Here is a 56,850-nt window from a genome sequence, read left to right on the forward strand (position 1 = left end):
CCTCCCCGGACAGCCTCCCCCCCGCCCCCCCCCCCCCCCCCCGCCCCCCCGCCCCCCCCCCCCGCGCCCCCCCCCCCCCCCCCCCCCCCCCCCCCCCCCGGGCCCCTTCGTGCGTCTCAGACCTGCGAGGAGTCCCGGTGCACGGCCGGCCGGCGGCTCGCGATGACCTTGTTCGCCAGGGCTCGCGGACTGGTCAGGAAGCCGAAGCCCCAGCTCAGGTGCATGGTCGCCAGGGCGACGGGGATCTGCGCCCGGGCCTTGATCCCGAGCCCCCGGCCCGCCGGGACGGAGCCCACGGCGATCGCCGCGAGATAGCCGGCCGGGACGGCGAAGCCCAGCGGGGTCACGGCCGCGCCCACGACCACGCCCGCGGCGACCGCGCAGACGAGGGTCGGCGGGGCGAGGTAGCGCAGGTTGATGGAGCCCGAGTGGTAGCGGGCCACCACGTGCCGCCAGCGCCCGTAGTCCTTGTACTGCTTGGCCAGGGCCCGTACGGAGCGGCGCGGACGGTACTGGACCATCAGCTCCGGCGAGAACCAGATCAGGCCGCCGGCCTCGCGGATGCGGAAGTTCAGCTCCCAGTCCTGGGCGCGGATGAACTCCTCGTTGTAGCCGCCCTGCTGTTCCAGGGCCTCGCGGCGGAAGACACCCAGGTAGACGGTCTCGGCCGGGCCGGCCTGGCCCCCGGTGTGGAAGGGCGCGTTGCCGACGCCGATCTTCGAGGTCATCGCCGCGGCGACGGCCTCTTCCCAGGCGTTCTCGCCCTCGGCGTGCATGATGCCGCCGACGTTCTGCGCGCCCGTCTCCTCCAGGAGGCGGACGGCGGTGGCGATGTAGTTCGGCGAAAGCATGCCGTGGCCGTCGACGCGTACCACGATCGGGTGACGCGAGGCCTTGATGGCGGCGTTGAGCGCCGCCGGGGTCCGGCCGGTGGGATTCGGGACGGTGTGGACTCGGGGATCCTCGGCGACGAGTTCGGCGGCGATCTCGTCGGTGCGGTCCGTGGACGGCCCGAGTGCGATCACCACCTCCATCTCGCCCGCGTACTCCTGTTCCAGGATGTGGCGGACGGAATCGCGGAGGTAGTGCTCCTCATCGAGCACCGGCATGATCACCGAGACTGCGGGCTGCTGGGCGGGCATGTGGTCCTTCAAGGTCGGGTATCGGTGTCACGTTACCGCGTACGGGGGAACCGGGTGCGCGCCGAGCGACCGGTACGGACAGCGGCTGATCGTATGGGCCTACTGTTCTGTCGCAATCAGCTGAATCCGGCCAGTGTCCGACTGGTCTTCCTGCTGCCCCCGCGGAGGTGTCCACCGTGCCCCAGCCGCACCGTCCCGCCCGTCCCGCCGGGCCGCCCCAGCCGCAGCGCGCCCGGCGCGGCGGAGGCGGTCCCACGCGGCGCCCGGACGGACGACCTCGGTGGGGAGTCCGGCTCGCGGCCGGGCTGTCGGTGGCGGTGCTCGGCTCCGGGGCCATCGGCCACGCCGTGATGACCGGCCTGGACACCGGGATCGAGCGGGTGGACCCGTTCAAGGACATGAAGAACCGCCCGCAGGCCGGACACGGGCTCAACTTCCTGCTGGTGGGCACCGACGGGCGGGAGAAGATCTCGCCGGAGGAGAAGCGCGAGTACCGCCTGGGCGGCGCGCCCTGCCACTGCACGGACACGATCATGCTCGTGCACCTGTCGGCGGACAAGGAGCGGGCCAGCGTGATCAGCCTGCCCCGCGACAGCTACGCCGAGGTGCCCGCCCACCGGGACCTGGTCTCCGGCAAGGCGCACAAGGCCCACCCGGTACGGCTGAACGCCGCGTACGCGGAGGGCGGCCCCAACCTGACCGTGCGCACCGTGGAGAACATGACCCGAGTGAAGATCGACCACTACCTGGAGGTCGACTTCACCAGCTTCATGAAGACGGTCGACGCGATGGGCGGCGTCGAGATCTGCACGGCCAAGACCATGCGCGACCGCAACACCGGCCTCGACCTGCTGCCCGGAAGCCACCGCCTCAGCGGCGGACAGGCCCTGCAGTACGTGCGCTCGCGCCATGTCGACGGGGCCTCCGACCTCGGCCGGATGCAGCGCCAGCAGCGCTTCATCGCCGCCCTGATCAAGCAGGCGACCGGGGGCGGGGTGCTGCTGAACCCGGTGAAGTTCAAGGAGGTCAGCTCCACCCTCCTCGGCTCGGTCCGGGCCGACAAGGACTTCGGGTCGGAGCAGATGCTGGCTCTCGGACAGGCGATGCGGGACTTCACCCCCTCCTCCTCGGAGTTCGCCTCGGTGCCCATCGGCAGCCCCTCCTTCCGCGTCAAGGGCATCGGGTCCACCGTGAAGTGGGACGAGCCCAAGGCGGCCAAGCTCTTCGAGGCGCTGCGTCAGGACCGGCCGCTGGCCCCGGCCCGGCCGGGGCGGACCGGCGGCGGCCCGCCCGCGGCGGTACCGGTGGACGTGCCCCCGCGCCAGGTCCGGGTCCAGGTGGAGAACGGCACCCGGATCGACGGGCTCGGCGGGCGGGTCGACGCCGCGCTGCGCGCCACCGGCTTCGACACCACCCGGGCCCCGGGCAACGGCGCCAGCCGTGACATCAAGCGCACGGTGATCACGTACGACCCGCGCTGGGACCGCTCCGCCCGGTCGGTGGCGACCGCGCTGCCGGGCAGCGAGCTGCGGGCCGTGGCGGGCCAGGGGCGGACGGTGCAGGTGATCGCGGGCGCGGACTACCGCAAGGTGGTGCCGGTGCGTGCCGAGGACCCGTACCAGGGTGCCTTCGGGGTGGTCACCGGCGACCAGGTGGTCTGCGGGGACTGAGGCCGGCCGGGGCGGAGCCGGCGATCGGCGGAGACGGCGGTCGGCGGAGACGGCGGTCGGCGGAGACGGCGATCGGCGGAGACGGCGGTCGGCGGGGACTCGGATCCGCAGGGGCCGGGCCGGCGGCTTCGGTGCGTCAGTCGTCGAAGCCCTGGGCCGCCCGCTCCTCGCGCAGCGCCATGATCGCCTGGCGGCGGGCCAGCCGGTGGGTGCGGCGGATCTGGGCCTCCTGGTAGCGCCGCTCGTCCTGTTCCGTCTCCGGGAGGACCGGCGGGACCTGGCGGGGCTTGCCCTCGGCGTCCACCGCCGCGAAGACGAGGTAGGCGCTGCCGACCTGAGTGGCGGGGGTGGACTCGTTCCACCGCTCCGCGAGGACGCGTACGCCGATCTCCATGGAGGAGCGGCCGGTCCAGTTGCACTGGGCCTTCACGTGGACGAGGTCGCCCACGCGCACGGGCGCGAGGAAGGCCATCTCGTCCATGGAGGCGGTGACCGCCGGGCCGCCGGAGTGGCGGCCGGCCACGGCGCCCGCCGCGTCGTCCACCAGCTTCATGATCACGCCGCCGTGCACCGTCCCGAGGAGGTTGGTGTCGTTGGCGCTCATGATGTGGCTGAGGGTCGTCCGGGAGGCCGCGGTCGGCTTTCCGGGCAGCTCGCCCGGTATCTGTGTCATACGGACACCTTAGATGGCCCGTGGAGGCATCAGCTCTGCAACAGCGGCGGTACGGAATACGGACCGGGCTGTCGGACCACGCGCCGGGGCAGGCATCCTAGGGCGCATGAATGACTGGCCAGAAGGTCGTGACGACGCGTACGGGCGCGGCAGCGCGCAGCCGCAGCCCGAGGGTGTGCAGCGGATGCGGCACATCCAGCGGCAGCCGCAGCCGCAGCAGCCCCAGCGGCCCCCGCAGCCCCCGCGCCCGCAGCGACCGGCGGGCCCCCCGCCCGCGCACGGCGTGCCCCCGCAGCAGGCGGGCGGCCACGACGCGTACGGCGGTTACGACAGCGGCTACAACACCGGCCAGGTCTACGGGGACCCCGCGGGCGGCGCTCCGGGCGGGCCGGGAGGCCCCGGCGGCCCCGGCGGGCTGTCCGGATCCGGCCGCCCCGGGCGGGCACCCGGCCCGGCCCCGGACTGGCGCAAGCGGATCAAGGTCGGCTCGATCGTGCTGGTCTCCGCGCTGCTGGTGACTTCCGTCTCCACCTACTTCTGGGCCGACTCCAAGGTGCGCCGCGAGGTGGACCTCGGCAAGGTCATCGAGCGCCCGAAGGAGGGCGACTGCACGACGTACCTGATCGTGGGCTCCGACAGCCGCGAAGGCATGTCCGCCGAGGAGAAGAAGAAGCTGCACACCGGCTCGGCCGAGGGCAAGCGGACCGACTCGATGATGATCCTGGCGAAGTGCTCCAGCGGGAACACCATGATCTCGCTGCCCCGCGACTCGGACGTGGAGATTCCCGCCTTCGTCGGCTCGCAGTCCGGCAAGAAGTTCGCCGCCCAGGGGCGCCGGGTCAAGCTCAACGCGGCGTACGCGGAGGACGGCCCCGAGCTGCTGGTGCGGACGGTGGAGCACAACACGGGCCTGCGCATCGACCACTACGCGGAGATCGGCTTCGCCGGCTTCGCGAACATCGTGGACGCGCTGGGCGGTGTGGAGCTCGACATCGAGGAGGGCTTCAAGGACGAGAAGTCGGGCGCCGACTTCAAGGCCGGCAAGCAGACCCTGAACGGCGAGCAGTCGCTGGCCTTCGTACGGACCCGGTACGCCTTCGCCGAGTCGGACCTCCAGCGGACGAAGAACCAGCAGAAGTTCCTGTCGGCGCTGGCCCATCAGGCCGCGACCCCGTCGACGATCCTCAACCCGTTCTCGCTCTACCCGATGCTGGGCGCGGGCCTGGACACCCTCATCGTCGACAAGGACATGGGCCTGTACGACATGGGCCAGATGTTCTTCGCGATGAAGGGCGTCAACGGCGGGGACGGGGTCTCGATGAACATCCCGATCTCCGGCCAGCGCGGCGGCAACCTCGTCTGGGACAAGGCGAAGGTGCAGCAGCTGGTGAAGCAGATCCAGAACGACGAGAAGGTCACCGTCCGCGGCAACTGACGGCGCTGCGCCCTCCCCGGACCGCGGTCACGCGTCCGGGGAGAAGCGGATCGCGGCGGCGGGCAGCCGGGCCTCGCACCACACCCGGGCGCCGCTGCGCAGTTCGTTGTCGGCGCCCACGGCCGCGCCGTCGCCGATGACGGCCCCGTCCAGTACGGTCCGCGCGCCGACCGAGGCGCCGGCGCCGATCAGACTGGCGTTGACCTGGGCGTCCGGGCCGATGACGGCGCCGTCGAGGACGATGCAGCCCTGGACGACCGCGCCCGCCTCGATGCGGGCGCCGGCGCCCACGACGGTGCCCCCGGAGAGCTTGGCCCCGGCCGCCACCTCGGCGCCCGGCAGGACCAGGGACTCGCCGCGGCGTCCGGGGACGGCCGGGGAGGAGACAACGCCGCGTACGAGGTCTGCGGAGGCCTGGATGATCGACTCGGGCTTGCCGAGGTCCATCCAGTAGGTGTTCTCGGTGACGCCGTGCAGCTTGGCCCCGGCGGCCAGCAGACCGGGGAAGGTCTCGCGCTCGACCGAGACCGGGCGGCCCGCCGGGATGGAGTCGATCACGCTGCGGCGGAAGACGTAGCAGCCGGCGTTGATCTGGTCGGTGATGATCTCCTCGGGGGTCTGCGGCTTCTCCGTGAAGGCCAGCACCCGCCCCTGGGAGTCGGTGGGGACCAGGCCGAAGGCGCGCGGGTCCTCGACCCGGACCAGGTGGAGGGAGACGTCGGCGTCGGCCGCCTCGTGGGACTCGACCAGGCCGGCGATGTCCAGGCCGGTGAGGATGTCGCCGTTGAAGACGAGGACGGAGGAGTCCGGGCCGCCGGTCAGGCGCTGCCCGGCGTTGCGGATGGCGCCGCCGGTCCCGAGGGGCTCGTCCTCGACCACGTACTCGAGGCTGAGGCCGAACTCGGATCCGTCGCCGAAGTAGGGCTCGAAGACCTCGGCGAGGTAGCAGGTGGCCATCACGATGTGCGTGACACCGGCGGCGGCGGCCCTGGCTATCTGGTGGGCGAGGAACGGGACACCGGCCGTGGGAACCATCGGCTTGGGCGTGTTCACCGTCACGGGGCGCAGGCGCGTCCCTTGTCCGCCGACCAGCAGGATCGCTTCCGTCATTGCGTTCTCCCCAACCGATTCCGGCGTACGAAGGTCCAAATTTAGCCCATCCGGGGGCGCCCGGAGTCCGGTGCCGGATGTGTCCACCGGTGCGCTCACGCGTGGGTTCGCCGCACTCGATGTGTCATGAAATGACCGGGTTCGGCACCCCGTCAGGAGGCGAACGGACTGGCATGGCCGGGCAGTTGGCGCCCCGGCTGCAGGAAGCGCTGCCTGCCGTGCTCGTCCCGGACCGGGACGAACCCGGCGTCCGTCAGTCGCCGGGCGATCCGCTGCCGGCGGATCGCGCCCAGCTTGAAGGCGCCGCCCAGGAACGCCGCGAGCGCCGCGCCGCCGGCCAGCGCGGCGATCGGCATCCCGAGGACGAGCAGCATGAGGACCACGGCTCCGCAGGACCCCCAGGCGATCGCCTTCTGCCGCTTGTCCGCGGCCTGGGCCATGACGTCGAGCATGATCCTGTCCTTCAGCCGGGCCACGGCCTCCTGCGCTTCGGGGAGCGGCTTGATCGTCCCCGGCCGCAGTCCCGGCACCGTCCCGCCGTTGCCGGCCTGCGGATGGGCGGTGATGGTCGCCGCTTCGCGGGCACGCGCCTCGGGGTGCGGGTCCCGGTACATCCGCACCAGGATCTGCATGTCGTTGTGCCCCGTCCGGTGCGCCCGGTCGTACGCGTAGCCGTACTGCTCCGCGACGTGGGCCAGGACGGCCACCCGGGCGACCGTCTGCTCCGGACCGATCTCGACGAGGTCCTGGCGGGCGATCTGCCCGAGCATCGCCGCCATCCGGCGTTCCGTGAACATGCTTGCTTCCGCCCCACCTGCGCGCCTACGGCTGACAGCCGCACAGCCTAGGGGATGTCCTGCCCGGCGCCGCATGCGCGAACGTCCCCCGGCCGCCTGCCGGGGGAGTTCGCGTCGCTGCAGGTCAGGTGCCCGCTACGGCAGGTTGCGGGCCATGACGATCCGCTGGACCTGGTTGGTGCCCTCGTAGATCTGCGTGATCTTGGCGTCGCGCATCATGCGCTCCACCGGGTAGTCACGGGTGTAGCCGTAGCCGCCGAGCAGCTGGACGGCGTCCGTGGTGACCTCCATGGCCACGTCGGAGGCGAAGCACTTGGCCGCGGCGCCGAAGAAGGTCAGGTCCTCGTGGGCGCCTCCGGCGGAGACGCGCTCCGAGCGGGCGGCGGCCGCGTAGGTCAGCTGGCGGGCGGCCTCGATCTTCATGGCCATGTCCGCGAGCATGAACTGCACGCCCTGGAAGTCGCCGATCGGCTTGCCGAACTGCTTGCGCTCCTGGACGTAGCCCTTGGCGTAGTCCAGGGCGCCCTGGGCGATGCCGAGCGCCTGGGCCGCGATGGTGATGCGGGTGTGGTCCAGGGTCTTCATCGCGGTGGCGAAGCCGGTGCCCTCGGCGCCGATCATGCGGTCGGCCGGGATCCGGACGTTGTCGAGGTAGACCTCGCGCGTCGGGGAGCCCTTGATGCCGAGCTTCTTCTCCGGGGCGCCGAAGGACACGCCCTCGTCGGACTTCTCGACGACGAAGGCGCTGATGCCCTTGGAGCGCTTCTCGGGGTCGGTGACGGCCATCACCGTGTAGTACTCGGAGACGCCCGCGTTGGTGATCCAGCGCTTGACGCCGTTGAGCACCCAGAAGTCCCCGTCGCGCACGGCGCGGGTCTTCATGCCGGCGGCGTCGGAGCCCGCGTCCGGCTCGGAGAGCGCGTACGAGAACATCGCGTCGCCCTTGGCCAGCGGGCCCAGGTACTTGGCCTTGAGCTCCTCGGAACCGGAGAGGATCACCGGGAGCGAGCCGAGCTTGTTCACGGCCGGGATGAGGGAGGAGGAGGCGCAGACGCGGGCCACCTCCTCGATCACGATCACGGTGGCGAGGGCGTCGGCGCCCGCGCCGCCGTAAGTCTCGGGCACGTGGACGGCGTGCAGGTCGCTGGCGACCAGGGCGTCCAGGGCCTCCTGCGGGAAGCGGGATTCCTCGTCGACCGCGGCGGCGAACGGCAGGATCTTCGCCTCGGCGAGCGAGCGGACCGACTCGCGGAGCATGTCGTGCTCCTCGGCCGGGCGGTACAGGTCGAAGTCGGCAGAACCCGCCAAGATCTCTCACTCCCCAGGGTGATGCGTGATGCTAACTACCGTTAAGTAACCCAAGCTTAGTGGGCCCGTCACGGATGGCGATATGGACGGCCCACGTGAGTTGCGTGACAGCGGTGTCGACAGCAGTGGCTCCTGGGGACCGTCCCCGCCGGTGGGCCCGACTATGCTCAGTGGCCGCAAACGGCCCCGCACCTCTGGAGCACCCATGGCCCCCCTCAGGATCACTGTGATCGGCACCGGCTACCTCGGCGCGACCCACGCCGCGGCGATGGCGGAGCTGGGCTTCGAGGTCCTGGGACTGGACGTGGTGCCCGAGAAGATCGAGATGCTGGCGTCCGGCCGGGTGCCGATGTACGAGCCCGGGCTGGAGGAACTGCTGGCCCGGCACGTGGCCGGACTGCCCGGCTCCACGGGACGGCTGCGGTTCACGACCTCCTGGGAGGAGGTCGGTGCGTTCGGCGACGTCCACTTCGTGTGCGTGAACACCCCGCAGAAGCACGGCGAGTACGCCTGCGACATGTCCTACGTCGACTCCGCGATGGCCTCGCTGGCCCCGCACCTGACCCGGCCGGTCCTGGTCGTCGGCAAGTCCACGGTCCCGGTCGGATCGGCGCAGCGGCTGGCGGCGAAGCTCACGGAGCTGGCCCCGGCGGGCGAGGACGTGGAGCTGGCCTGGAACCCGGAGTTCCTGCGGGAGGGCTTCGCCGTGCAGGACACCCTGCACCCCGACCGGATCGTGATCGGCGTCCAGGGCGAGCGCGGCGAGAAGCTGCTGCGGGAGGTCTACGAGACGCCGATGTCCGAGGGGACGCCGCTGGTCGTCACCGACTTCCCGACGGCGGAGCTGGTGAAGACCGCCGCCAACTCCTTCCTCGCCACCAAGATCTCCTTCATCAACGCGATGGCGGAGGTCTGCGAGGCCGCCGGCGGTGACGTCGTCAAGCTGGCCGAGGCCATCGGCTACGACGAGCGGATCGGCGCGAAGTTCCTGCGCGCCGGGATCGGCTTCGGCGGCGGCTGCCTGCCGAAGGACATCCGGGCCTTCATGGCGCGCGCCGGTGAGCTGGGCGCCGACCAGGCGCTGACCTTCCTGCGCGAGGTCGACTCCATCAACATGCGGCGCCGCGGGCACATGGTCGAGCTGGCCCGGGAGGCCGTGGGCGGCTCGTTCCTCGGCAAGCGGGTCGCCGTGCTCGGAGCCACCTTCAAGCCGGACTCGGACGACGTCCGCGACTCCCCCGCGCTGAACGTGGCCGGGCAGATCCACCTCCAGGGCGGCCAGGTCACCGTCTACGACCCCAAGGGCATGGACAACGCCCGGCGCGTCTTCCCGACCCTCGGCTACGCGGACTCCGCGCTGGCGGCGGCCCGGGGCGCCGAGGTCGTCCTCCACCTCACCGAGTGGCGCGAGTTCCGCGACCTCGACCCGGCCGAGCTCGCCGGCGTCGTCACCGACCGCCTCGTCCTCGACGGCCGCAACGCGCTCGACCCGGTGCGGTGGCGCGCCGCGGGCTGGACCTACCGCGCGATGGGCCGCCCGCGGGCCTAGGCCTCTGGCCGGGCCGGGATACGGCTGCGGGCGCGGGTCCGTTGCCGCGGGCTTCGCCTCCGGACCCCCGCGCCTCAAACGCCGGCGGGGCTGAGTTCAGCTCAAACGCCGGCGGGGCCGGAGTTCAGCGGCGGTGCTGGGCGGCGCGGGAGGTGAACTCCGCGTCGCGGACGACGCGCAGGGCGTTGCCCCAGGTCAGCAGGGCCACCTCGGACTCGGGCCAGCCGCGCTCCAGCAGCTCCGCGATCAGCCGCGGGTAGCCCGAGGGGTCGGTCAGGCCCGTCGGGCGGGGGTGGCCCGGCGCGGCGCCGAAGGTGGCGCCGAGTCCGACGCTGTGCGGGCCCGCGATGGCCCGTACGTGGTCGAGGTGGTCGGCCACCGCATGCAGGGAGTCCCCGGTGCGCGCGCCGTCGAAGGTGACCATCGCGAGCCCGTTGGCCTCCCGCAGCGCGGCCAGCACCTCGTCGGTCACGTTCCCCGGATGCGGGTTCAGCGAGGCCGCCGCCGTGTTCGAGATGATCACCGGGGCCTTGGAGGCCCCCGTGATCTGGCAGGCGACCGCCGGCGGGCAGCCCGTGAGGTCCAGCAGGATCGCCAGCCGGTTCGCCTCCCGGACCACCTCGTGGCCGAAGGCCGTCAGCTCCTCCAGCGCCCAGGGCGCCCCGGCGGGCGCGAGGACGCGTACGCCCAGCGCGTGGAACGCGCGCAGCGCGCCCAGGGAATCGGTCAGCGTGCGGCCGGGCACCGGGCCCAGGAACGAGGCGATCCGGCCCCGGTTGCGGGCGTCCGCCATGTCGTCGGCGCTGAGCGCCAGGCACAGGCTGTCCGGGTAACGGCGCATCAGGGTCAGCGCCGTGTCGATCTGGTCCAGCGTGCCCGAGAGCACCTGGTCACCGGCGGCGTCCTCGCGCGCCGGGGCCGACGGCCCGAGCAGGGACCAGAACTGGGCCCCCACTCCCCCGGCGCGCAGCCGCGGGATGTCGGTGTCCACGCCCGTGTCCGAGGTCTCGATGTCGTGGTACGGGCTCTGGTGCAGGGTCCAGACAAGGGTGTTGCACCCGTCGGCCACGGGATGGACGGCCAGCAGCGCGGCGGCCCGGTCGAGGGCGCCCGCCGCAGCCGCCACCGCGGGTACGGGGAGGTCTTCGGCTCCGATGCCCACGGAGTGGGGTTCATCCTGCAGGTCGGCCATGGCATACGCTCCGGTCTCGGCGGCAGCAGGGAGAGATGCTGCCACCGTGACATGTGGGACGGCAGGGACGCCCGGCGGACGCAGCGTTCGAGTGAACCCGCAGGTCACACCCTGTCACCGCACCCGCCGGGCACCGCGTCCGCTACCGGATCACCGCTGGATCAGCCCTGGAGCACCGCGTTCGACGGGCCCCGGGACGCCCCGAGCTCCCGGGCCACCGACTCCGCGTCGCGCAGCACCCGTACCGCGTTCGACCAGGTCAGCTTCGCCAGATCGGCCTTGGACCAGCCGCGCGTGAGCAGCTCGGCGACGAGGTTCGGGTAGCCCGCCACGTCGTCCAGGCCGGACGGGGTGAAGGCCGTGCCGTCGTAGTCCCCGCCGATGCCGATGTGGTCGATGCCGGCCACCTCGCGCATGTGGTCCAGGTGGTCCGCCACCGTGGCGGCCGTGGCCACCGGGCGCGGGCGCTGCGCCTCGAAGGCACGGTGCAGGGCCATCGCCTCGGGGGTGGTGTCCAGGTGGTGGAAGCCGTGCGCGCGCAGGTTCTCGTCCGCGGCCAGGGTCCACTCGACCGCCGCCGGGAGGATGAACTTCGGCACGAAGGTGGCCATCGCCACCCCGCCGTTGCCCGGCAGCGTCGCCAGCACGTCGTCGGGGATGTTGCGCGGGTGGTCGCAGACCGCGCGCGCCGAGGAGTGCGAGAAGACCACCGGCGCGGCCGAGACCGCGATCGCGTCCCGCATCGTCGTCGCGGCGACGTGCGAGAGGTCCACCAGCATGCCGACGCGGTTCATCTCGCGGACGACCTCGCGGCCGAAGTCGGTCAGACCGCCGTGCCGGGGCTCGTCGGTCGCCGAGTCCGCCCAGTCGATCGTGTCGTTGTGCGTGAGCGTCATGTACCGCACGCCCAGCCGGTGCAGGGCGCGCAGGGTGGCGAGCGAGTTGTTGATGGAATGGCCGCCCTCGGCCCCCATCAGCGAGGCGATCCGGCCGTCGGCGCGGGCCGCCTCCATGTCGTCCGCCGTCAGCGCCCGCACGAGGTCGCCGGGGTAACGGTCGATCAGCTGGGCGACCACGTCGATCTGCTCCAGGGTGGCGCTGACCGCCTCGTCGCCGGCGTAGTCGGAGCGCACGTAGACCGACCAGAACTGCGCGCCGACCCCGCCGGCGCGCAGCCGGGGGATGTCGGTGTGCAGGTGGGCGGACTGGTCGCCCGCGATGTCCCGTTGTGCCAGGTCGTAGCGCACCTGCTGACGCAGCGCCCAGGGCAGGTCGTTGTGGCCGTCCACGACGGGGTGCTCGGCCAACAGCTCGCGCGCCTCGTCCAGACGCTGCGCCGCGCTCACTTTCCGAACCCGAAGGACTCCGCGCTCGCGACCTTCGTACGCAGCCGCTTGCCCTTCTCGGTGGCCTGGTCGTTGAGCTCCTGCTGGAAATCGCGCATCCGGGCCAGCAGCTCCTTGTCGTGGGCGGCCAGCATCCGTACGGCCAGCAGCCCCGCGTTGCGCGCCCCGGCGACCGAGACGGTGGCGACGGGAACCCCGGCCGGCATCTGGACGATCGACAGCAGCGAGTCCATGCCGTCGAGGTACTTCAGCGGCACCGGCACGCCGATGACCGGCAGCGGGGTGACCGAGGCGAGCATGCCGGGCAGGTGGGCGGCCCCGCCCGCGCCCGCGATGATCGCCTTCAGCCCTCGGTCGGCGGCCCGCTCCCCGTACTCGATCATCTCGCGCGGCATCCGGTGGGCGGACACGACGTCGACTTCGTAGGGGATCTCGAACTCGTCCAGGGCCTGGGCGGCCGCCTCCATGACGGGCCAGTCCGAGTCGGATCCCATGACGATGCCGATGACGGGGGCCTGGGAACTGGTGCTCATGAATCTCCTCGCATGGAAACCCCGGCCTGCGAGCCGGGGACAGACCTGGTGCCGACCCGGAGTTCCGAAGCGACGTCGTGCCGCTGCGCGACGCCTTGGCGCAGGCTCGCGTCCGGGTCCTGGGGACAACTTCTCACTCGGTGATCGTTCCCCTGAGGTAGCCGGCCGCGTGGCGTGCGCGTTCCAGCACATCGTCCAGGTCGTCGCCGTAGGTGTTGACGTGGCCGACCTTGCGGCCGTGCTTCACGTCCTTGCCGTACATGTGGATCTTCAGTTGGGGGTCGTGGGCCATGCAGTGCAGGTACGCCGCGTACATGTCGGGATACTCCCCGCCCAGCACGTTCGCCATGACCGTCCAGCGGGCGCGGGGGCGCGGGTCGCCGAGGGGAAGGTCCAGGACCGCCCGGACGTGGTTGGCGAACTGTGAGGTCACGGCCCCGTCCTGGGTCCAGTGGCCGCTGTTGTGCGGGCGCATCGCCAGCTCGTTGACCAGGATCCGGCCGTCGGTGGTCTCGAACAGCTCCACGGCCAGGTGGCCGGTCACGCCGAGTTCGTCGGCGATGCGCAGGGCGAGGGTCTGGGCCTCGCCCGCGAGGGCCTCCGAGAGGTTCGGGGCCGGGGCGATCACCGTGTCGCAGACCCCGTCCACCTGGACGGACTCCACGACGGGATAGGCGACCGCCTGTCCGTGCGGGGAGCGGACGATGTTGGCCGCGAGCTCGCGGACGAACTGGACCTTCTCCTCCGCGAGGACCGGGACGCCCGCCTTGAAGGGGGCCTCCGCGTCCTCGGGGGTGCGGACGAACCACACCCCCTTGCCGTCGTACCCGCCCCGCACGGTCTTGAGGATGACGGGGAACCCGCCCACCTCTTCCGCGAAGGCGGCCACGTCGTCCGGATCGCTCACGATCCGGTGGCGGGGGCTGGGCGCGCCGATCTCGTCGAGCTTGGCGCGCATCACCCCCTTGTCCTGGGCGTGTACCAAAGCGTCGGGCCCCGGGCGGACGGGGATGCCGTCCGCTTCCAGGGCCCGCAGGTGCTCCATGGGTACATGCTCGTGGTCGAAGGTGATCACGTCACAACCGCGCGCGAAGGCTCGCAACGTCTCCAGATCGCGATAGTCGCCGATGACGACATCGCTCACGACCTGGGCCGCCGAGTCCTGCGGGGTGTCACTGAGGAGCTTGAATCTGATGCCGAGGGGGATACCCGCCTCGTGGGTCATGCGGGCGAGCTGACCGCCGCCGACCATGCCGACTACCGGGAACGTCACACCTCCAGGGTATCCGCCGGTATTCCGCCATCCGGACGTGCCCCTGGCCCGATCTGTCCGTGTGCCGTGCGTCGCAGGCTGCCGGAAGGCACAGACGGAGCACAGGGGGGAGACTTAGCATGGGTGGGTTGACGGAGAACACCGGACGCCCCGTAAGCGGGCGGTGACCGACAGGACTGACCTACTGATGACCACGCCGGGCGGATCTGTCCTCGAACGCGTACGCGGCCTCGTACGGGAGGTCGCCAAGTTCGGGGCGGTCGGCGGTCTGGGAGTCCTGGTCAACCTGGGTGTCTTCAACCTGATCCGCAACACGACGGACCTTCAGGTCGTGCGCGCGAGCGTGATAGCCACCGTCGTGGCCATCACCACGAACTACCTCGGCTTCCGCTACTTCACCTACCGGGACCGCGCCCAGAGCGGCCGGACCCGCGAGCTGACCCTCTTCGCCGCGTTCAGCGGCATCGGCCTGGTCATCGAGAGCGGCGTGCTCTACGCCGCCACGTACGGCTTCGGCTGGGACGGCCCGGTCGCGAGCAACGTGTTCAAGTTCATCGGCATCGGGACCGCCACCGTGTTCCGCTTCTGGTCGTACCGGACCTGGGTCTTCAAGGCCCTGCCCGCGCCGGCCGAGCCGACGGAGCCCATGCCGGACCCGGCGCCCGTGCCGAAGCCGGAGCGCCGGCCGGAGCCGCTGCCCGAGCCGGAGCCCGCGAACAACTAGGGGGTGTCCGGGCCGCCGCTAGCGCACCGTCGTCGGCGGTTCGGCCGGTTCCGGCGCCGTGCGGCTGAGGAACAGCGCGAACACCGGCGGCTGGGTCTGGAGCAGCTCCAGCCGTCCGCCGTCCGCCTCGGCCAGGTCCCGGGCCACCGCGAGGCCGATCCCGGTGGAGTTGCGGCCGCTGATGGCCCGCTCGAAGATCCGGTTGCCGAGGTCCGGCGGGACCCCCGGCCCCTCGTCCGTGACCTCCAGCACCGCCTGGTTGCCGATCACCCGGGTGCGCAGCGCGACCGTGCCGCCGCCGTGCATCAGGGCGTTCTCGACGAGGGTGGCGAGCACCTGGGAGACCGCGCCCGGGGTGCCGACGGCGCGCACGCCCTGCCGGCCGGAGCGGACGATGGCCCGTCCCGCGCTGCGGTAGGCCGGCCGCCACTCCTCCACCTGCTGCTTGACGACCTCGTCCAGGTCGAAGGGGACCGCCGAGCCCGTCCGCGGGTCCCGCGAGTTCGTGAGCAGCCGCTGTACGACGTCCGTGAGCCGTTCCACCTGGGTCAGGGCGATCGTCGCCTCCTCCCGCACGGTCGCCAGGTCCTCGGTGACCGTGATCTCCTCCAGCCGCATGGAGAGTGCCGTGAGGGGGGTGCGTAGCTGGTGGGAGGCGTCCGCGGCCAGGCGCCGCTCGGCCGTGAGCATGCGCGCGATGCGCTCGGCGCTGGAGTCCAGTACGTCCGCGACGCGGTCCAGCTCGGGGACCCCGTACCGCTTGTGCCGGGGCCGCGGGTCGCCGGATCCGAGCCGCTCCGCCGTCTCGGCCAGGTCGGTGAGCGGGGAGGCCAGCCGGTTGGCCTGCCGTACGGCGAGCAGTACGGCCGCCACGACGGCCAGCAGGGCCACGGCGCCGACCACGGCGAGGGTCCGTCCGACCTCGCGGGTCACGGTGGAGCGGGACTCCTCGACGACCACGACCTCGCCCTGCTCCCCGCGGGCGGTGCCGCGGATGACGCTGTCGGGGATCGGGGCCCCGACGTGCACGGCCGACTGGCCGGGGATGGTGATCCGCGCGTAGTGGCCGGCGTCCAGCTGTTCGCCGAGGGCCACGGGGTCGATCGGTTTCTTCTCCAGGACGTTCGCCTCGACGATGCCCACGAGCCGCAGCGCCTCGGACTCGATGCGGTCCTGGGCGCTGCTGGTGATGGTCCGGGTCTCCACGATGACGAGGGAGACCCCGAAGACGGCGATCACGACGAGCACCACGGCGAGCGTGGAGTTGATGAGGCGGCGGCGCATGCCCTAGAGCATGCCCCAGGTGAGGCCCGGGGAGGCCGTCAGCTCTGCCGTCGCTCTGCGGTCGCCCGGCGGATCGCTCTGGGTCAGCTCTTCTCGAAGCGGAATCCGACGCCGCGCACGGTGGCGATGTAGCGGGGGTTGGCGGCGTCGTCGCCCAGCTTCTTGCGCAGCCAGGAGATGTGCATGTCGAGGGTCTTGGTGGAGGACCACCAGGTGGTGTCCCAGACCTCGCGCATCAGCTGGTCGCGGGTGACGACCCGGCCGGCGTCGCGGACCAGGACCCGCAGCAGGTCGAACTCCTTGGCGGTGAGCTGGAGCTCCTCCTCCCCCATCCAGGCGCGGTGCGACTCGACGTCGATCCGCACGCCGTGGGTGGCGGGGGGCTGGAGGGCCTCGGTGGCGCCGCGCCGGAGCAGGGCCCGGACCCGGGCGAGCAGCTCGGCCAGGCGGAAGGGCTTGGTCACGTAGTCGTCGGCGCCGGCGTCCAGGCCGACGACCGTGTCGACCTCGTCCGCGCGGGCGGTGAGGACCAGGATCGGGAAGCCGTGGCCCTCGGCGCGCAGCCGGCGGGCGACCTCCAGGCCGTCCATGCCCGGCAGGCCCAGGTCGAGGACGACGAGGTCGACGCCGCCCTGCAGTCCCGCGTCCAGGGCGGTGGGGCCGTCCTCCCGGACCTCGACCTCGTACCCCTCCCGGCGCAGGGCGCGGGCCAGGGGCTCCGAGATGGATGCGTCGTCCTCGGCGAGCAGTACACGCGTCATGTGGGTGATGGTAGTGCGCGGCGGCTGAAAGCAGGGGCCCGCCTACAGACCCCTCTCTATCTGGGGTTATGAACTACTAAGCGCCTTCGAATATGGTCGAACGGTTCCCGGCGCGCCTTGTGATCCATCTCTCAAGTCCTTTCAAATGCCACTGTGTCGTGTCGTATGGTGGCGAGACGCCTGATGCACTACCTCAGGGACCTTTGTGCCGAAAAGCGAGCCAAGGGTCTCTCTTCTGTCCTGATCGGACAGGCAGTCTTGTTGGACTCACCTGTCCGGGCTTGATGACAGTGAATGACCTGTGGGCCGGGCCCCTCCGCGCTGTGCGCGGGCGGGCGTGGATCCCGGTTACGGATGTTCCTTCGCCTCCCACCCCATGAGGGGGCGAGACCCCGAGGCGTGGGGTGGGAGATCCGTCGCCGGTGCCGGCCACCCCCCACCGGGCGCGGATGAGCTCACGAAGCCAAGCGTCCCGAGCAAGCAAGGATCGACCATGGCTTCCAGCCTGACGACGGCTTCTCCGAGCCCCGCTCACGAGAAGACCCTCCTCGGCCACCCGATCGGCCTGGCCACGCTGTTCATGACCGAGATGTGGGAGCGCTTCTCCTACTACGGCATGCGTGCGCTTCTCGTCCTGTACCTGGTCTCCGGCGGTGCGGACGCCGCGACCGGGAGCCAGGGCGGTGGCCTGGGCTTCAAGATGGGCGTCGCCACGGCGATCTACTCCGTGTACGTGGCCATGGTCTACCTGATGGCCATGCCCGGTGGCTGGTTCGGCGACCGCGTCTGGGGCGCCCGCAAGACCGTCACCATCGCCAGCTTCGTGATCATGGCCGGTCACGTGGCGCTGGCGCTGCCCGGCCAGATCTCGTTCTTCGCGGGTCTGGTGCTGGTCGCGGTCGGCTCCGGTCTGCTGAAGGCCAACATCTCCACGATGGTCGGCCACCTGTACGCCGGCCCGGACGACCCGCGCCGTGACGGCGGCTTCACGCTGTTCTACATCGGCATCAACCTGGGTGCCTTCGGTGCCCCGTGGGTCATCGGCATCGTCGGTGAGACCGTCAGCTGGCACCTCGGCTTCCTGCTCGCCGCCATCGGCATGGCCCTCGGCCTGGCCATGTTCCTGATCTTCGGCCGCACGCTCAGCCCGACGAGCAGCATCGTCCCGAACCCGCTCTCGGTCACCGAGCGCAACAGCCTCGTCGTCAAGGTCGCCGCGGTCGTCGCGGTCGTCGGCGCCTTCTACGGCACCGTGGTCGCGCTGGGCATGTTCACCATCAACTGGGCGCTGTACCCGATCACCATCGCCGGTCTGGTCATCCCGGTCACCGTGCTGGTGCGCATCAAGCGGGACAAGGGCCTGTCGGGTCCCGAGCAGTCCAAGATGTCGGCGTACATCTGGTTCTTCGTCGCCGCCGCCGCGTTCTGGATGATCTACGACCAGGGTGGCTCGACGCTCTCCCTGTTCGCCGACAACAGCACCGGCTCGATCTTCGGCTGGACCCCGTCCACCGTTCTGTACCAGGCGCTGAACCCGCTGTTCGTCATGGCACTGGCCCCGCTCTTCGCCTGGGCGTGGCTGTGGCTGGCCCGCAAGAACCAGGAGCCGAACACCATCGTGAAGTTCGCGATGGCCCTGGTCCTGGTCGGCGCGTCCTTCTTCATCTTCATCATCCCGATGAGCATGGCGGGCGACGGCACCAAGGTGTCGCCGATGTGGCTCGTCTCGATCTACATGATCCAGACCATCGCCGAGCTGTGCCTCTCCCCGGTCGGCCTCTCGGTCACCACCAAGATGGCGCCGCAGAAGTACGCCTCCCAGATGATGGGCGTCTGGTTCCTCGCGGTCACCGCCGGTGACTGCACCACCGGTCTGCTCGCGCTGGCCGGCGTGGACCTGAACGGCACGATCATCATCGGCCTCCAGGCCGCCGCGGCGGCGCTCGCGGGTGTCGCGGTCTACATGTACCGCAAGAACGTCCAGGCCCTGATGGGCAACGTGCACTGACGCACACCACCGCAGAGCGACGGAACGGCCCGGCACACCGAAAGGCGTGCCGGGCCGTTCCGTCGTACGCCGGCGGGTTACCGCATGCCGCGCAGGCGGCGCCACGGGGTGAAGGTGAACACCGCGCCGCCGAGCAGGATCACGGTGCCGGCGACCAGGGCCAGCGCCTTGATGCCGCCCTCGTCCTCGGCGCCGGTCTCGGCGAGGCCGCCGCCCGAGGTGGTGCTGCCGGAGGCGGAGGAGGAGCCGGATCCGCCCGGCTGGGCGGCGGTGTCCAGTTCCAGCGAGACGCCGCTGCTCGTCGCCTTGCAGGGGACGTTGATCGGGGTGGCTCCGGGGGCCATCGTGACGTCGATCGTCAGCTGGTCCGGGCTCAGCGTCACCTTGCCGCTCTTGCCGGGCTTGAAGGTGCCGGTCATGTCGCTGAGGCTGACCGGGGCCTTGTCCGGGATCGGCTCGGCATTGGCCGGGCCGGAGACCTTGACGGTGCCGCTGTCCGCCCCGCCGAGCTTCACGTCCATCGAGGGCTTGAGGGCTCCTGCGGGCAGGGCCATGGGCGCCGCCATCGCGCCCTTGGCGGTCTTGACCGTCAGGTCGTAGCTGCCGCCGTTCTTCTTGGCGTTGATCGTGACCGGGGTCTTGATGCCGCCGGGGACGACCGGCCCGCAGTCGAAGGCCACCTCGACGGCCTTGCCCGGGAAGTCGGTCTGGCCGCCCCCGCCGCCGGTGGTGGAGCCGCCCGAGGTCGTACCGCCCGTGGTGGTCGTGGAGCCGCCGGTCGTGGAGCCGCCGGTCGTGGTGCCGCCGGTGGTCGTACCGCCCGTGGTGGTGCCGCCCGTGGTCGTACCGCCTGTCGTCGTACCGCCGCTGGAGCCGGCGGACACGTCGATGGTGGCCCCGACGCCCACGGTGCCGGTCGGCGCGCACTTGGTGACGAACGTGCCGAAGGAGAAGGTGACGGCCACGTCGTACTTGCCGGGGGTCAGCGTGATCTTCCCGGCCTTGGTGAGCTTCAGTTTGCCCTTCATCACGGACATCTGCATGGGCGCCTTCTTCGGGATCGGCGGGTTCTTCTTCTCCCCGACGACCTTCAGCTCGCCTCCCCCGCTCACGGTGATCCAGCCGGTGGGCTGGACCGCGTCCTGCGGGATGTCCATCAGGTCCGTGTTGTTCGAGGCCGGCTTCACCGTCTCCCAGGACACGTCGACCTCGTCGCCGACCTTCGCCGAGGCCGGAGCGGTGACCTTGGCGGTGGTCTCCCCCTCCACCGGACTGCCGCCCCCGGCCGGGGGAACGCACTTGACGTTGAACTTGGTCTCCGCGGCCTGGGCGGGAGTAGCCCCCATGGCAATACCGGCGCCGCCGAGCAGCAGCGCGATCACGGCCGCGCTCACCCTCCGTTGGGTTTTCACGAATGTCCCTTCGTCGTCGAACGGTTCTCAGACGGTGCGGACGCCTGTGGTGCTGTGCCCGGCGCGCTGTCCGGGGTGAACCACGGCAGGACCGCCGTGGTGGTCGGGGGGGACGGCTCCGGGCGGTCGGGGCCCGGGGCCGGCGCAGGGGTCCGCAGGGCCGGGATCCTCGGCAGCCGGGCCGTCACGGCCGCGGCCGCGTCGGGGAGCCGGGCGCCCCGGTGGCGGCCGGCGGCGGTCGCGGCGCGCGGCCGGACCCGGTCGACGACGGCCATGCCGACACGGAAGACCGCGGCCGGGATCACCAGCAGGAGCAGGCCCCAGAAGAGCAGCACCCCGTACGGGCGGTCCACGCCCCAGGGCTGGGCGGCCACCACGGTCTCGCCGTACTTGAGGGAGATCGTGTAGTCCCCGTGGGCGCCCGCGGAGAGGGCGACGTCGAGTGCGATCTCCGCCTTGCCGCCGGGCGGGATGGTGCCCTTCCAGCGGGCCTCCTCCCACAGGGGGGCGAACACCCCGTGCGCGGTGCCGAGCTGGAAGACCGGGTCCTTGACCGGGACCGGGCCGAGATTGCCGACGGTGACCTTGAACTTCCGGGTGGGAGGGGCTCCGAACCAGGTCAGCACCCCGTCCTCGCCCTCCAGCCGGACGCCGGTGAGCATCGCGAGGCGGGCCGTGCCGGATGCGGCGGGCAGCTCGGCGACCGGGTGGTCGGTGATCTTCAGGGGGGTCGCGACGGTGGACTGGTCGCCGTTGACGGAGGTGACGTTGACGATGCAGGGGCAGGGCTTGGGCGGTGCCACCACGGGCAGCCGGGCGGTGAAGCTCCCGTCGGCGGCGACCGAGACGGCGGCGCCGTCGGCGTTGGCGCAGCTGTTGGTGCCGCCGATCATGTTCTGCCCGCAGACCAGCAGCATCACCAGGGTCCTGGCCGGCCAGCCGGTGCCGGTGACGGTGATCCCGGTGCCCTTGGCGGCCTCCTGGAGCGAGAGCGCCACGGTCGGTTTGCCCTCGGCCGCTGCGGCCGGGGCCGCGGGGAGCAGGGCGAGGGCGCACACCGCCAGCCCCGCGGCGAGCAGGGCTGCGACTCTTCTCACCTGGTGGCTCCCGTCAGTTCGTGGTGCGGTGCAGGGGCCGGTCCGGCCGCGGCCGGCGCCTCCGGCGCCGGTTCCGGGCCGGGACGTCGGCCGCGTACGCGGTACAGCGCGGCCGCGGTGGCCGCGCCGAGGGCGAGCAGGCCGGCCCCGGTCCAGCCGGCGAGGGCCCGGGGGACGAGCCAGCGCGATCCGGTGGCGACCGCGCGGGCGCCGCCGGGAGCCGTCACGGTGAGGGTGACGCGGACCCGGTCGAGGGCCGGGGCGCCGGGCCAGGGCTCGGTGAGCTCCACCCGCTGGCCGGGGAGCAGTTCCACCGGCAGGGTGCGGCCGCGGGGTGGTGCGGACACCGCGCCGATGAGGGCCTCGGCGCGGATGCGGAGCTCGGGGGTGAGGGCCACGTTGCCGCGGTTGACGAGGGTGTAGGCGACGACGGCGGCCGCGCCCCGGCCCCGTACGGTCACGTCCTCGACGGTGAGGGCGGCCAGGGTGGGGCCGCCGACCCGCAGGTGGACCCGTACGCCGACCTCGTGGCCGCCCTCGGTCGCGATCACGGCGGCGGGGTGGTCGCCGGGCGGGGACGCGGGCGGCACGGTGAGCGTGAAGGGGACCACGGCGCGGGTGCGGGGCGGGACCGTCACGGTGGTGGCGGTCCCGAAGCTGATCCAGGAACCGGCCCCGGACCCGGTGGTGGCGGGGGCGGTGCCGGTCGCCGGGCGGACCGCGAAGGCGCCGTCGGCGGTGTTGTAGGCGTCGGCCCCGCGCAGCGTGATGGTGCGCTCCCGGTCGGTGGTGTTGACCAGGGCGAGGCTGTCCTCCAGCACGCTGCCGGGGGCGCCCGCCATGTAGTAGTAGGGGCGCGGGTAGTAGGGGCGCGGGTAGTTAGGGCGCGTGGAGTCCGGGCGGGCGGCGGTCGCCGTCCCGGCGGCGGGCTCGGCGGTCCAGCCCGGCTCGTCGGCGGCCGCCGGGTGCGCGGGGGCCGCGTACAGCGCGGTGGCGGCGAGCAGGAGGACGACGCCGGCGCGCCTGAGGGTGTGGAGCACGGGCATGACCGGGTCGCTCCGTTCAGGACCGGGCCCGCTGGCCGCTCCGGGTCAGCCAGAGCACTCCGGCGGCGCCGGAGAGCAGCACGGTGCCGCCGAGGGTGCCGAGGGCGAGGGCGGAGTCGGTGGGCCCGGTCTGCGGGAGGGTGTCGCCGGTGGCGCCCGGGGTGGTGTCGCCGCCGGACGGGGCACCGCCGCCGCCGGCCGCCGTGACGTCCAGTTCCAGCGACGGTCCCGGGCTGTTGCCGGGGGTGCAGGTGGTCGTGGTGCTCATCGCCGTGATGGTGAGCACCCCGGCGGTGAATGTGACCTTGCCGCTCTTCTTGGGCGTGTACGTGCCCGAAAGGTCGGTGATCTTGATGGGTGTGTCCGGGGGTATCGCCTCGGGGTTGGGCGGACCCGAGACCGGGACGGACACCTTCTCGGCGCCGCCGACGAGGATGACGGCGCTGGGGCTCATCGCGCCCTTGCCGAGTTCGATCGGGCTGGACGAGACGCCCTTCTGGAAGGACATCGTCAGCTTGTACCCGTCGCCCTCCTTGACGGCCTTGATGTCGATGGGCGACACGGCCGACTTGTCCCCGATCGGGGTCTTGCAGTCGTAGGCCACGTCGACGACGGCGGCACGGGCCGCGGGGGCGGTGAGCAGCACCGCCGAACCGGCCAGCGCGGAGGCCAGCGCGAGCGCGGTGGAACGTTTGCAGTCGGACACCTTCGTCTTCCCCTCGAGCCACAGATAACTGACGACACATCAGATCGGTGGCTCAAGGTACGCCCGGGGTCTTACGGAGGGAAGACAAAGGACAACCCGGGATTGACTGTTCGTCAGTACCGGCGCAGGCCCCGCTGCCAGACACCGGAAACGAGGGGGACGCCCGGCCGGTAGGCGAGGTGGACATGGCTCGGGGCGTCCAGCAGGGCCAGGTCGGCGCGGGCTCCCGGGGCCAGGACGCCGATGTCGTCGCGGCGCAGCGCGCGGGCGCCGCCGGCGGTGGCCGACCAGAGCGCCTCGTCGGGGGTCATCCCCATGTCGCGGACGGCGAGCGCGATGCAGAACGGCATGGAACTCGTGTAGGAGGAGCCGGGGTTGCAGTCCGTGGACAGGGCGACGGTCGCACCCGCGTCGATCAGGCGGCGGGCGTCGGGCCACTGGGCGCGGGTGGAGAACTCGGCGCCGGGCAGCAGGGTGGCGACCGTGGTCCCGGCGGCCTGCGCGAGGGCGTCGACGTCGGCGTCGGTGAGGTGGGTGCAGTGGTCGGCGGAGGCGGCCTCCAGCTCGACGGCGAGCTGCACGCCGGGCCCGTAGGAGAGCTGGTTGGCGTGCACGCGCGGGATCAGCCCGGCGGCGGCGCCGGCGGTGAGGATCGCGCGGGCCTGCTCCCCGTCGAAGGCGCCCTTCTCGCAGAAGACGTCCACCCAGCGGGCGTACGGGGCGCAGGCGGCCAGCATCTCGCCGGTGACGAGGTCGACGTAGCCGGCCGGGTCCTCGGCGTAGTCGGGGGAGACGATGTGCGCGCCGAGGTAGGTGACCTCCTCGGTGTGCGCGGCGGCGATGCGCAGGGCGCGGGCCTCGTCGGCGACGGTGAGGCCGTAGCCGGACTTGGTCTCGAAAGTGGTGGTGCCCTGGCGGCGGGCCTCGTCGAGGTGGCGCACCAGGTTGGCCTCCAGCTCGGCGTCGGTGGCGGCGCGGGTGGCGGCGACGGTCGTGCGGATGCCTCCGGCGGAGTAGCTGCGGCCGGACATGCGGGCGTTGAACTCGGCGGTGCGGTCGCCGGCGAAGACGAGGTGGGAGTGGGAGTCGACGAAGCCGGGGATGACGGCCCGACCCTGCGCGTCGAAGCTCTCGTCCGCGGCCGGAGCCTGTGTCGCGGGGCCGACCCAGACGACCTTCTCGTCCTCGATGACGACGGCGGCGTTCTCGATCAGGCCGAGGGGGGAGCCGTCGCCTGCGGCGGGGTCGTTGGTGACGAGGCTGCCGATGTTGGTGATTGCGGTGGTGGTCACGGGGGTTCCTCTCAGAGCTTGTTGTCCCCGCCCCGCCCTTTCGCCGTTTCCCGGGGCGCTGCCCGGACCCCGCGCCTCAAACGCCGGCGGGGCCGGATCTTCCAGCCCGTCCGGCGTTTGAGGACCGGGTCCGGGCAGCGCCCGGTTTCGGGAAGGGGCGGGGTGGGGGGAGAGCAGCGTCAGGCTCGCAGTGCCCCAATGGCGTCGGCCAGGGCGGACGGGACGTCCGGCACCAGGGTGTGGGCGCCGTCGCGGACGATGTGGCGGCCGCCGACCACCGTGTGGCGGACATCGGCGGCGGTCGCCGCGAAGACGGCCGTCTCGGCGGCCAGCCGCGGCAGCGGACCGGCCGTGCGGACGGAGTCCAGCGCGATCGTGGTGAAGTCCGCGAGCGCGCCCGTCTCCAGACGCCCCGCGTCGGCGAGTCCGAGCGCCGCGTGGCCGTCCTCGGTGGCGGCCGCGAGCAGCGCGTTCGCCGTCCAGTGGCCCCGGGTCCGGCTGCGCAGGCGCTCGTTGAGCTCCATCGCGCGGGCCTCCTCGAGCAGGTCGATCACCGCGTGGCTGTCGCTGCCCAGGGACAGCGGGCTGCCCGCGTGCTGGAGGCGGGTCGCCGGGCCGATGCCGTCCGCGAGGTCCCGTTCGGTGGTGGGGCACATGCAGGTGCCGGTGGTGGTGCCGCCGAGGAGGGCGATGTCCGTGTCGGTCAGGTGCGTGTTGTGGACGCCGGTGGTGCGCGGGCCGAGCACGCCGTGGTCGGCCAGCAGCTGGGTCGGGGTGCGGCCGTGGGCCGCCCGGCAGGCGTCGTTCTCGGCGGTCTGCTCCGAGAGGTGGACGTGCAGCGGGGCCCTGCGCTCCTCGGCCCAGCGGGCGACGGTGGCCAGTTCGGCGGCCGGTACCGCGCGCACCGAGTGGATGGCGGCGCCGATCAGGGCGTGCTCACGGGGCTTCAGCGCGCTCGCGCGCTCGGCCCAGGCCTCGGCGGTGCCGTCGGAGAAGCGCAGCTGGTGGCTGTTGGGGGCCTCCCCGAAGCCGGAGGACAGGTACGCGGTGTCCAGCAGGGTGATCCGGATGCCGGCCGCCGCGGCCGCCTCGATCAGGGCCTCGCCCATGGCGTTCGGGTCGGCGTAGGCGGCGCCGCCGGGGGCGTGGTGGACGTAGTGGAACTCGCCGACGTTGGTGATGCCGGCCAGCGCCATTTCGGCGTAGACGGCGCGGGCGAGCGCGAAGTAGCTGTCGGGGGTGAGGTTCTGGGCGACCTTGTACATGAGGTCGCGCCAGGTCCAGAAGGTGCCGGAGCCGACCTGGACGGTGCCCCGCAGGGCCCGGTGGAAGGCGTGGCTGTGCGCGTTGGCCAGGCCCGGGAGCGTCAGGCCGCGCAGCACCTCCGCCCCGGGGGGCGGGCTGTCCACACCGGTGCGCAGGGCGCCGATCCGCCCGTCGGCGGTGACCTCCAGGGCGACGCCCGGCTCGACGTGGGTGCCGAGCCAGGCGTGCTCCAGCCAGTACGTCAGCGGCATGCCAGTCCTTCCAGTACGTCGGCGAGGGCGAGCACACCGGCCACGCAGTCGTCCTCGGCGGCGAACTCCCGCGGGGAGTGGGAGACCCCGGTCGGGTTCCGTACGAACAGCATCGCGGTCGGGACGGCGGCGGAGAGGATCCCGGCGTCGTGTCCCGCCCCGGTTCCGAGGACGGGGACCGCCCCGCCCAGGATGCGGTTCATCTCGTCGCGCAGGGCGTGCTCGAACTCGACGACCGGGGTGAAGGACTCCCGGACGATGCCGAGGTCGATGCCGTCCTGGTCGGCGCGCTCGCGGGCGGCCTTCTCGATGGCGGTGACGACGGTGTCGAGGGTGACCTGGTCGGCGGCGCGGGAGTCGAGCCAGCCGCGTACGAGGGAGGGGATGGCGTTGACCCCGTTGGGCTCGACCGAGATCTTCCCGAAGGTGGCGACGGCCCCGGCGAGGGCCGCCTCGGTGCGGGCCGCCAGCACGGTCGCCGCGTAGGTGAGCATCGGGTCGCGGCGGTCGACGAGCCGGGTGGTGCCGGCGTGGTTGGCCTCGCCCCGGAAGTCGAACCGCCAGCGGCCGTGCGGCCAGATCGCGGAGGCGATGCCGACCCGGTCCCCGGAGAGGTCGAGCGCCCGGCCCTGTTCCACGTGCAGCTCGACGAAGGCGCCGATACGGCCCAGGCGTTCGGGGTCGGCCCCGATGGCGTCGGGGTCGTATCCGGCGGCCTCCATGGCCTGGGGCAGGGAGATGCCCTCGGCGTCGCGCAGCTCGTACGCCTTCTCCTTGGTCAGCTGCCCGGCGGTGAGCCGGGAGCCGACGCAGGCGAGCCCGAAGCGGGCCCCTTCCTCGTCACCGAAGTTGGTGAGGGCAAGTGGCCTGGAGAACTCCGCGCCCCTCCTGCGGAGTTCGTCCAGGGCCGCGAAGGAGGACACCACCCCGAGGGGGCCGTCGAAGGCCCCGCCGTCGGGGACGGAGTCCAGGTGCGAGCCGGTGACCACGGCGTCCCCCGCGAGGGGGTCGCCGAGCCAGGCCCACTGGTTGCCGTTGCGGTCGGTCTCGTACGTGAGCCCGCGCGCCTCGGCCTGCTCCTGGAACCAGGTCCGGCAGTCGGCGTCGGCCCCGCTCCAGGCGTACCGGCGGTATCCGCCGGTGTCGGCGTTGCGGCCGATGGGTGCGAGCTCGGCCCACATGTCGTGGAAGGTCACGCGTCGTCGCCCTCGCGCATGGGGACGCGGACGCCGCGCTCGTCGGCCACCGACTCGGCGATGTCGTAGCCGGCGTCGACGTGGCGGATGACGCCCATGCCCGGGTCGTTGGTGAGGACGCGGCGGATCTTCTCGCCGGCCAGCGGGGTGCCGTCGGCGACGGTGACCTGGCCCGCGTGGATCGAGCGGCCCATGCCGACGCCGCCACCGTGGTGGATGGAGACCCAGGAGGCGCCGGAGGCCACGTTGACCATGGCGTTGAGCAGCGGCCAGTCGGCGATCGCGTCGGAGCCGTCCAGCATGGCCTCGGTCTCGCGGTAGGGGGAGGCCACCGAGCCGCAGTCGAGGTGGTCGCGGCCGATCACCAGCGGCGCGGCGAGCGTGCCGTCGGCCACCATCTCGTTGAAGCGCTCGCCGGCCTTGTCGCGCTCGCCGTAACCGAGCCAGCAGATGCGCGCGGGCAGGCCCTGGAAGTGGACGCGCTCGCCCGCCATCTTGATCCAGCGGTGCAGGGACTCGTTCTCCGGGAAGAGCTCCAGCATCGCCTTGTCGGTCTTGTGGATGTCCGAGGCCTCGCCCGACAGCGCCGCCCAGCGGAAGGGGCCCTTGCCCTCGCAGAACAGCGGGCGGATGTAGGCGGGGACGAAGCCGGGGAAGGCGAAGGCCCGGTCGTAGCCGGCCAGCTGGGCCTCGCCGCGGATGGAGTTGCCGTAGTCGAAGACCTCGGCGCCGGCGTCCATGAAGCCGACCATGGCCTCGACGTGCTTGGCCATGGACTCGCGGGCGCGGGTGGTGAAGCCGGCCGGGTCCTTGGCCGCGTAGTCCGCCATGTCGTCGAAGGCGACGCCGACCGGGAGGTACGCGAGCGGGTCGTGGGCCGAGGTCTGGTCGGTCACGATGTCGACGGGCGCGCCCTCGGCCAGCATCTGCGGGAGCAGCTCGGCGGCGTTGCCGAGGAGGCCGATGGAGAGCGGCTTGCGGGCGTCGCGTGCCTCGACGGCCAGCTGGAGGGCGTGGCGCAGGTTGTCGGCCTTGACGTCCAGGTAGCGGTGCTCGATGCGGCGGTCGATGGCGCGCGGGTCGACGTCGATGCAGAGGGCGACGCCGTCGTTCATCGTCACGGCCAGCGGCTGGGCGCCGCCCATGCCGCCGAGGCCGGCGGTCAGGGTGATGGTGCCCGCCAGGGTGCCGTTGAACTTCTTGGCGGCGACGGCGGCGAAGGTCTCGTAGGTGCCCTGGAGGATGCCCTGGGTGCCGATGTAGATCCAGGAACCGGCGGTCATCTGGCCGTACATGGTCAGGCCGAGGTGCTCCAGGCGGCGGAACTCCTCCCAGTTGGCCCAGTCGCCGACCAGGTTGGAGTTGGCGAGCAGGACGCGCGGGGCCCACTCGTGCGTCTGCATCACGCCGACCGGACGGCCGGACTGGACGAGCATCGTCTCGTCCTGCTTGAGGGTCTGGAGGGTGCGGACCATGGCGTCGTACGAGCGCCAGTCGCGGGCGGCCTTGCCGGTGCCGCCGTAGACGACGAGCTTGTCGGGGTGCTCGGCGACCTCGGGGTCGAGGTTGTTCTGGAGCATCCGCAGCGCGGCCTCCTGCTGCCATCCCAGGGTGCTGAGCTCGGTGCCTCGCGCGGCACGTACGGGGCGGGGTCCTGACATGGCGGTGCCTCCTCCGATGTTGGTCAATCCATTCACATCCTCGCTCCATGAATAGATTCAGTCAACAGCTGCGGCCGGCCCCGTCGAATGATGGGATGGCCGACATGGCTGCACACACGGAGGGCGCGGGCGTCACCGAGGGCTCCGCCGAGAGCGCCGCCGCGCGCCGGGACCTGGCCGTACGGGCTGCCGTGGAGCAGGGGCTCGTGGGCGGGGCGGACGGCGCGGAGCCGCTGACCTGCCTGCTGGACGTCGCCGGGATCCGGGCCTCCGCCGCCGCCCTGACCGGCGCCTTCGCGGCCGCGCTGCCCCCCGGCACCCCCGTCCTGCACGCCTTCGCCGTCAAGGCCGCCCCGCTCGTCCCGGTGCTGCGGCTGCTCGCCGACGCCGGACTCGGCTGCGAGGTGGCCAGCCCCGGCGAGCTGGCGCTGGCCCGGGCGGCGGGGGTCCCGGCCGCCCGGACCGTCCTGGACTCCCCCGCCAAGACGGTGGCCGAGCTGCGCGAGGCCCTGGCGCTGGGCATCGCCCTCAACGCCGACAACCCGCAGGAGCTGGAGCGCCTCGACGCCCTCGTCGGCCGGGCGCCCGCCCCCGGCGCGGCCCCGATCGGCCTGCGGATCAACCCGCAGACCGGCGCCGGAACCATCGACGCCCTGTCCACGGCGACCACGACCTCGAAGTTCGGGATCGCCCTGCGCGACCCCGGCGCGCGGGCGTGGCTCGTACGGGCCTACCTGGACCGGCCGTGGCTCACCCGGCTGCACGTCCACTCGGGCTCCCAGGGCGTGCCGCTGGCCCTGATCGCCGAAGGGGTACGGGAACTGCACGCGCTGGCCGAGGAGATCAACGCGGCGGCCGGGCGGCGCCAGGTCGACACCCTCGACATCGGCGGCGGCCTGCCGGTGAACTTCGCCTCCGACGAGGAGACCCCCACCCACGCGCAGTACGTGGCCGCCCTGCGCGAGGCGGTCCCCGCCCTCTTCGACGGTTCGTACGGCCTGGTCACGGAGTTCGGCCGGTCCCTGCTGGCCAAGCACGGCCTGGTGCTGGCCCGGGTCGAGTACACCAAGACCAGCGGATCCCGGCCGATCGCGCTCACCCACGCCGGGGTCCAGCTGGCGACCCGGACCGCGTACGCCCCGGCGGCCTGGCCGGTGCGGATCCTGCCCTACGACGCGAAGGGCGCCCCGAAGACCGGCGACCCGGTGGCCCAGGACATCGCGGGCCCGGCCTGCTTCGCCGGGGACCTGCTGGCCACGGCCAGAGAGCTGCCCCGGCTGGTCCCGGGGGACCTGATCGGCGTCCCGGACACCGGCGCGTACTTCTTCACCGCGCACTACGGCTACAACAGCCTCCCGCGCCCGGCGGTCCACGGCTTCACGCTCACGGCGCCGGGCGAGGTCCGCTTCGGCCTTGCCAGGCCGGCGCAGGACGTGTCGGCGATCGTCGCGGAGGCGGGCGGCGCCCTCCGCGACGCCCTGCTGTAGCCCTGGGGCCGGAAACGGCCGGTTACTCCACGAACAGACCCCGCGCCGCGGCCCGCGCGTCGAAGGCCTCCAGCCGGGCCTGCGCGTCCGGCAGCGCGTCCGCCATCGACTCCAGCAGCACCCGCCCCAGCAGCATCGGCGCGCACGCCGTGTCGAAGGCCAGCCCGGTGCCGACCTGGGCCGGAATCAGCAGGTCCGAGTGGCGGGCCACCGGGGCGAAGGCCGAGTCGGCGACCGTGACCACGGTCAGCCCCGCCTGCCGCGCGCGTTCCAGCGTGTCCACGACCTCCCGGGGGTGGCGGGGCAGCGCGAAGCAGAGCAGCGCCGTGGCCCCCTCGTAGAGCGCCGCGTCGATGCGGTCCTCCATCATGGAGCCGCCCTCGTCGAGGAGCCGCACGTCCGGGTGAACCTTGGACGCGAAGTACGCGAACCCGCGCGCCTGCGAGGAGGCCGCCCGCAGCCCGAGCACCGGCAGCGGCGTCGAGGCGGCGAGCAGCCGCCCGGCCTCCTGGACCGGCGCGGGATCGGCGAGCATCGCCGCCAGCTGCCGCAGGTTCTCGATCTCTCCGAGGACGGCCTGCTGGTACTCGTTGTACGAGTCCTCGTGGGCGGCCTCGGGCCGCTCGGCGGGGGCCACCTCGCGCAGGTGGCGGCGGAGCGCGGGATATCCGTCGAAGCCGAGCGCCACGGCGAACCGGGTCACCGAGGGCTGGCTCACCCCGGCCAGTTCGGCGAGCTCGACGCTCGACAGGAAGGGCACCTCCGCCGCTCCGCGCACCATGCAGTGCGCGATCCGCCGCTGGGTCGGCGTCAGCCGGTGCCCCTCGAAGAGCTTCTGCAGCCGCGCGGCCGGGCTGTCACTCATCCCGTCCCCTCCGTCCCGGTGAGATATTCAGTCACGGAGCACTCTGCATGCGGTTATGCAGCGGGGCAAGCCGGTGCCCGCGATGCGGATACGGGGGCTAGCCCCAGTGCCGGGGCCCGCGGGGGTTCCTACGTTGGGGGTATGGACGCCCACGCCCGAGAGCTGAAGAAGGAATTCGACGCGACGATGGACGCCCGGCGCGAGCTGGGGCCGGAGTACGAGGCCGCGCTGGTGGACTCGTTCGTCGAGAAGGTCGACACGCAGGTCCGGCGCCGGCTGGCGGAGGAACGCCTGTCCGCTGCCCGCGGGGACGGCCGGACGCCGTCCGCGCTGCCGGGGGACGGGAACTTCGGCGAACGCTTCGGCTTCGCGATCATCACCCTGGTCCTGGCGATCCCGCTGTCGGCGATCGCCGCCACGCAGGCCCGGCTGGCGGGGCTGATCGTCGCCTGGGCGGGGATCGTGGGCGTGAACTTCATCCATGCCCGGCGCCTCCGGCGCGGCACCCGGGACTCCGGGGTCTGACCGGCCGCCGGCCGGGCGCGGGTCCGCTGCGGGGCGCTGCCCCGAACCCCCGCGCCTCGAACGCCGACGGGCGAAAAGTGTACGCGGGGACCGCCGCACCCCGGTTGCCCGGGGGCGGGACGACGGCGGTCCCCGCGGAGGACACGGCCGGGTCAGGGCCGTCCGCGTCCGTGGCGTTCGCGCGGTCCGGGAGCCGCTCCGGAGGTACGCGAACGCCGTTCGGTGGTGCCGGCCGGGTCCCGGTCTCCCGGACTTCCCTGCCGACGACCACCACTGTGCCCCGGCCGTGTTAAGCCGGTGCTGCCGCCACGTGTCGGGCCCGTACCGATTGCGCGAAGGCCGTGCGCGGCTCCGTACGCCTGCGGACTACTTCGCGGCCTTGGCGAGGAAGGCCAGCAGGTCCTGACGGCTCACCACACCGGTGGGCTTGCCCTCGACCAGCACGATCGCCGCGTCCGCCTCGCCGAGCACCTCCATCAGCTCGGACACCGGCTCGCCGGAGCCGACCTGCGGCAGCGGCGAGCTCATGTGCTTCTCCAGCGGGTCGGTCAGGGACGCCCGCTGCGCGAACAGCGCCGCGAGCAGCTCCTTCTCGACCACGGAGCCGATGACCTCGGCGGCCATCACGTCCGGGTGACCGGCGCCCGGCTTGACGATCGGCATCTGCGAGACGCCGTACTCGCGCAGGACCTCGATGGCCTCGCCGACGGTCTCCTCGGGGTGCATGTGGACGAGGGAGGGGATGCCGCCCTCCTTGTCGTTCAGCACGTCGCCGATGCGGGCGGCCGGTCCGGCCTCCTCCAGGAAGCCGTGGCCCGCCATCCACTCGTCGCTGAAGATCTTGCTCATGTAGCCGCGGCCGCTGTCCGGCAGCAGGACGACGACCACGTCGTCCGGGCCGAGGCCCTCGGCGGCGCGGAGGGCGGCGACGACCGCCATGCCGCAGGAGCCGCCGACCAGCAGGCCCTCCTCCTTCGCCAGGCGGCGGGTCATCTGGAAGGAGTCCTTGTCGGACACCGCGATGATCTCGTCGGTGACGTCGGGGTCGTAGGCGGTCGGCCAGAAGTCCTCGCCGACGCCCTCGACGAGGTACGGGCGGCCGGAGCCGCCGGAGTAGACCGAACCCTCGGGGTCGGCGCCGATGACCTTGACCTTCCCGCCGCTGACCTCCTTGAGGTAGTTGCCGGTACCGGAAATCGTGCCGCCGGTGCCGACGCCCGCGACGAAGTGGGTGATCTTCCCGTCCGTCTGGTCCCACAGCTCGGGGCCGGTGGTCTCGTAGTGCGAACGGGGGTTGTTCGGGTTGCTGTACTGGTCGGGCTTCCAGGCGCCCGGGGTCTCGCGCACGAGGCGGTCGGACACGTTGTAGTACGAGTCCGGGTGCTCGGGGTCGACGGCGGTCGGGCAGACAACGACGTCGGCGCCGTAGGCGCGCAGCACGTTGATCTTGTCCATGGACACCTTGTCAGGGCAGACGAAGATGCACTTGTAGCCCTTCTGCTGGGCCACGATGGCGAGTCCTACACCCGTGTTGCCGCTGGTCGGCTCCACGATGGTGCCGCCGGGCTTGAGGGCTCCGCTCTGCTCGGCGGCCTCGATCATCCGTACGGCGATCCGGTCCTTCACGGATCCACCGGGATTGAAGTACTCGACCTTCGCAAGGACGGTGGCCTGCAGGCCTTCGGTCACACGGTTGAGCTTCACCAGCGGGGTGTTGCCGACGAGGCTGATCATCGAGTCGTGGAATTGCACCATGTTCTCCAAGGAGGGGACTCCACGGGTTCTCCGGGAGGTCCGGCCAGAGTATGCGGAAAGGGATTGGCCGACCGTGCGTACGGGGCAGGTAGGGGTCAATGGGGACCGAGGAGGTGGCCTGAAGGATGTCCAGGGCGAGAACAGCCCGCCGGATCGCGGCGGGGGCAGCGTACGGCGGAGGCGGACTCGGACTCGTCGGGGCCGCCGCGGTCGGGCTGGTGGTGGCCGAGATGCAGTTCGCCAAGCGCACGGTGGGGTCGGGGCTGCCGGACCCGCCGCGCGCGGACGGGCTGTACGGGAGCGAGTTCGGCGGGCCGGAGCAGAGCCCGGGCCCGCTGCGCCTGGGCATGCTGGGTGATTCCACGGCAGCCGGCCTGGGCGTGCGGCGGGCCCGGCAGACTCCGGCGGCCCTGCTGGCCTCCGGGCTGGCGGCGGTGGCCGAGCGGCCGGTCGAGCTGCGCAACGTGGCTCTTTCGGGTGCCATGTCGGACGATCTCGACCGGCAGGCCGGCCTGCTGCTGGACGGCGCCTCACCCGCCCCGGACGTCTGCGTGATCATGATCGGCGCGAACGACGTGACGCGCCGGATGCCGCCGACCCAGTCCGTGCGGCTGCTGACCTCGGCCGTCCGCAGGCTGCGCATGGCCGGTGCCGAGGTCGTCGTGGGCACCTGCCCGGACCTGGGCACGATCGAGCCGGTGTACCAGCCGCTGCGCTGGCTGGCCCGCCGGGTCTCGCGCCAGCTGGCCGCCGCGCAGACCATAGGAGTGGTCGCACTGGGCGCCCGTACGGTCTCCATGGGGGACCTGCTGGGTCCTGAGTTCGCCGCCAACCCGCGCGAGATGTTCGGCCCGGACTCCTACCACCCGTCGGCGGAGGGGTACGCGACCGCGGCCATGGCCGTGCTGCCGACCCTCTGCGCGGCGCTCGGCCTGTGGCCGGAGTCGGACCGGCTGGACGTGTCCCGGGACGAGGACATGCTGCCGGTGGCGAAGGCCGCGTCGGCCGCCGCGGGCCAGGCGGGTACGGAGGTCACGGCGGTCCGCGGCCCCTGGGTACTGCTCAAGCACCGCCGTCGGCGGCGGGTGCCGGCCACGGACCCGGCCCAGCCGGTGGTGCCCTGAGCGGACGTCCCGCGGGCGAGTGCGGCCCGTGTCACACGCCCCGGCCGGTGACCTGGACCGTACGGGGCGGTAACTTCGCTTGCGGTCCCGCTCAGAGCCGCAACACACCCTTGGAGTCCCGATGCCCGAAGCCGTCATCGTTTCCACCGCCCGCTCCCCCATCGGGCGCGCCTTCAAGGGGTCCCTCAAGGACGTGCGGCCGGACGACCTGACCGCGACGGTCATCCAGGCCGCCCTGGCCAAGGTCCCCGGCCTGGACCCGCGCGAGATCGACGACCTGATGCTCGGCTGCGGCCTGCCCGGCGGCGAGCAGGGCCACAACCTGGCCCGCATCGTGGCGGTGCAGATGGGCATGGACTTCCTGCCCGGCGCCACCATCACCCGCTACTGCTCCTCCTCGCTCCAGACCTCCCGCATGGCCCTGCACGCCATCAAGGCGGGCGAGGGCGACGTCTTCATCTCCGCGGGCGTCGAGATGGTCTCCCGGTCCGTGAAGGGCTCCTCCGACGGCCTGCCGGACACCCACAACCCGCTCTTCGGCGACGCGGAGGCCCGTACGGCCGCGGTCGCGCAGAGCGAGGGCGCGTCCTGGCACGACCCGCGCGAGGACGGCCTGGTCCCCGACGCGTACATCGCGATGGGCCAGACCGCCGAGAACCTGGCCCGCCTGAAGGGCGTGACCCGCCAGGACATGGACGAGTTCGGCGTCCGCTCGCAGAACCTCGCGGAAGAGGCCATCAAGAACGGCTTCTGGGCCCGCGAGATCACCCCCGTCACCACCCCGGACGGCACGGTCGTCTCCACGGACGACGGCCCGCGCGCCGGCGTGACCCTGGAGGGCGTGCAGGGCCTCAAGCCCGTCTTCCGCCCCGACGGCCTGGTCACCGCCGCCAACTGCTGCCCGCTCAACGACGGCGCCGCGGCGCTGGTCATCATGAGCGACACCAAGGCCCGTGAGCTGGGCCTGACCCCGCTGGCCCGGATCGTCTCCACCGGTGTCACCGGCCTCTCCCCCGAGATCATGGGCCTGGGCCCGGTCGAGGCGTCGAAGCAGGCCCTCAAGCGGGCCGGCCTCACCGTCGGCGACATCGACCTCTTCGAGATCAACGAGGCCTTCGCGGCCCAGGTCATCCCGTCGTACCGGGACCTGGAGATCCCGCTGGAGAAGCTGAACGTCAACGGCGGGGCCATCGCCGTCGGTCACCCCTTCGGGATGACCGGTGCCCGGATCACCGGCACTCTGATCAACAGCCTGCAGTTCCACGACAAGCAGTTCGGTCTCGAGACCATGTGCGTGGGCGGCGGCCAGGGCATGGCCATGGTGATTGAGCGCCTGAGCTAATTGGATCAAGAGCGGACCCAGGCGCCGCAAGGGATCCGGCCGGATCCCTTGCGGCGTACCGACGCCCCATCCAACCCACTCGCAGCCGACCTGTGACCAAATTTCCCCCAGGATGTGACCTATCTCCTGGGGGATCGGTGTTTACCCAGGTCAGAGCCGGTACAGCTGCTACGCGTGTGACGAAAGCCCTGTCCATTTCGTGACGTAATGCACTGCACGCCATTCCCAGGTCGGGACACTCTGATGTAGGAAGTCGGGGGATCGAATCACTTCAGGAGTTAGTCAGTGAGCGCCATGTCTCTTGCCCTGCTGCTGACCACGGCCGCTGCGACCGCCGTGGGCGCTGCTGCGCTGCACGCCGTCCATGGTCTGCGCAAGCAGGTCACCGCCCTGCGCACCGAGCTGGCGCTGCCGGTCCACCCTCGTGGTGCGACCGTCCCGCACGCCCGCAGCGCCGTCGAGTCCCCCGCCGCGGAGATACGAGCCGCGGTGGCCGAAGCCCTCGCCGAGGAGCGCGAGCGCGAGCTGGCCGAGGCGCGTGCCTTCTGGGCCGCGCAGGAGGCCCGCGACGCCGCCGACGCTCCCTCGCTGCTGGGCGGCCTGCCCGGGCTCGGCGAGGAGAGCCCGCTCTTCCTGCCCCGGCAGGCCGACCTGGTGGGGCTGGAGCCCGTACTCGGCGAGGAGATCCTCGACGAGCTCCCCGGGTACCCCGAGGATTCGGCCGAGCTGGCCGCCGCGCGCCGGCGCCACCCCTCGCACCCCGACTTCGTGCCGGCCCAGGCCTCGCACCCCGGCGCCGACCACGAGCGCACCGTGAACCGCCTCGAGGAGCTCGCGGAGGCCCGTACGGCCCTCGCGGACGTCCGGCCGGGCCCGCTGGGCACGCTCGACGTGTACGTCTTCACCGACGGCACGACGCTGTGCATGACCCCCGGGCACCGGGAGACCGCGGAGCGCCTCGCCGAGGCCCTGCGCTCGGGCACCGCGCCCGTCCTGCTGGGTGGTTCGGGCATCTCCGGCGCCTACGCGCTGACCTTCTCCTGCGGTGACACCGAGGACCCCGACAGCAACGTCTACATCCTCGCGGACCGCGTCATCGCATCGCTCTGATCTCCGCCTGCTCCACCAGCCGCACGGCCTCGTCCAGCACCTCGGACGGGGCCTTCGCGCCGTCCTGGGCCGGGATGGCGGCGCGCAGCGCCTCGGCGAGGTCCCGCCCGGTCACCGCCACCTGGTCGCCGACGACGAAGATGCCGGCGTCGGGCACCTCCCTGGGCGCCTGCCCGGGGGTCTCGATCCGCTGGGCCCGTACGGAGAGCTCGCGGGCCAGGTCCAGCGCCGCGGCGGCGGCGCCCTGCTGCAGGCGGCTCTGCGGCGCGGCCCGCAGCCGGTCGGCGAAACGTTCCACGACGGCGGTCAGGGGCGAAGTATCAAGCACGCGGCCGACCCTACGCGCCGCCCGGGCACCATTGCCAACGGGCGAACTCTCCGGCACGGTGGCGTGAAGAGAACAGCACGGCGATACCTCCGGAGGCGCCCATGTCCGTAGAGTTCTCCGAGCAGACCCACCGCAACATGATCGACAGAATCCCCCAGACCACCGGTCGTGAACTCTCCGACTGGCTCCGCACCGTGGACGACGGCCCCTCACTCGTCCGGTTCGAGGAGAAGGTCAGCTGGCTGCGCGGCGCGCACGAACTGTCGTACGGCCAGGCCAAGGCGATCATCCACGAGTACGACCTGCGCAGAGCCGCACGCCGGTTCGGCTGAGCCCTCGCCCCCGACCCACATGCCCCCGATTCCCTCGTCCTCGTACCCCTGGATGCGGGAAGGCCCCGCGAGCGGTGTGCTCGCGGGGCCTTCCCCATGCCGTGCGCAGGCCGGTCGGTCGGCCTGCGGGTCCTGCTAGTCGTCGCCCGAGAGGATCGAGAAGATGCGCAGCATCTCGACGTAGATCCAGACCAGGGTCATGGTCAGGGCGAAGGCCGCCAGCCAGGACTCCTCGCGCGGAGCGCCGTAGGCGATGCCGTCCTCGACCTGCTTGAAGTCGAGGGCGAGGAAGCAGGCGCCGAGGATGACGCCGATGGCGCCGAACAGCAGGCCGAGGCCGCCGCTGCGGAAGCCGAGGCCGTCACCGCCGCCGAAGATCGCGAACAGCGAGTTCACGAGCATGAGCAGGATGAAGCCCAGGGTCGCGGCCATCACGAAGCCGTAGAAGCGGCGGGTGACGCGGATCCAGCGCATCTTGTACGCGAAGAGCACGGCGGCGAAGACGCACATCGTGCCCATCACGGCCTGCATGACCACGCCGGGGCCGAGGTAGGTGCTGACGGCCGCGCTGATGACGCCGAGGAAGACACCCTCGAAGGCCGCGTACGCCAGGATCAGGCCCGGGACGGGCTTGCTCTTGAACGACTGGATGATCGCGAAGACGAACGCGACGAGGCCGGCACCGATGGCGATGGCGTACGACGTGCCGAGGTTCTCCGGATCGACCGGCAGCGCCACCCAGGCGAGGGTGGCCGTCACGATGAGCGTGCCGAGCGTCATGGCCGAACGGCTCACGACGTCGTCCATGGTCATCACGTTGGCGCGGGCCGGGGCCTGCGGCATGCCCGTGGTCGGGTCGGTCGCGTACGGGTTCGTCGCGTACGGGTTGGTCCCGGCCTGCTGCGGCTGCGCGTCAAACCCCGCGTAGCCACCGTTGTCGCGGCTGAACCCCCGTCGCGAGAAGACCGGGTTACTGCTCCTCATCTCACTCCTCCGTGGCCACCGAGCGCGGCCTTGCAACAAGAGTAATGCGCTCGCAAAGAAAGCACCCTACTGCTGGAGGAGGATCTTAGGAGAAGGCGCGGCGAAGCGCAGGAGATAAAGAGGGGGACTCCGCGAGAGCTGCGGAGTGCCCGGAGCCGGACTTGAACCGGCACGGCCCGAAGGCCAGCGAGGTTTAAGCTCGCCGTGTCTGCATTCCACCATCCGGGCAAGGCGTGGCGGCCCCCGTGAAAAAGCCTTGAACGCTGAGCCGAGCCTATCCGGATCGCTCTCCCTGCCGAGCAGCGAACTTTCCGATGTTGTCTGATTTTATTGGCGCTTGAGGGTCCGTCAGACCCGAGAATGCACGGTCGGCCGGTTCTGGGCGTCGATCACCACCTGTACGGGAATGACGGAATTTCGATGGCCCGCGCCACCCCCTGCGCCACCCTCCGCGCCACCCCGGGCCACCGCCCGTCGACCAGGGCTCCTGTCATACCAGAGGAGGAGGCGCACCCTCCCGCCGTCAGACTCCAGTGGGCCGGGGAACAGGCACGGCGGCTGATCCGCAGCGGGCACACCCGCGGCGAGGATGGAACCGTCCCCGCACCGCAGACCGAGGAGCCGTCCCGTGACCACCATGAACTACGCCCCGCACACCACCCAGGCCGTGGCCGCCCGCGCCACCGGCCTCTCCAAGGTGTACGGCCAGGGCGAGACCCAGGTGGTCGCCCTCCAGAACGTCACCGTGGACTTCGCGCAGGGACAGTTCACCGCGATCATGGGCCCCTCGGGCTCCGGCAAGTCCACTCTGATGCACTGCGTCGCCGGACTCGACACCTTCTCCGCGGGATCCGTCCGCATCGGCGACACCGAGCTGGGCAGCCTGAAGGACAAGCAGCTCACCCAGCTCCGCCGGGACAAGATCGGCTTCATCTTCCAGGCCTTCAACCTGCTGCCGACCCTGACGGCCCTGGAGAACATCACGCTCCCCATGGACATCGCCGGCCGCAAGCCCGACAAGCAGTGGCTGGACTCCGTGATCAGCATGGTCGGCCTCTCGGAGCGCCTCTCCCACCGCCCCACCCAGCTCTCCGGCGGCCAGCAGCAGCGCGTGGCCGTCGCCCGCGCCCTGGCCTCCCGTCCCGAGATCATCTTCGGTGACGAGCCCACCGGAAACCTCGACTCCCGCTCCGGCGCGGAGGTCCTCGGCTTCCTGCGCAACTCGGTGCGCGAGCTCGGCCAGACCGTGGTGATGGTCACCCACGACCCCGCCGCCGCCTCCTACGCGGACCGCGTCATCTTCCTCGCCGACGGGGAGATCGTCGACGAGATGCTCAACCCCACCGCCGACGGCGTGCTGGACCGTATGAAGGCCTTCGACGCCAAGGGCCGCACCAGCTGATCCGGGCCCCCTCCGAAGCCCTCCTCCAGACTTCCAGCCCCAGGACTCGAATCCCATGTTCCGTACCGCCCTGCGCAACGTCCTCGCGCACAAGGCCCGGCTGCTGATGACGGTGCTCGCCGTCACCCTCGGCGTCGCCTTCGTCTCCGGCACCCTCGTCTTCACCGACACCCTCAAGAAGTCCCTCTCCGGCCAGTCCGCCAAGAGCTACGAGGGCGTGGCCGTCTCCGTCACCTCGTACGGCCAGGGCCGCAACGAACAAGGCGAGAAGGAGGGCGAGCCCGGCATCGGCCAGGCCACCCTCGACAAGGTCAAGGCGCTCCCGGGCGTCGGCTCCGTCTCCGGACGCGTCAGCGGCTTCGCCGGCGTCGGCGACGAGAACGGCAAGCTGATCGGCGCCGGCTGGTCGAACCAGGGCGCGAACTACTCGCCCGTCAAGGACGGCAAGGACCCGCGCTACGCCTTCGTCCAGGGCGCCGGCCCGGCCAAGGCCGACGAGATCGCGCTCGACAAGGCGACCGCCGACACCGGCACGTACAAGGTCGGCGACAAGGTCCGCGTCGCGACGAACGGCCCGGTCAAGGAGTACTCCCTCGCCGGTGTCTTCACCACCGAGGACGGCGGCGTCCAGGCCGGCGGCAGCCTGGTGCTCTTCGAGACCAAGGTCGCCCAGGAGCTCTACCTCAAGCCGGGCTACTTCCTGGAGATGTCGGTCGCGGCCAAGGACGGCACCTCCGCGGAGAAGCTGCTCGCCGACATCAAGCCGCTGATCGACGCCAAGCACACCAAGGCGCAGACGGGCGCCGCGCTCGCCGCGGAGCAGGCCAAGGACATCGAGGAGGGCCTCGGCCAGATGGGCACCATGCTGCTCGTCTTCGCCGGCATCTCGCTGTTCGTCGGCATCTTCCTGATCTACAACACCTTCACCATGCTGGTCACCCAGCGCACCAAGGAGCTGGCCCTGCTGCGCGCCGTCGGCGCCAACCGCGGTCAGGTCATGCGCTCGGTGCTCACCGAGGCCCTGGTCGTCGGCGCCGTGTCCGCCGTCGTCGGCCTGATCGGCGGCATCGGCCTGGCGGTCGCCATGCGCTCCGTGCTCGGCTCCTTCGGTGCCAAGCTCCCGGGCGGCGACCTCGTGATCGCCCCGGGCACGATCATCGCGGCCCTGGTCATCGGCATCCTGGTCACGACGGTCGCGGCGGTGCTGCCCGCCTGGCGCACCGGCCGGATCGCCCCGGTCGCCGCCATGGGCAGCGCCCACCTGCCGGCCACCGCGAAGTCGCTGGTCGTGCGCAACGTCATCGGCTCGATCATCAGCGTCCTCGGCATCGGCCTGGTCGTGCTCGGCGTGTCCAAGGGTGGCGACACCGGCCGCATGACCATCGGCGCGGGCGCGTTCTTCATGCTCATCGGCATGATCGTGCTGCTGCCGCTGCTCTCCAGGCCGGTCATCGGTGCCGTCCGCCCGCTGCTGCAGAAGGTGTTCGGGGTCCCCGGCAAGCTGGCCTCCCAGAACGCCGTCCGCAACCCGCGCCGCACCGCCGTCACCGCCGCCTCCCTGGCGATCGGTCTGACCCTGGTCACCACCCTGTCGGTGCTCGGCATCACCGTCGGCAAGGTCGTCGACCGGATGAGCACCGAGAAGCTCAAGGCCGACTACAAGGTCTCCATGGCCGGCGGCATGGGCTACCTCGACAAGTCGGTGGCCGAGACCCTGGCCAAGACCCCGGGCATCAAGGCCGTCTCCCCGCAGACGGCCGGCTACTTCATGGTCGGCGACGACTTCCGGTCCGCCTCCGGCGTCAACCCGGCCGCCATCGGCCAGCTGCTGAACATCGAGACCCTCGGCGGCTCGGTGGACTCCCTCGGCAAGGGCGAGGTCCTGGTCGCCGAGAAGACCGCGAAGAAGCAGAACCTCGGCGTCGGCTCCACGATCAAGGTGAAGTACGACGACGGCCAGGAGGGCACCCTCAAGGTCGGCGCGGTCTACAAGGACATGGAGGGCCTGCTCTCCCCGTACGTCATCGACGACAAGATCCTCACCCAGCACAGCGAGGAGAGTGCCGTCAGAGAGGTGTACGTCAACATCGACGGCGGGGCGTCCAAGGCCGGCCAGCAGAAGGTCGTCGACGCGCTCGGCAAGAACCCGGCCATCAACGTCGCCACCCAGCAGGACATGCGCAACGAGATGGGCGGCATGATCAACACCATGCTGAACGTCATGTACGGCCTGCTCGGCATGGCGCTGATCATCTCGGTGCTCGGCGTGGTCAACACCCTGGCGATGTCCGTCTTCGAGCGGACCCAGGAGATCGGCATGCTGCGGGCGATCGGTCTTGACCGGGGCCGGGTCAAGAACATGATCCGCCTGGAGGCCGTGGTGATCTCGCTCTTCGGAGCCACCCTGGGCATCGCCATCGGCATCTTCCTCGCCTGGGCGGTCGGCACCACGATGGCGAAGGCCATGCCGAACTACGAACTGATCCTCCCGTGGGACCGGATCGGCATCTTCCTCCTGCTGGCCGCCGTGGTCGGTGTCCTGGCCGCCATGTGGCCGGCCCGCAGCGCCGCCCGCCTGAACATGCTCACCGCCATCAAGACGGAGTAGCGCGCGGCAGCGGCGTGGACGACGGAAGGGCCCCCGAGGCATCCTTGGGTTCTAGGAGTCGTTGCAACACCCCAGTCCTGCACCTGCCGGGCGACCACGGGGCTGAGGCCGTCCTTACCGCCCTGACAGCTACTGCCCAGACCCTGCCCGCCCAGCTGAAGCGGTCCCTGACCTGGGACCAGGGCAGCGAGATGGCCCGCCACCACCAGTTCACCCTCGCCACCGACATCCCGGTCTACTTCTGCGGCCCCGCCAGCCCCTGGCAACGCGGCTCGAACGAGAACACGAACGGTCTGCCGCGGCAGTACTTTCCCAAGGCCACCGACCTGGCGGTCCACGATCACGAGCACCTGGCCGCAGTCGCCGACCAGCTCAACCGGCGCCCACGCAAAACGCTCGGCTGGGAAACCCCAGCCGAGCGCCTGCATAAACTGCTCGCGGCCTAGACAACCCACCACGTGTTGCAACGACCGCTAGAAACCGCCATCGCCTCGGGGGCCCTTCCCCGTTCCCGAGGTGCTGCTAGTGCTGTGACCGGACAGGTTCACCGGGTCGCGACGCCCGGCACGGCACCTCGCGGCGTTGTCGGACCACGGAAGGACGTCCAGTACGAGCCGTGGCCCTCCGCCTGGCGATGCACCGCACCGGACGCCGCGACCCGGCAAACCTTTCCGGCCACAGCACTAGGCCGTTTCCGCGTCCCAGGTGCGCAGGCGTAGCGGCAGGCGGGCGTCTCCGGAGGCCGTGGGACGCACCGCCAGGACCTGGTTGACCCCGAGGCGGCCCCCTTCGAAGCCGAGCGCGCAGGCGGCCATGTAGAGCTGCCAGACCCTGGTCCGCCCGGGCGAGGTCAGCCGTACCGCCTCGGCCCAGTGCTCCTCCAGCCGGGCCACCCAGGCCCGCAGGGTCAGCCCGTAGTGCTCGCGCAGCGCCTCCACGTCGCGGACCTCGAAGCCGGCCCGCTCCAGTTCGCCGACGGTGGTGCCGAGCGGGGAGAGCTCCCCGTCGGGGAACACGTAGGCGTCGATGAACTCGTCGATCCGGTACGCCTCTTCGTCCGGCTCCGGACGGCGGGCGATCTGGTGGTTCAGCAGCCGCCCGCCGGGGCGCAGCAGGCCGTGCAGGGTGCGGGCGTACTCCCGGTAGCGGTCGGCGCCGACGTGTTCGGCCATCCCGATGGAGGAAATGGCCTCGTACGGCCCGTCCTTGACGTCCCGGTAGTCCTGGATCCGGATGTCCACCAGATCGGCCAGCCCCTCCTCCGCGACCCGCTTGCGGGCGTACACGGCCTGCTCGCGGGAGAGCGTGACGCCGGTGACCCGGACGCCGTACTCGCGGGCGGCGTGCAGCGCCATGGAGCCCCAGCCGCAGCCGACGTCCAGCAGCCGGTCCCCGGGCCGCAGGGCGAGCTTGCGGCAGACCAGGTCGAGCTTGTCGCGCTGGGCCTGCTCCAGGGTGGAGCCGGGGCTCCAGTAGGCGCAGGAGTACACCATCGAGGGGCCGAGCACCCGCTCGTAGAAGTCGTTGCCGACGTCGTAGTGGTGGCTGACGGCCCGGCGGTCGCGGCCCTTGCTGTGGCGCTGCCCGCCCCGCCGGTCCGCCTCCTCGGCGGGCGGCGCGGGCGGCGGCAGCGGTCCGGCGAGGGCGATCAGCTCGCGCGCGGCGGCCCGGTTGGCGGGGTCGCGCCACCGGGCCCCGGGGAGGGCGGACAGCGCGGGCAACCCGGCGCGGCGCGCGAGGGCCGCGAGCCGCGGCGGCCCGCCCTGCGCCGTGGAGGCCGTGGGGCCGGCGGCGACGGGCGGCACGTCCGGGTCCCGTGCCCAGAGCAGGCCCGCCACCCGGTCCAGCAGGTCGAACAGATTTCCCTCGACCGTCAGTTCCCCTGCCACCCACGCCCGGGCGAGCCCCAGCTCGCCGGGCCTCCACAGCATCCGCCGCACGGCGCGGCGGTCGTGGATCACGAGCACGGGGCCGTCGGGCGGGCCGGCCTCACTGCCGTCCCAGGCCCGGACGCGTACCGGCAGCGGGGCACCCAGAAGTGTTTCGGCAACAACGGCGAGCCGCGGCGCGGCGTCGGTCATGGCGCACCTCCACAAAAGCTCCGACCCCTCCGTCTACCCATCCCGGGCCCCGGGTACGCCGAAGGGGCCGCCCGCACCACGGATGGCGGGCGGCCCCTTCGGGGTCGTACGGGTCGTACGGGTGAAGCGTGCGGAGCCGGTGGGGCTCAGGTCCTGCCGGTCGGACCGGTCAGGAGGCCTTGGCCTTCGCGGCCGGAGCCGCGGCGGCGGCCGGAGCCGGCGCCGGCTTGGCGGCCTCGTAGAACTCCTCGCGGGGGGTCTCCAGGGCACCGAGGGAGACGACCTCGCGCTTGAGGAACATGGCGAGGGTCCAGTCGGCGAAGACACGGATCTTGCGGTTCCAGGTCGGCATGGCCATGCCGTGGTAGCCACGGTGCATGTACCAGGCGAGCCGGCCCTTGAGCTTGATCTTCGTCTTGCCCATGACGATCATCGCGACGCCCTTGTGGAGGCCGAGGCCCGCCACCGCACCCTTGTTGGAGTGCGAGTACTCGCCCTGCGGGAAGCCCCGCATGCCCGAGATGACGTTGTCGCCGAGGACCTTGGCCTGACGCAGCGCGTGCTGGGCGTTCGGCGGGCACCAGGCGTTCTCGACGCCGGCCTTGCGGGAGGCCATGTCCGGAACCTGGGCGTTGTCGCCCGCGGTCCAGATGTAGTCCGTGCCCTTGACCTGGAGGGTCGGCTCGGCGTCGACGTGGCCGCGCGGGCCCAGCGGCAGGCCGTAGCGGGCCAGCACCGGGTTCGGCTTGACGCCGGCGGTCCACACGATGGTGCTGGAGTCGACCTCGAGGCCGTTCTTCAGCACCACGTGGCCGTCCACGCAGGAGTCCATGGAGGTGTTGAGGTAGATCTCGATGCCGCGGGACTCGAGGTGCTCCTTGCCCCAGGTGCCGAGCTTGGGCCCGACCTCGGGAAGGATCTTGTCGGCCGCGTCGACCAGGATGAAGCGCATGTCCTCGCGCTTGATCGTGGAGTAGTACTTCGCGGCGTCGCGGGCCATGTCCTCGACCTCGCCGATGGTCTCCGCACCGGCGAAGCCGCCGCCGACGAAGACGAAGGTGAGGGCCTTGCGGCGGACGTTCTCGTCCGTCGTGGACTCGGCCTTGTCGAGCTGCTCGAGGACGTGGTTGCGCAGGCCGATGCCCTCTTCGACGCCCTTCATACCGATGCCCTGTTCGGCGAGGCCGGGGATCGGGAAGGTGCGGGAGACGGCGCCGAGCGCGATCACCAGGTAGTCGAAGGGCAGCTCGTACGCCTCGCCGACCAGCGGCGTGACGACGGCGACCTTGCGGTCCTGGTCGATGCTGGTGACCCGGCCGGTGAGAACCTCTGCCTTGGGCAGCACGCGTCGCAGCGGAACGACGACGTGCCGAGGCGAGATGCTGCCTGCGGCCACTTCAGGGAGGAAGGGCTGGTAGGTCATGTACGAGCGCGGGTCGACGACCGTGACGGTCGCCTCGCCGTAACGCATCTTCTTCATGATGCGCTTGGCTGCGTACAGGCCTACGTACCCACCTCCTACAACGAGGATCCTGGGACGCTCCGTGGTGCTCATGGAACGAGTATCCAGCACCCAAAGGGGTGTCGCTCGTGAGCCCCTTCACAAGGACCTGGAGACCCTCTGCTACACTCCGCCGCCCACGTGACGGAGGTCATGACACGCGACGGGAACCGCGAGGGGTCCGGAGTCGTTGTTCACCCGTCCTGAACTGGCCTCCAAGGCCGGAACCGGACTGGACCACAGGGGTTCGTCCATACGTCTGACGCGGAAGCCGTCGCTTCCGCCGATCGCACGAACGCGCGCGAAAAGGGGCCTATGGACCTCCGGAAGGGCCCAAAGGACCCTTCCGTCGACCCAACAGACCCCTTTTCCTTGTGAAGAACTTCACGAAGTTCGTTTGGATCACCGACCCAGGAGCCCTTCACAAGCTGCTTCGAAGGTCGTTCAGGCGATGGACCAAGCGATTCCATCGAGGATGTCGTGCTCCGACACGACAACCTCGGATGCACCGATGCGTTCCATGATCGCCAGAAGCACCAGAGCGCCCGCGCCGATCACGTCCACCCGGCCCGGGTGCATCACCGGAATCGCCGCGCGCTCGGCGTGCGTCTGCGTCAGCATCCGCTCGCTGATCTCGCGGACCTGCTCGTAGGAGATCCGGGAGTGGTGGATGGCGGACGAGAGGTACTCCGGCAGCCCCAGCGCGATCCCGGCGACCGTCGTCACCGAGCCGGCCAGGCCCACCAGGGTGCGCGCCTCGGACAGCGGGACGCTCTCGGCGGCCAGGTCCAGCGCCGCCTCGATGTCGGCCCTGATCGCGGCGACCTGCTGCGCGGTCGGCGGGTCGGTGACGACCCCGTCCACCACCAGGTGACGCTCGGTCATCCGGACACAGCCCACGTCCACGGAACGGGCGGCCCTCACGTGCTCCTCGCCGACCACGAACTCGGTCGAGCCGCCGCCGATGTCCACCACCAGGAACGGCCGCCGAAGGTGTTCGTGCGCCGTGAGCTCCTTGGTGGCGCCGGTGAAGGAGAACTCCGCCTCCTGGTCACCTGAGATCACCTCGGGCTCGACACCCAGGATGTCCAGGACGCCCCGGACGAAGTCCGCCCGGTTCTCGGCGTCCCGGGAGGCCGAGGTCGCCACGAAGCGCAGCCGCTCCGCGCCGAACTCCTTGATGACCCCGGCGTACTCGCGGCAGGCGGCGAAGGTGCGCTCCAGCGCCTCCGGCGCCAGGCGCCCGGTCCGGTCCACGCCCTGGCCGAGCCGGACGATGGTCATCCGGCGGTCCAGCTCCACCAGCTCGCCGGTGGCGGGGTCACAGTCCGCCACGAGCAGCCGGATGGAGTTCGTACCGCAGTCGACGGCGGCGACCCGGGTCACGCCTGCTGCTCCTTGTCGTCCTTCTTCTCCCCGCACGGGGTGACGCAGGCGCCCTTGGCCCACCACTCGGGCAGCATCGCCAGCGCCTCGTCGCCGAACGGGTTCACCCCGGGGCCGGCGGCGAGGGAGTGGCCGACCAGCACGTGCAGGCACTTCACCCGGTCCGGCATGCCGCCGGCGCTCGGGAAGCCCTGGAGCACCTCGATGGCGTCGCGCCGCTCGATGTAGTCCTCGTGGGCGGCCTGGTAGGCGGCGGCCAGTTCCTTGTCCTCGGCGAGCCGGGCCTGCATCTCCTTCATCACGCCGTTCGCCTCCAGCGTGCCGATCGCGGAGGCCGCGCGCGGGCACGTCAGGTAGTACAGCGTCGGGAAGGGGGTGCCGTCGGGGAGCCGCGGGGCGGTCTCCACCACGTCGGGCTGCCCGCAGGGGCAGCGGTGCGCGATGGCGCGCAGCCCGCGCGGGGGGCGGCCGAGCTGCTGCTGGAACGCCTCGATGTCGGCGTCGGTCGGCTCGGTCCGGTCGGTCTGGGGCGGGGGCGTCTGCATGCCTGGAGGAAGTCTCTTCGTTCTCGTGGATGGGTGCTGCGGTACGGCGGTACGGGTCAGTCGCCGGGGCGGTCGGCCTTGTCGACGCCGTCCCAGACGTTGGAGTACCAGGGGCGGTCGGAGCCGGCGTTGCCGGTCCGGTGCGATTCCTGGGGCCGGGCCCCGGGCTCGCTCATGATGTAGCCGATCTCCCCCGGGCGCAGGAAGTGCAGGTGCTTGCGCGCCTGCTGCTCCGCGTAGGCGTCGTCCTGCCAGCGGGCCTTCTCGTCGCGGAGCCGCTCGAGGCGGTCCCGCGCGGCCGCGGCGGCCCGCTGCTGCTCCGCGATCTCCGAGCGCTGGGACACGTACTGGCGCATCGGATACGCGAGGGCGACGACCAGCGTACAGAGGACGAGGACCAGGAGCGCGGCGCGGCCGGTGAGCCGGCTGCGGCGGACCTGGCGCCGCGACTGCGAGCGGTAGACGTGGGCGGCGGTCCGCTCGCCGAGCTGCTTGAGCCTGGTCGCGGTGGAGAAGGTGGAGAACCGATCCCGGTTCCCGGCCATTGGTCCGCCTCCCCTAGGTACGCACTACGCAATACGTCCCCGCACACGGTACGGGACCGAGTGCGGGGACGTACGGAGGCCAGCCCCTCAGGGGGGTGATTAGCCCTTGAAGCGCGGGAAGGCGCTGCGGCCCGCGTACACCGCGGCGTCGTCGAGGATCTCCTCGATGCGCAGCAGCTGGTTGTACTTGGCGACGCGGTCCGAGCGGGCCGGGGCGCCGGTCTTGATCTGGCCGCAGTTCACGGCGACGGCGAGGTCGGCGATGGTGACGTCCTCGGTCTCACCGGAGCGGTGGGACATCATGCACTTGAAGCCGTTGCGCTGGGCCATCTCGACGGCGTCCAGGGTCTCGGTCAGCGAACCGATCTGGTTCACCTTCACGAGCAGGGCGTTCGCCGAGCCCTCCTCGATACCGCGGGCCAGACGCTCCGGGTTGGTGACGAACAGGTCGTCACCGACGATCTGGACCTTGGCGCCGAGGCGGTCGGTGATGACCTTCCAGCCGGCCCAGTCGTCCTCGTACAGCGGGTCCTCGATGGAGACGAGCGGGTACGCGGAGACGAGCTCCTCGTAGTACTCGGTCATCTCGGCGGCCGAGCGGGACTGGCCCTCGAACTCGTACTTGCCGTCCTTGTAGAACTCGGACGCGGCGACGTCGAGCGCGAGCGCGATGTCCTTGCCCGGGGTGTAGCCGGCCTGCTTGATGGCCTCGACGATGAGGTCGAGCGCGGCGCGGTTGGACTCCAGGTTCGGGGCGAAGCCGCCCTCGTCGCCCAGACCGGTGGAGAGGCCCTTGGTGTGCAGGACCTTCTTGAGGGTGTGGTAGACCTCGGCACCCCAGCGCAGCGCCTCGGAGAAGGAATCCGCGCCGATGGGGGCGATCATGAACTCCTGGATGTCGACGTTGGAGTCGGCGTGCGACCCACCGTTGAGGATGTTCATCATCGGAACGGGCAGCAGGTGCGCGTTCGGACCGCCGAGGTAGCGGAAGAGCGGAAGGTCCGAGGCCTCGGACGCGGCGTGCGCGACGGCCAGGGAGACGCCGAGGATGGCGTTGGCGCCGAGCGAGCCCTTGTTGTCGGTGGCGTCCAGGTCGAACATGGCCTGGTCGATCAGCCGCTGCTCGGTGGCGTCGTAGCCGACGAGCTCCGGGCCGATCTGCTCGATGACGGCGAGGACGGCCTTCTCGACACCCTTGCCGAAGTAGCGGTCGGGGTCACCGTCACGGAGCTCGATGGCCTCGAATGCACCGGTGGAGGCGCCGGACGGAACTGCAGCACGGCCGGTGCTGCCATCGTCGAGGCCCACCTCGACCTCGACCGTGGGGTTGCCTCGGGAGTCCAGGATTTCCCGGGCTACGACGACGTCGATGGACGGCACGAGCATCTCCTTCTGGGATGTGACGCTGGGTGTGCGGTGGCGTGTCAGGCCGTGGGATGGCCTTGCCGCTTAGAGCCTAACCGGCTCCGGGCACTCGACCGTCCGACCGCCCGGACCCTGGGACGAAAAAGGGACCGAATACCCCTCTTCCGGGACATAGGTCGCTTGATCATCGGCCTTCGGCGGCCACGAACAGCACCGCCCGGCGCGTGGGGCACGCGCCGGGCGATGGAATCCTGCACACGGTCAGAGGACGTCGCGCGCAGGGTTTTGCGGCTTTTGCCGCAGTGTTCAGCTGAGCTTCAGCTTCTGGCCCGGGAAGATCAGGTCGGCGTCCGAGACGATGTCCTTGTTCAGCTCGAAGAGCTTCTCCCAGCCGCCCTTGACGCCGTTGACCTCGGCGATGGTGCCCAGCGTGTCGCCCGCCTTGACCTCGTACGAGCCGTTGCCGGTCTTCGGCGCGGACGGAGCCTCGGTGCGCTCGGAGCGGGTGACCGGAGCCTCGGCGCGCTTGGTCTCCTTCTTCGGCGCGGCCTTCGGTGCGGCCTTCGTCTCGGTCTTCGGCTTCGGCTGCGGCTTGGTCTCGGTGCCGCCACCGGTGTACGAGGAGTTCGACAGGCCCTTGCCGCAGGACGGCCAGGCACCCTTGCCCTGGCTCTTGAGGACCTTCTCCGCGACGGCTATCTGCTGCGCCTTGGAGGCCTGGTTGGCCTGCGGGGCGTACGACTTGCCGCCGAACCCGGCCCACGTGGAGGACGAGAACTGCAGGCCGCCGTAGTAGCCGTTGCCCGTGTTGATGGCCCAGTTGCCACCGGACTCGCACTGCGCGACCTTGTCCCACTCGGAACCGGTGGCGGCGCTGGCGGTGCCCGCGGCCATCAGGGGGGCGGCCACGGCCACACCGGCGACACCGGCGAGCGTTGCGATGCGGACGGACCGCTGGATGGCAGTACCGCGACGGTGCTTGCCCTTGCCGGAAAGCAGCATGGAGTTTCTCCTCACCGACGCCTACGAGGTGAGCTGTCGGGTTCGGGCGAGTGAGTTGCCCGGCCGTGCGACCTAGCGCACGTCTTAACCCCAAGCCGGTGGCGTGACCGTCTCTCAACGGCCGCTCCCGGCACCTACCTTGGTTCCCCCGCTCCTGCCTTCGGCGCTTGACGCGACGACTGTTCCCCCCGTCCGCCGGCAGGATTCGGCGATGCGGTCGAAGGAGCCCGCGGTGGCGAGCGATTCAGAAGGTAGACAGGTCTCTCCCCGATGTTCAACGAGCGACATCGGGGAGAGAGGGCCCCTACTTGCGTCCCTCCAGGGGGTGTTTGCGCAGGTGAGGCCGGGGTTTGCGGAAGCCCCGGGGCGAGACACGCCAGTTGACCGGAAGAGACGCATGTCTCACTTGCCGAAAAGCGACATTCAACTCTTACCGGATAACTGAACTGTCCCTATTGGACGGTTAGATCCAGGTTCTGGCCGGGCTTGATCAGATCGGCGTCCTCGCCGATGACCTGCTCGTTGGCCTCGTAGAGACCGTTCCAGCCCCCCTTTACGCCCTTGGCAACCGCGATGGTGGCCAGGCTGTCGCCCGCCTGGACCGTGTACGTGGGGCTCGACGGGGCGTCAGAGGGCGCCGCCGGCTCGGCCGCCGGGGCGCCGCGGTGCTTGCCGCTGCCCTCGACGGGAGTGGTGGCCGGGTCCTCCGGGGTCCCGGGGGTCCCCGGGGCCGCGGGGGCCGTCGGGTCGACCGGGGGCAGGCCGGGCGTCGCGGGCGGGGTCGTGGGCGCGGTCGGGTCCACCGGCAGCGTCGGAGCCGTCGGGTCGACGGGGGCCGGCGTGGTGGCCGGGTCGCCCGGCTGGGCCGGCGCCGTCGGGTCGACGGGGGGCGTCGTCGGGATGTCCGGTGCGGGCATGACGGGCAGTCCGACGGACGGGGCGTCGGGGATGAGGAACGGGGTGTCCGACGGACCCGGGGTCGGCGTCGGCGAACCGTAGTCCGTGGACGGCTTCTCGCCCGCGGTGGACGGAACGCTGTCGTCCGGGCGGGACTGCGTGGGGGCGAGCGGGCCCTTGCCGCCGCCGGGCAGACCGGGGTCCACCTGCGCGGCGGGGCTCTTCCCGTCCAGTCCGGCCGAGGCCGCGCACAGCGGCCACGCCTGCGGACCCTGCGAGGCCAGCACCCGCTCGGCCACGGCGATCTGCTGGGACCGGCTCGCCAGGTCGGGGCGCTCGGCGAAGTCGAGCCCGCCGGCGCCCTGCCACTGCTCCTGGGTGAACTGCAGTCCGCCGTACGCGCCGCTGCCGAAGTTGGCGCTCCAGGAGCCACCGCTCTCGCACTCGGCGACCTTGTCCCATGTGGACGTGTCGGCGGCGGTGGCGCTGGTTGCCGCCAACAGCGGCAGAGCCAACGCGGAGCCAGTGACTCCGGCTGTGACGACCAGCGCGGGGACCTGGCGGGGGCGTCTGTGACGGCCGTTCCCGGAACGCATGTAGGTGCACCTTTCGCATAACAGCGGGGTAACGGCAGAACCTAGCGGCCTTCGAACGATTGTCACAAGTTCAAGCTGGATCTGACTTTTAATCAGATTCCGCTTAAGTGTTTTGAGCCGTGAAGCGAACGGGAAGAGTACGCAGCCCTCGCATGATCAACCCCCCACGCCAGCGCAGGTCTTGGGGCGGAACGGCGAGCTCCAGATCGGGCAGACGGGTCAGCAGGGTCGCGAGCGCGGTCTGTCCCTCGAGCCGGGCGAGCGGGGCGCCCACACAGTAGTGGATGCCGTGTCCGTACCCGAGGTGCTGGTTGTCGGTCCGGGAGAGGTCGAGGGTGTCCGGGTCGGCGAACCGCTCGGGATCCCGGTCGGCGGCCGCGAGGACGACCAGGACCGGATCGCCGACGTCGACGTGCATGCCGCCGAGGGTCAGCGGCTCGGTGGCGAACCGCCAGGTCGCCAGCTCCACGGGGCCGTCGTAGCGCAGCAGTTCCTCGACCCCGGTGGCCAGCAGTCCGCTCTCGCCGGCGGCGAGGGAGAGCTGGAGGCGCTCGCGCTGGTGGGGGTTCATGAAGAGGGAGTGGACCCCGTTGCCGATGAGGTTCACGGTGGTCTCGAAGCCGGCGAAGAGCAGGATGAAGGCCATGGCGGTGGCCTCGCCCTCGGTCAGATGGTCGCCGCGATCGCTCGCCCGGATCAGGTCGGAGATCAGGTCGTCGCCCAGATCATCCCTTTTGCGGTGAATGAGTTCACCGAGATAGGTCCGCATCTGCTTGACCGACCGGGCGACCCCGCCGCGCGGTCCGCCGCCGTGGCGGATCATCATGCCGGCCCAGTCGCGGAAGTCGTCCTGGTCCTCGCGCGGTACGCCGAGCATCTCGCAGATGGCGTAGATGGGGAGCGGGAAGGCGAACTCGTGAATGAGATCCGCCTCTCCCTTCTGTGCGAACCCGTCGATCAGGTGGTCGGTGAGCGCCTGCACCCGCGGGGCGAACTCGGCGACCCTGCGCGGGGTGAACGCCTTCGACACCAGCCGCCGCAGCCGGGTGTGGTCCGGCGGGTCGATGTTGAGCAGGTGGGTCATCAGCTCCGCCTTGCGCTCCCCCGGGATCCCGGTCTTGCCCTTGGCGTGCGCGGGCTCCGCGTGGTGCGCCGGATTCTTGCTGAGCCGCTGGTCGGCGAGGGCCTGGCGGGCGTCGGCGTACCGGGTGACGAGCCAGGCCTCGACCCCGCTCGGCAGCTTGGTGCGGTGCACCGGGGAGTGCTCGCGCAGCCATGCGTAGGCCGGGTAGGGGTCGGTCGCGAACTCCCAGTCGAAGAGGGTGGGGCCCTCGGTGGACGGGGTGTCGGCGGAGTTTTCGGGAGTCTGCTCGTGCACCTGATGACCGTATCCCGGCGCCGAACCCCCACCCGATATGCGTGGCTTGTCGCGGCTGTCCGTAGATCGGCGATCCCTTGACCTGACCTTCTCCGACATTCCTACTTTCGGTCTTGTGGATGCGAGGATCTTGAAGAGCAGTTTCGCGGTGGTGGAGAGGCGGGCCGAGCACGCCGTCAAGTTCTTCTACTCCCACCTCTTCTGGCACAACCCAGGGGTCCGCGCCCTCTTCCCGGCCTCCCTCCACGAGATGGAGCGCCAGCGGGACCGGCTGTTCGCCGCGCTCACCCACGTCATCTCCCACCTCGACGACGAGACCCTCGGCCCCTACCTGCGCGACCTGGGACGCGACCACCGCAAGTTCCTGGTCCGCCCCGAGCACTACACGGCCGTCGGCGCCAGCCTGCTCGCCGCCCTCGCGGAAACCTCCGGCGAGGCCTGGACCCCGCCCGTCGAGAAGGCCTGGGCCGAGGCGTACCAGGTCATCGCCGACGCGATGACGGCCGCCGCGGACGCGAGCGAGGACCCGCCGTGGTGGGACGCGGAGGTCGTGCGCCACCTCCAGTACGGGCCGGACATCGGCGTGCTGACCCTGCGGCCGCACGTCCCCTTCCCCTATCTCCCGGGCCAGTACACGAGCGTGAGCAGCGATCGGGTCCCGACGACCTGGCGCACCTACTCGATCGGCAACGCCCCCCGCCCCGACGGCACCCTCGACCTGCACGTCAGCCGGATCGAGCGGGGAAGGCTGAGCACCGTGCTGGTCCGCGAGACCCGGCCCGGCGACCTGCTGCGGCTCGGCGCCGCCGGCGGGCAGCTGACCTTCCGCCGCGGGGACCGCCCGGTCAGCCTGATCGCCGCCGGCACCGGCTGGGCGCCGATCCGGGCCATGCTGGAGGACCTCGCGGAGCATCCTCCCGATCAGGACGTACGGCTCTTCGTGGTGGCCCGGGACGGCGCGCACCTCTACGACCGCCCGCTCATCGACGCGTACGCCGCCCGCTGCGGCTGGCTCGCCGTCACCTACATCGCACCCGCCCCCGGGCAGCACCGCAACCAGGCCACCGACCGGCTCGCGACCGCGCTGGGCCACCGGGGCCTGTGGCCGGACCAGGACGTCTACCTCAGCGGTCCGCCGCAGTTCATCGACGAGACCGCCCGCCTCCTCCAGGAGCTGGGCGCCCACCCCGGCCGCCTCTTCCACGACTCCGTACCGGCCCGGGGCCACCGGGAGTCGGAGCGCCCGCTGGGCTTCGGCGAGTGGTTCCTGGACCCCCCGGCGCCCCACTGGCACAACCCGTCGGCCCGCGCGCCGAGGTCGTACTAGACGTACCGGACGCACGGGACGTACCGGAGACGCACGGGCCGTACGGGACGTACCGAAGGCGTACGGAAGACAAACGGAGCGGCTACTCCCCCGGCTCGCCGAGGCCCTCGGCGGCCCGGATCGCGTCCCGGTAGGCGCGGGCCGCGGCGCGCAGCGCGGTCTCGGGGTCGGTGCCCGCCGCCTCGGCGCGTGCCGCGAGCTCCAGCAGCTCGTACCCGATGCCCTCGCCGCGGGGCAGCTCCACGGCCACACCGCCCGTACGGGCCCGGCCCGCGAGCTTGGCCGCGAGCGCCAGACCCGGCTGGCCGACCGGGATCCCGTCGGTGACCGACTCCCGCCGCTTCTCCACCGCCTTGGTGCGCTGCCAGTGCGCGCTGACGTCCTCCGGGGTCTCGGCCTTCGCGTCGCCGAAGACGTGCGGGTGCCGGTGGATCAGCTTCGTCACCAGGGCCCCGGCCACGTCGTCGATGGAGAAGGCCTCGTCCGGATCCTCCTGCTCCTCGGCGATCCGCGCGTGGAAGACCACCTGCAGCAGCACGTCCCCGAGCTCCTCGCGCAGCTCCTCCCGGTCCCCGTCCTCGATGGCCTCGACCAGCTCGTACGCCTCCTCGATCGCGTACTTGGCCAGGCCCCGGTGGGTCTGCCGGGAGGTCCACGGGCACTCGCGCCGGACCCGGTCCATCACCTGGACCAGATCGAGCAGGCGCGCGCCCGGCAGGTCGTAGGAGCCGGGCAGGAGTTCCAGGTCGGGCATGGAGACCCGGCCCGAGCCGGCCAGCCGGGCCAGCCCGTCGGTGAGCCGCTGGTCGCCCTCGCCGCCCGGGAGCACCACGACCGTACGGCCGCCCGCGCAGGCCTCGACCAGCGCCTGCGCGTCCGGGCTCTCGAACGCGACCTCGATGCCCGCCTCGCGCAGGTACGGCAGCTGCGGATGGCCGGGGTCGGCGCACAGCACCCGGTCCGCGGCGTGCAGGGTCTGCCACGCCGGCCAGGACAGCACACCGGGGGCGACCCGGTGGCTGGTGGTCAGCAGGACGATGCGGCCCGTGGGCCCGTCGGCGTCGGCGGCGGTGGGTTCGGAGTGCTCGGTCACCCTGCGAACCTACCTCCGATCCCTCCGCCCACGGCCCGGGGGGACCCCGGAGCGTCAGGCTCCGGCGGGGGCCTGCTCGGGGCGGGTCCGCTGGGTGATCCAGGGCGTCTCCCCGCCGCCGAGCTTGATCTCCTTGGCGTCCCAGGCGCCGTAGCGCGGGTTCACCTCGATGTGCAGGGCCTCCACGGCGGCGCGGGCGGGCGCCTCCAGCTTGCCGGCGCCGTACGTGGCGGTGAGCTTGGTGATGAGCACCCGGTCCCGCAGGAAGCGGTCGATCTGGCCGGGGGCCATGGCGCCCTTCTGCAGGAACCGCGCCTCGAACTCCTCGTTCCCGCCCGCGTCGTCGACGTACGTCCTGCGCTCGTCCTCGATGTCCTTCTCGGTGGCCGTGAGCCCGGCGGTGCCGGCCATCTTGTCGACGATGTGGCTCTGGAGGAGCGCGTCGAGCTTCTGCCGCTCCAGGTGGGGGGTGCTCGCGATGAGTTCGGCGGAGGCCTGCCCGGAACGGTTCTGCGCCGCGCGGACGTCGTTCACCTGGGC

At 71.7% G+C, this 56,850-nt stretch carries 48 protein-coding genes, 1 tRNA gene, 1 pseudogene and 1 riboswitch (1 of these 51 only partly in view); of the genes and pseudogenes, 15 read left to right on the plus strand and 35 right to left on the minus strand.

Going from position 1 to position 56,850, the window contains the following annotated elements:
• Positions 1-116 precede the first annotated feature (116 nt).
• On the minus strand, positions 117-1,142 hold the full coding sequence (locus ACGFZK_RS23575; RefSeq protein ID WP_393850832.1) for a glycosyltransferase family 2 protein: 1,026 nt from the start codon (positions 1,140-1,142) through the stop codon (positions 117-119).
• Between the two features lie 167 nt (positions 1,143-1,309).
• On the opposite strand from ACGFZK_RS23575, the gene ACGFZK_RS23580 reads away from it, so the two are divergent.
• Positions 1,310-2,812, plus strand: coding sequence for an LCP family protein (locus ACGFZK_RS23580; RefSeq protein WP_393850833.1), 1,503 nt, complete (start codon positions 1,310-1,312; stop codon positions 2,810-2,812).
• Positions 2,813-2,948: 136 nt separating this feature from the next.
• Here the strand turns inward: ACGFZK_RS23580 and ACGFZK_RS23585 are convergent, their stop codons facing one another.
• Positions 2,949-3,485: an acyl-CoA thioesterase gene (locus tag ACGFZK_RS23585; RefSeq protein ID WP_393850834.1), complete on the minus strand. Its 537-nt coding sequence runs from the start codon at positions 3,483-3,485 to the stop codon at positions 2,949-2,951.
• Between the two features lie 106 nt (positions 3,486-3,591).
• Here ACGFZK_RS23585 and ACGFZK_RS23590 point away from each other — a divergent pair, with 106 nt between their 5' ends.
• A complete protein-coding gene (locus tag ACGFZK_RS23590) occupies positions 3,592-4,920 on the plus strand; it encodes an LCP family protein (RefSeq protein WP_393850835.1) in 1,329 nt (442 codons plus the stop codon).
• Positions 4,921-4,947: 27 nt separating this feature from the next.
• Here ACGFZK_RS23590 and ACGFZK_RS23595 read toward each other — a convergent pair whose 3' ends face one another.
• From ACGFZK_RS23595 to ACGFZK_RS23605, 3 genes are all read right to left on the minus strand, one after another.
• Positions 4,948-6,030, minus strand: coding sequence for a sugar phosphate nucleotidyltransferase (locus ACGFZK_RS23595; RefSeq protein WP_393850836.1), 1,083 nt, complete (start codon positions 6,028-6,030; stop codon positions 4,948-4,950).
• Between the two features lie 152 nt (positions 6,031-6,182).
• Entirely contained in the window at positions 6,183-6,827 is a 645-nt protein-coding gene (locus ACGFZK_RS23600; RefSeq protein WP_393850837.1) for a hypothetical protein, read from the minus strand.
• Between the two features lie 135 nt (positions 6,828-6,962).
• Positions 6,963-8,135 (minus strand): acyl-CoA dehydrogenase family protein, encoded by a 1,173-nt coding sequence (locus ACGFZK_RS23605; protein WP_393850838.1) that lies wholly within the window; start codon positions 8,133-8,135, stop codon positions 6,963-6,965.
• 205 nt (positions 8,136-8,340) lie between these two features.
• Here ACGFZK_RS23605 and ACGFZK_RS23610 point away from each other — a divergent pair, with 205 nt between their 5' ends.
• The gene (locus ACGFZK_RS23610; RefSeq protein ID WP_393850839.1) at positions 8,341-9,684 is read left to right on the plus strand and encodes a UDP-glucose dehydrogenase family protein; all 1,344 of its coding nucleotides are present in this window, start codon (positions 8,341-8,343) and stop codon (positions 9,682-9,684) included.
• Between the two features lie 124 nt (positions 9,685-9,808).
• Here the strand turns inward: ACGFZK_RS23610 and ACGFZK_RS23615 are convergent, their stop codons facing one another.
• The 4 genes from ACGFZK_RS23615 to ACGFZK_RS23630 form a co-directional block, all read right to left on the minus strand.
• Entirely contained in the window at positions 9,809-10,876 is a 1,068-nt protein-coding gene (locus ACGFZK_RS23615) for a membrane dipeptidase (RefSeq protein ID WP_393850840.1), read from the minus strand.
• Positions 10,877-11,037: 161 nt separating this feature from the next.
• Entirely contained in the window at positions 11,038-12,222 is a 1,185-nt protein-coding gene (locus ACGFZK_RS23620) for a dipeptidase (protein ID WP_393850841.1), read from the minus strand.
• Complete coding sequence (gene purE, locus ACGFZK_RS23625; RefSeq protein WP_393850842.1) at positions 12,219-12,755, minus strand: 5-(carboxyamino)imidazole ribonucleotide mutase; 537 nt, start codon at positions 12,753-12,755, stop codon at positions 12,219-12,221. The genes ACGFZK_RS23620 and purE overlap by 4 nt, the downstream gene beginning before the upstream one ends.
• Before the next feature lie 133 nt (positions 12,756-12,888).
• Positions 12,889-14,007 (minus strand): 5-(carboxyamino)imidazole ribonucleotide synthase, encoded by a 1,119-nt coding sequence (locus ACGFZK_RS23630; RefSeq protein WP_393850943.1) that lies wholly within the window; start codon positions 14,005-14,007, stop codon positions 12,889-12,891.
• A gap of 208 nt (positions 14,008-14,215) precedes the next feature.
• Between ACGFZK_RS23630 and ACGFZK_RS23635 the strand changes: the two genes are divergently transcribed.
• Positions 14,216-14,752: a GtrA family protein gene (locus tag ACGFZK_RS23635; protein WP_393850843.1), complete on the plus strand. Its 537-nt coding sequence runs from the start codon at positions 14,216-14,218 to the stop codon at positions 14,750-14,752.
• A gap of 18 nt (positions 14,753-14,770) precedes the next feature.
• Here the strand turns inward: ACGFZK_RS23635 and ACGFZK_RS23640 are convergent, their stop codons facing one another.
• Positions 14,771-16,036, minus strand: a complete 1,266-nt coding sequence (locus ACGFZK_RS23640) for an ATP-binding protein (RefSeq protein WP_393850844.1) — start codon at positions 16,034-16,036, stop codon at positions 14,771-14,773.
• 83 nt (positions 16,037-16,119) lie between these two features.
• Entirely contained in the window at positions 16,120-16,797 is a 678-nt protein-coding gene (locus ACGFZK_RS23645; RefSeq protein WP_030724697.1) for a response regulator transcription factor, read from the minus strand.
• 493 nt (positions 16,798-17,290) lie between these two features.
• Here ACGFZK_RS23645 and ACGFZK_RS23650 point away from each other — a divergent pair, with 493 nt between their 5' ends.
• Positions 17,291-18,805: a peptide MFS transporter gene (locus tag ACGFZK_RS23650; protein ID WP_393850845.1), complete on the plus strand. Its 1,515-nt coding sequence runs from the start codon at positions 17,291-17,293 to the stop codon at positions 18,803-18,805.
• 77 nt (positions 18,806-18,882) lie between these two features.
• Here ACGFZK_RS23650 and ACGFZK_RS23655 read toward each other — a convergent pair whose 3' ends face one another.
• From ACGFZK_RS23655 to hutU, 8 genes are all read right to left on the minus strand, one after another.
• The gene (locus tag ACGFZK_RS23655; RefSeq protein WP_393850846.1) at positions 18,883-20,199 is read right to left on the minus strand and encodes a hypothetical protein; all 1,317 of its coding nucleotides are present in this window, start codon (positions 20,197-20,199) and stop codon (positions 18,883-18,885) included.
• A gap of 14 nt (positions 20,200-20,213) precedes the next feature.
• Positions 20,214-21,314: a hypothetical protein gene (locus ACGFZK_RS23660; RefSeq protein WP_393850847.1), complete on the minus strand. Its 1,101-nt coding sequence runs from the start codon at positions 21,312-21,314 to the stop codon at positions 20,214-20,216.
• The gene (locus tag ACGFZK_RS23665) at positions 21,311-22,360 is read right to left on the minus strand and encodes a hypothetical protein (RefSeq protein WP_393850848.1); all 1,050 of its coding nucleotides are present in this window, start codon (positions 22,358-22,360) and stop codon (positions 21,311-21,313) included. The genes ACGFZK_RS23660 and ACGFZK_RS23665 overlap by 4 nt, the downstream gene beginning before the upstream one ends.
• 16 nt (positions 22,361-22,376) lie before the next feature.
• Positions 22,377-23,066: an LPXTG cell wall anchor domain-containing protein gene (locus ACGFZK_RS23670; protein ID WP_393850849.1), complete on the minus strand. Its 690-nt coding sequence runs from the start codon at positions 23,064-23,066 to the stop codon at positions 22,377-22,379.
• A 113-nt stretch (positions 23,067-23,179) separates the two neighbouring features.
• The gene (hutI, locus tag ACGFZK_RS23675; RefSeq protein WP_393850850.1) at positions 23,180-24,358 is read right to left on the minus strand and encodes an imidazolonepropionase; all 1,179 of its coding nucleotides are present in this window, start codon (positions 24,356-24,358) and stop codon (positions 23,180-23,182) included.
• Between the two features lie 179 nt (positions 24,359-24,537).
• Positions 24,538-25,875, minus strand: coding sequence for a formimidoylglutamate deiminase (locus ACGFZK_RS23680; RefSeq protein WP_393850851.1), 1,338 nt, complete (start codon positions 25,873-25,875; stop codon positions 24,538-24,540).
• Entirely contained in the window at positions 25,866-27,056 is a 1,191-nt protein-coding gene (locus ACGFZK_RS23685; protein ID WP_393850944.1) for an allantoate amidohydrolase, read from the minus strand. The genes ACGFZK_RS23680 and ACGFZK_RS23685 overlap by 10 nt, the downstream gene beginning before the upstream one ends.
• 11 nt (positions 27,057-27,067) lie before the next feature.
• Positions 27,068-28,732, minus strand: a complete 1,665-nt coding sequence (hutU, locus tag ACGFZK_RS23690; RefSeq protein WP_393850852.1) for a urocanate hydratase — start codon at positions 28,730-28,732, stop codon at positions 27,068-27,070.
• A 104-nt stretch (positions 28,733-28,836) separates the two neighbouring features.
• Here hutU and ACGFZK_RS23695 point away from each other — a divergent pair, with 104 nt between their 5' ends.
• A complete protein-coding gene (locus ACGFZK_RS23695; RefSeq protein WP_393850853.1) occupies positions 28,837-30,219 on the plus strand; it encodes a diaminopimelate decarboxylase in 1,383 nt (460 codons plus the stop codon).
• 22 nt (positions 30,220-30,241) lie between these two features.
• Here ACGFZK_RS23695 and ACGFZK_RS23700 read toward each other — a convergent pair whose 3' ends face one another.
• Entirely contained in the window at positions 30,242-31,084 is an 843-nt protein-coding gene (locus ACGFZK_RS23700; protein ID WP_393850854.1) for a MurR/RpiR family transcriptional regulator, read from the minus strand.
• 141 nt (positions 31,085-31,225) lie between these two features.
• Here ACGFZK_RS23700 and ACGFZK_RS23705 point away from each other — a divergent pair, with 141 nt between their 5' ends.
• Positions 31,226-31,609: a hypothetical protein gene (locus tag ACGFZK_RS23705; protein WP_393850855.1), complete on the plus strand. Its 384-nt coding sequence runs from the start codon at positions 31,226-31,228 to the stop codon at positions 31,607-31,609.
• A 366-nt stretch (positions 31,610-31,975) separates the two neighbouring features.
• Here ACGFZK_RS23705 and ACGFZK_RS23710 read toward each other — a convergent pair whose 3' ends face one another.
• A complete protein-coding gene (locus tag ACGFZK_RS23710; RefSeq protein ID WP_393850945.1) occupies positions 31,976-33,361 on the minus strand; it encodes a cystathionine beta-synthase in 1,386 nt (461 codons plus the stop codon).
• 128 nt (positions 33,362-33,489) lie between these two features.
• Between ACGFZK_RS23710 and ACGFZK_RS23715 the strand changes: the two genes are divergently transcribed.
• The 3 genes from ACGFZK_RS23715 to ACGFZK_RS23725 all read left to right on the plus strand — a co-directional run bounded on the left by ACGFZK_RS23715 (position 33,490) and on the right by ACGFZK_RS23725 (position 36,940).
• A complete protein-coding gene (locus ACGFZK_RS23715; protein WP_393850856.1) occupies positions 33,490-34,488 on the plus strand; it encodes an SGNH/GDSL hydrolase family protein in 999 nt (332 codons plus the stop codon).
• Between the two features lie 121 nt (positions 34,489-34,609).
• Complete coding sequence (locus ACGFZK_RS23720) at positions 34,610-35,830, plus strand: acetyl-CoA C-acetyltransferase (protein WP_393850857.1); 1,221 nt, start codon at positions 34,610-34,612, stop codon at positions 35,828-35,830.
• 294 nt (positions 35,831-36,124) lie between these two features.
• On the plus strand, positions 36,125-36,940 hold the full coding sequence (locus tag ACGFZK_RS23725) for a hypothetical protein (RefSeq protein WP_393850946.1): 816 nt from the start codon (positions 36,125-36,127) through the stop codon (positions 36,938-36,940).
• Here the strand turns inward: ACGFZK_RS23725 and ACGFZK_RS23730 are convergent.
• Positions 36,924-37,268: a hypothetical protein gene (locus ACGFZK_RS23730; RefSeq protein WP_393850858.1), complete on the minus strand. Its 345-nt coding sequence runs from the start codon at positions 37,266-37,268 to the stop codon at positions 36,924-36,926. The genes ACGFZK_RS23725 and ACGFZK_RS23730 overlap by 17 nt on opposite strands.
• A 101-nt stretch (positions 37,269-37,369) precedes the next feature.
• On the opposite strand from ACGFZK_RS23730, the gene ACGFZK_RS23735 reads away from it, so the two are divergent.
• Positions 37,370-37,600 (plus strand): DUF4287 domain-containing protein, encoded by a 231-nt coding sequence (locus ACGFZK_RS23735; protein ID WP_189971141.1) that lies wholly within the window; start codon positions 37,370-37,372, stop codon positions 37,598-37,600.
• A gap of 135 nt (positions 37,601-37,735) precedes the next feature.
• Here ACGFZK_RS23735 and ACGFZK_RS23740 read toward each other — a convergent pair whose 3' ends face one another.
• The gene (locus ACGFZK_RS23740; protein WP_393850859.1) at positions 37,736-38,584 is read right to left on the minus strand and encodes a Bax inhibitor-1/YccA family protein; all 849 of its coding nucleotides are present in this window, start codon (positions 38,582-38,584) and stop codon (positions 37,736-37,738) included.
• 146 nt (positions 38,585-38,730) lie between these two features.
• A tRNA-Leu gene (locus ACGFZK_RS23745) sits at positions 38,731-38,812 on the minus strand.
• A 409-nt stretch (positions 38,813-39,221) separates the two neighbouring features.
• Here ACGFZK_RS23745 and ACGFZK_RS23750 point away from each other — a divergent pair.
• The 3 genes and pseudogenes from ACGFZK_RS23750 to ACGFZK_RS23760 all read left to right on the plus strand — a co-directional run.
• Positions 39,222-39,986 carry an ABC transporter ATP-binding protein gene (locus tag ACGFZK_RS23750; RefSeq protein ID WP_393850947.1) on the plus strand — a complete coding sequence of 255 codons (765 nt, stop codon included), beginning with the start codon at positions 39,222-39,224 and terminating at the stop codon, positions 39,984-39,986.
• A 55-nt stretch (positions 39,987-40,041) separates the two neighbouring features.
• Positions 40,042-42,594, plus strand: a complete 2,553-nt coding sequence (locus ACGFZK_RS23755; protein ID WP_393850860.1) for an ABC transporter permease — start codon at positions 40,042-40,044, stop codon at positions 42,592-42,594.
• A gap of 104 nt (positions 42,595-42,698) precedes the next feature.
• Positions 42,699-43,040: pseudogene (locus ACGFZK_RS23760) on the plus strand (IS30 family transposase); the annotation flags it as partial.
• Between the two features lie 237 nt (positions 43,041-43,277).
• Here ACGFZK_RS23760 and ACGFZK_RS23765 read toward each other — a convergent pair.
• The 9 genes from ACGFZK_RS23765 to ACGFZK_RS23805 all read right to left on the minus strand — a co-directional run bounded on the left by ACGFZK_RS23765 (position 43,278) and on the right by ACGFZK_RS23805 (position 53,890).
• Entirely contained in the window at positions 43,278-44,675 is a 1,398-nt protein-coding gene (locus tag ACGFZK_RS23765; protein WP_393850861.1) for a class I SAM-dependent methyltransferase, read from the minus strand.
• Between the two features lie 169 nt (positions 44,676-44,844).
• Positions 44,845-46,230, minus strand: a complete 1,386-nt coding sequence (locus ACGFZK_RS23770) for an NAD(P)/FAD-dependent oxidoreductase (RefSeq protein ID WP_393850862.1) — start codon at positions 46,228-46,230, stop codon at positions 44,845-44,847.
• Between the two features lie 390 nt (positions 46,231-46,620).
• Positions 46,621-47,562, minus strand: coding sequence for an exopolyphosphatase (locus ACGFZK_RS23775; RefSeq protein WP_393850863.1), 942 nt, complete (start codon positions 47,560-47,562; stop codon positions 46,621-46,623).
• A complete protein-coding gene (locus tag ACGFZK_RS23780) occupies positions 47,559-48,107 on the minus strand; it encodes a DUF501 domain-containing protein (protein ID WP_393850864.1) in 549 nt (182 codons plus the stop codon). The genes ACGFZK_RS23775 and ACGFZK_RS23780 overlap by 4 nt, the downstream gene beginning before the upstream one ends.
• 56 nt (positions 48,108-48,163) lie before the next feature.
• On the minus strand, positions 48,164-48,652 hold the full coding sequence (locus ACGFZK_RS23785; RefSeq protein ID WP_393850865.1) for a septum formation initiator family protein: 489 nt from the start codon (positions 48,650-48,652) through the stop codon (positions 48,164-48,166).
• 99 nt (positions 48,653-48,751) lie between these two features.
• Entirely contained in the window at positions 48,752-50,038 is a 1,287-nt protein-coding gene (gene eno / locus ACGFZK_RS23790) for a phosphopyruvate hydratase (protein WP_393850866.1), read from the minus strand.
• Positions 50,039-50,323: 285 nt separating this feature from the next.
• A complete protein-coding gene (locus ACGFZK_RS23795) occupies positions 50,324-51,019 on the minus strand; it encodes a transglycosylase family protein (protein WP_393850867.1) in 696 nt (231 codons plus the stop codon).
• A 3-nt stretch (positions 51,020-51,022) separates the two neighbouring features.
• A riboswitch (cyclic di-AMP (ydaO/yuaA leader) is annotated at positions 51,023-51,195 on the minus strand.
• 276 nt (positions 51,196-51,471) lie between these two features.
• A complete protein-coding gene (locus ACGFZK_RS23800; protein WP_393850868.1) occupies positions 51,472-52,512 on the minus strand; it encodes a transglycosylase family protein in 1,041 nt (346 codons plus the stop codon).
• 103 nt (positions 52,513-52,615) lie between these two features.
• Positions 52,616-53,890, minus strand: a complete 1,275-nt coding sequence (locus ACGFZK_RS23805) for a cytochrome P450 (protein WP_393850869.1) — start codon at positions 53,888-53,890, stop codon at positions 52,616-52,618.
• A 130-nt stretch (positions 53,891-54,020) separates the two neighbouring features.
• On the opposite strand from ACGFZK_RS23805, the gene ACGFZK_RS23810 reads away from it, so the two are divergent.
• Positions 54,021-55,217, plus strand: a complete 1,197-nt coding sequence (locus ACGFZK_RS23810) for a globin domain-containing protein (protein ID WP_393850870.1) — start codon at positions 54,021-54,023, stop codon at positions 55,215-55,217.
• Between the two features lie 82 nt (positions 55,218-55,299).
• On the opposite strand, the gene ACGFZK_RS23815 is transcribed toward ACGFZK_RS23810, so the two are convergent.
• Together ACGFZK_RS23815 and ACGFZK_RS23820 are read right to left on the minus strand one after the other, a co-directional pair.
• Positions 55,300-56,310, minus strand: a complete 1,011-nt coding sequence (locus ACGFZK_RS23815; protein ID WP_393850871.1) for a nucleoside triphosphate pyrophosphohydrolase — start codon at positions 56,308-56,310, stop codon at positions 55,300-55,302.
• Positions 56,311-56,364: 54 nt separating this feature from the next.
• Positions 56,365-56,850 carry the 3' portion of a SurA N-terminal domain-containing protein gene (locus ACGFZK_RS23820; protein WP_393850872.1) on the minus strand. 138 nt of this gene lie beyond the right edge of the window, so only the last 486 of its 624 coding nucleotides appear in the window; its start codon lies off the right edge, out of view — the gene reads right to left on this strand; it ends in the stop codon at positions 56,365-56,367.

Source organism: Streptomyces sp. NPDC048257, assembly GCF_043201855.1.
GTDB lineage: Bacteria > Actinomycetota > Actinomycetes > Streptomycetales > Streptomycetaceae > Streptomyces.

Bases quoted from the DNA above. Each gene is read 5' to 3' on its own strand.
- ACGFZK_RS23575 (WP_393850832.1), bottom strand. From the start codon at position 1,142: ATGCCCGCCCAGCAGCCCGCAGTCTCGGTGATCATGCCGGTGCTCGAT.
- ACGFZK_RS23585 (WP_393850834.1), bottom strand. From the start codon at position 3,485: ATGACACAGATACCGGGCGAGCTGCCCGGAAAGCCGACCGCGGCCTCC.
- ACGFZK_RS23590 (WP_393850835.1), top strand. From the start codon at position 3,592: ATGAATGACTGGCCAGAAGGTCGTGACGACGCGTACGGGCGCGGCAGC.
- ACGFZK_RS23595 (WP_393850836.1), bottom strand. From the start codon at position 6,030: ATGACGGAAGCGATCCTGCTGGTCGGCGGACAAGGGACGCGCCTGCGC.
- ACGFZK_RS23600 (WP_393850837.1), bottom strand. From the start codon at position 6,827: ATGTTCACGGAACGCCGGATGGCGGCGATGCTCGGGCAGATCGCCCGC.
- ACGFZK_RS23610 (WP_393850839.1), top strand. From the start codon at position 8,341: ATGGCCCCCCTCAGGATCACTGTGATCGGCACCGGCTACCTCGGCGCG.
- ACGFZK_RS23615 (WP_393850840.1), bottom strand. From the start codon at position 10,876: ATGGCCGACCTGCAGGATGAACCCCACTCCGTGGGCATCGGAGCCGAA.
- purE (WP_393850842.1), bottom strand. From the start codon at position 12,755: ATGAGCACCAGTTCCCAGGCCCCCGTCATCGGCATCGTCATGGGATCC.
- ACGFZK_RS23630 (WP_393850943.1), bottom strand. From the start codon at position 14,007: ATGGTCGGCGGCGGTCAGCTCGCCCGCATGACCCACGAGGCGGGTATC.
- ACGFZK_RS23635 (WP_393850843.1), top strand. From the start codon at position 14,216: ATGACCACGCCGGGCGGATCTGTCCTCGAACGCGTACGCGGCCTCGTA.
- ACGFZK_RS23640 (WP_393850844.1), bottom strand. From the start codon at position 16,036: ATGCGCCGCCGCCTCATCAACTCCACGCTCGCCGTGGTGCTCGTCGTG.
- ACGFZK_RS23645 (WP_030724697.1), bottom strand. From the start codon at position 16,797: ATGACGCGTGTACTGCTCGCCGAGGACGACGCATCCATCTCGGAGCCC.
- ACGFZK_RS23650 (WP_393850845.1), top strand. From the start codon at position 17,291: ATGGCTTCCAGCCTGACGACGGCTTCTCCGAGCCCCGCTCACGAGAAG.
- ACGFZK_RS23665 (WP_393850848.1), bottom strand. From the start codon at position 22,360: ATGCCCGTGCTCCACACCCTCAGGCGCGCCGGCGTCGTCCTCCTGCTC.
- ACGFZK_RS23680 (WP_393850851.1), bottom strand. From the start codon at position 25,875: ATGCCGCTGACGTACTGGCTGGAGCACGCCTGGCTCGGCACCCACGTC.
- ACGFZK_RS23685 (WP_393850944.1), bottom strand. From the start codon at position 27,056: ATGTGGGCCGAGCTCGCACCCATCGGCCGCAACGCCGACACCGGCGGA.
- hutU (WP_393850852.1), bottom strand. From the start codon at position 28,732: ATGTCAGGACCCCGCCCCGTACGTGCCGCGCGAGGCACCGAGCTCAGC.
- ACGFZK_RS23695 (WP_393850853.1), top strand. From the start codon at position 28,837: ATGGCTGCACACACGGAGGGCGCGGGCGTCACCGAGGGCTCCGCCGAG.
- ACGFZK_RS23700 (WP_393850854.1), bottom strand. From the start codon at position 31,084: ATGAGTGACAGCCCGGCCGCGCGGCTGCAGAAGCTCTTCGAGGGGCAC.
- ACGFZK_RS23705 (WP_393850855.1), top strand. From the start codon at position 31,226: ATGGACGCCCACGCCCGAGAGCTGAAGAAGGAATTCGACGCGACGATG.
- ACGFZK_RS23715 (WP_393850856.1), top strand. From the start codon at position 33,490: ATGTCCAGGGCGAGAACAGCCCGCCGGATCGCGGCGGGGGCAGCGTAC.
- ACGFZK_RS23720 (WP_393850857.1), top strand. From the start codon at position 34,610: ATGCCCGAAGCCGTCATCGTTTCCACCGCCCGCTCCCCCATCGGGCGC.
- ACGFZK_RS23725 (WP_393850946.1), top strand. From the start codon at position 36,125: ATGTCTCTTGCCCTGCTGCTGACCACGGCCGCTGCGACCGCCGTGGGC.
- ACGFZK_RS23735 (WP_189971141.1), top strand. From the start codon at position 37,370: ATGTCCGTAGAGTTCTCCGAGCAGACCCACCGCAACATGATCGACAGA.
- ACGFZK_RS23740 (WP_393850859.1), bottom strand. From the start codon at position 38,584: ATGAGGAGCAGTAACCCGGTCTTCTCGCGACGGGGGTTCAGCCGCGAC.
- ACGFZK_RS23750 (WP_393850947.1), top strand. From the start codon at position 39,222: ATGAACTACGCCCCGCACACCACCCAGGCCGTGGCCGCCCGCGCCACC.
- ACGFZK_RS23755 (WP_393850860.1), top strand. From the start codon at position 40,042: ATGTTCCGTACCGCCCTGCGCAACGTCCTCGCGCACAAGGCCCGGCTG.
- ACGFZK_RS23765 (WP_393850861.1), bottom strand. From the start codon at position 44,675: ATGACCGACGCCGCGCCGCGGCTCGCCGTTGTTGCCGAAACACTTCTG.
- ACGFZK_RS23770 (WP_393850862.1), bottom strand. From the start codon at position 46,230: ATGAGCACCACGGAGCGTCCCAGGATCCTCGTTGTAGGAGGTGGGTAC.
- ACGFZK_RS23780 (WP_393850864.1), bottom strand. From the start codon at position 48,107: ATGCAGACGCCCCCGCCCCAGACCGACCGGACCGAGCCGACCGACGCC.
- ACGFZK_RS23785 (WP_393850865.1), bottom strand. From the start codon at position 48,652: ATGGCCGGGAACCGGGATCGGTTCTCCACCTTCTCCACCGCGACCAGG.
- eno (WP_393850866.1), bottom strand. From the start codon at position 50,038: ATGCTCGTGCCGTCCATCGACGTCGTCGTAGCCCGGGAAATCCTGGAC.
- ACGFZK_RS23795 (WP_393850867.1), bottom strand. From the start codon at position 51,019: ATGCTGCTTTCCGGCAAGGGCAAGCACCGTCGCGGTACTGCCATCCAG.
- ACGFZK_RS23800 (WP_393850868.1), bottom strand. From the start codon at position 52,512: ATGCGTTCCGGGAACGGCCGTCACAGACGCCCCCGCCAGGTCCCCGCG.